Source organism: Ancylobacter aquaticus, from assembly GCF_004339465.1.
In the GTDB taxonomy this organism is placed as follows: Bacteria; Pseudomonadota; Alphaproteobacteria; order Rhizobiales; family Xanthobacteraceae; genus Ancylobacter; species Ancylobacter aquaticus.
This window is the reverse complement of record NZ_SMFY01000008.1, coordinates 1-46701: the sequence shown is the minus strand read 5'-3', so window position 1 is coordinate 46701 and position 46701 is coordinate 1. Positions and strand designations below refer to the sequence as shown.

The window sequence follows — 46701 nt, the reverse complement described above, 5'->3', positions numbered from 1 at the left end:
CGCCAAACCCGCCGTTGCGGTGGCGCCGCGTCGATGGGCGCTTTATAGGGGCACCCCCCCAGAACTGTCAACGCCCTTTTTCAGAAAAATGACAGACTTGCCGATCCGGCCGCGTGGCGCCGGGTGCCGACCTATCCGTTTGCTTTCGTTAATGTAAATTATCCACAGCCTCACAGCCGCCCGCGGTTTTCCCGCGCCCCGGCACGCAAATGGATGGCGTTTCCTAGCCGACTTTTCGGCCCGTCTGGCTCTCGCGGACCCTGCTGCAGGCTTGTTTTTAGGCACTCACGCGCCGGCCTGCCTCCGCGAGAGCCAAAGCATGGATGGCCTCGTTCCGCCAAGCCGAGTTGCCGTTCCACGGATTACCGCGATGGGGCGGCGCGCCCCTTCGGCTCGCATTGTCCAATGCCCCGCTCAGCGCCCCTCGGCTGCCCGCAGACGTGCCCACCGACAATCTGGAATACGTCTAGACCGTTATCCCGCCGTGCCTGACAATAAGCGCGGACATGAGGAGCTCATCCTCGGGGGAACGCCAATGTTCGACAGACGACACGTGCTCAAGACGGCGGGCGCCACGGCCTTGGCAGTGGGGCTGGGCAGCCTCTCGCCGAAGGGAATGGCGGCCTTCGCCGCCGACGCGGTCACGCTTCCCTTCGCCAATGGCGAGCGGCCTCTGGTCAGCTATCCCGGCAAGCGCCCGATGATCGGCCTCACCGCCCGTCCCCCGCAGCTGGAAACACCGTTCTCGGTGTTCAACGAGGGCGTCATCACGCCGAACGATGCGTTCTTCGTCCGCTACCACCTCGCCGACATCCCGCTGGAGATCGACCCGGAGACGTTTCGCCTGGAGATCACGGGAACGGTCGCGACACCGCTCTCGCTTTCCCTCCGCGACCTGAAGGAGAATTTCCCTGCCAGCGAGATCGTCGCGGTCAACCAGTGCTCCGGCAACAGCCGCGGCTTCATGGAGCCGCGCGTTGGCGGCGGGCAGCTCGGCAATGGCGCCATGGGCAATGCGCGCTGGCGCGGCGCGCCCCTCAAGGCGGTTCTTGAAAAGGCCGGGGTGGCAGCCAATGCGCGGCAGGTGTCCTTTGCCGGCCTCGATGGGCCGGTCCTGCCCGAGACGCCCGCCTTCGCGAAGGCGCTCGACATTGACCACGCGAGGGATGGCGAGGTCATGCTCGCCTATTCAATGAACGGCACCGACCTTCCCTGGCTCAATGGCTTCCCGCTGCGTCTCGTCGTGCCGGGCTATTACGGCACCTACTGGGTCAAGCATCTCAACCGGGTCACTGTGCTCGACAAGGAGTTCGACGGTTTCTGGATGAAGTCGGCCTATCGCATTCCCGACAATGGCTGCGCCTGCACCGAGCCCGGCCAGGCTGCGAAGACGACGATCCCCATCAACCGGCTCAATGTCCGCTCCTTCATCACCAATGTGGAAAGCGGCGCGCAGGTGCCCGCCGGCGAGGTGGCGCTGCGCGGCATCGCGTTCGATGGCGGCTACGGCATCACGAGCGTGGCGGTGTCGACGGACGGCGGGCAAAGCTGGAGCGACGCTGCGCTGGGTCAGGACCTCGGCAACTATTCCTTCCGCGAATGGACGGCGAAAGTGCCCCTGCAAAAGGGAGCGCATGTCCTGATGTGCCGCGCGACCGACGGCCGGGGCCAAACCCAGCCGATGCAGGCGAGCTGGAATCCGGCGGGATATATGCGCAACGTCGTCGAAGCCACGCGCGTCGTCGCGGTCTGAAGAGGGTGCCATGATCAAAACCAGCACGAGCCGCCTTCGCTGGCTCGCCGGCCTTTCTCTCGCGGCCGCTCTAACGGGGACGGTTGCGGCCGAGCCCCTCAGCTACGCGCTTCCCGATGAGACCGCCGAATTTCGCCCCGGCCCCCAGCCCGGCTTCGACGCCGCCCGTGACAATTGCATGGTCTGCCATTCCGTGGACTACATCAACACCCAGCCGCCCGGCAAAGGCCCGGCCTTCTGGCAGGGCGAGGTCCAGAAGATGATCCACGTCTACCACGCCCCCATAAGCGAGGAAGACGCGAAAGCGATCGCCGCCTATCTCGCCGCGACGTACTGATCCGGCCTGCATCCGGTGCCGCAAGGCGAAGCGGCGCGACGCGGGGAGAGCCGTGCGGGGGATGCGGGTGGGCATGCCGACGCCGAAGAGCCTATCCCTTGTGTTTGTCTACCCGCGTTTCGGGCTCTGCGCGTAACCTGTGACGTGATGGCCAGGATGGGCCAGGCGCCGAACGGCCAAAGCCGCACCTAACGATCCCTCATTATGGACGGCTTGCGGCCGGGGGATGGACAACGTCTCCCTCGGACGACTCTGGCGTCGCTTACATATGAGTGCGTCTATGTCCCCGGGCCGGCGCGGCGAAACGCCGGGAAATGGGGCCGGCGCGGCTCAGGGACTTGTGCGGAAGGCAGGCCTCGGCTATGGAGCCTGCGCTTCACGGCGCGGATGACCCCCGCGCCATGCGCGTGGAGAGGTGCCGGAGTGGTCGATCGGGACGGTCTCGAAAACCGTTGTGCGTGCAAGCGTACCGTGGGTTCGAATCCCACCCTCTCCGCCATTTATCTCAGCTTAAATAGCTGATTTCAAAGACTTCTCGCGCTAGGGCCGTTGATTGCCCCACTCGGTGGTCTGGGTGATCCCCGCCGAACGGATAATGCCGGGACTGAACATCTAGGGCACGGGCAGTGCAGGCGATCGGCCTGCTTCAACCGGCATGGCGGTTGGCGGGGCGCCTGAGGCCGAGATTCGCGCGAAGCGTCGTGCCCTCATAGGCGGTGCGAAACAGGCCGCGGCGCTGCAACTCGGGCACCACCTGCGCGGTGAATTCGACAAGACTGTCCGGCAGTACCGGAAACGCCATCATGAAGCCGTCGCAGGCGCCGGCCTCGACCCAGGCCTGCATCTGGTCGGCGACCCCCACGGCATCCCCGAAGAAGATCGCCTTGCTGCGATTATAGCGCTTGCACACCTCGCGCAGCGTCAGCCCTTGCGCGATCAGGCCGGCTATTTCCTGGAAATAGACCTGGTGGTGGTTCGAGGTGGCGGGCACCCGGTGCGGCGGCACCGGCTCGTCCAGCGGCAGGTCCGACAGATCGGTCTCAAGGTCGGTCTTAAGATAGAGCAGACCGATGTCGATATGGACGTGCTCCTGCCAGTACGCCCATTTCTCGCGGGCGTGCGCCTCGCTGTCGCCGACCACGACGGAGACGCCGGAAAGGATTTTCAGCTCGTCCGGACACCGATTGTAAGCCGGCATACGACCCTTGAGATCGCGGTAGAAAGCGACAGCCTCCGCCATGGTCGCGCCGGTGCCGAACACCACTTCCGCCGTTTCGGCGGCGAAGGCCTTGCCGGTCTCGGAGGCGCCGGCCTGGAAAATCACCGGGCGGCCCTGCGGCGGGCGGGCCATGTTGAGCCCGCCATGCACCTTGAAGAACGCGCCTTCATGGTCGAGCACGTGGAACTTCGACGGCTCGAACATGCGGGCGTTCGCCTTGTCATAGATGAAGGCGTCGTCCTCCCAGGTGTCCCACAGCCCGCGCACGATCTCGAAGAACTCTCGGGCCCGGGCGTAGCGCCGGTCGTGCGGCGGCAGTTTGTCGAGGCCGAAATTGCGCGCGGCGAAGTCGTTCGCCGAGGTGACGACGTTCCAGGCCGCCCGACCATGGCTGATGTGATCGAGCGAGGCGAACAGGCGGGCGACGTTGTAGGGCTCGTAGAAGCTGGTGGACGCGGTGGCCCCGAGCCCGATATGCGCGGTGGACCCGGCAAGGGCGGAAAGCAGGGTGATCGGCTCCAGCATGTTCATGTAGAGCGGACCGCGGGTCCAGGCGTCGAGGTTCTCGGTGCGCGCGGCGGGCGTGTCGGCGAGGAAGAAAAAATCGAGCAGCCCGTCTTCGGCGATCTGGATGATGCGCCGGAAGTAATCGACGTCCGTCGGAGCACGGTCCTGCGCGCTCGGCAGCAGCCAGGCCGAGGAGTGATAGCCATTAGCCTCGAACAAGCCGCCGAGAACCATCTTGGGACGCAACGGCATCTGTTTTTCGCCGGCCTGAAGGAAGAAAGAGGAAGCGATCTGATCGGATTGAACCGATCCTGCGCTGCAAGCTTGATCGGCGCGTGCTCTAGTGCCCCCGCCCGTTCGGGTTGGCGTGGGCGGTCGGTGCGCGCGGCTCCTCGCAGGCCGAACTGTTCATGTGTTTCATGAAAAGTTCGGCCTGCGAGGAGATGTTGAGCTTCACGTAAAGCCGCTTGCGATGGACCTTCACCGTGTCCTCGGAAATGCCGAGCACGCAGGCGATGGATGCATTGGTATGGCCGCGCAGCACCAGCTCGGCCACTTCCACCTCGCGGCGGGTGGCATTGAAGCGCCGCAGCCAGGAAGTGCCGAACGCCTCGCTTTTGTCGGCCTGCAGTTGCATGTCGCGCGAGCAGAGATCGGGCCGCAGCAGCGCGTGCTTGCGCACCAGCGAAGCCAACAGCGGCTCCGCGGCGTGGAGATCGTCCAGCACCGACTGGTCGAAGCGCGGCGCGCCGGTGCATCGACCCAGCGAGATATGGATGGTCTGCAGTTCGGTCACCGGACAGAGAATGCCGATCTCGTCGACCAGCGGCACGTCTTTGTAGTAGGTGTTGTGGTAGGCGCTGCTGGTGAAATCATAGGCGAAAATCTCCTTGCAGCGGCTAACGCCGATCGTCATGCCCTGCACGGCCGCGGTGTAAAAGGGGTCCAGCCGATAGGCCTCCTTCATGTAGCAGTGCCGGAACCGATCAGGCTGGATGGTCGAGCAGTGCTCCAGCACGATGGGCGCCTCGGCGGCGGAGAAGGACAGGATGATGCAGCTGTTGAATCCGGTGAGCTCGTAGAGCGCGGCCCTCAGCGTCCGGTGGAAATCATCCGTGCCCAACTGGTCGACAATGCCGCTGAAGGAGCGTGACGACAGTGCCAGCCTTGCGCTTTGACCGCGATCAGCCGCGCGTGGCGCACCCTGTTGTGCTGCATCGGTGAGCATCGAATTCCTCCCGGCTGTGGCGGAACGTCGACGCAAGATCAGGGCCAGCCGCAACATGCGGGCCCTGATGGTGCCTTTGAGGTAGCGCGATGCGCGTGGACGCTCTCCGCCCCGGCCCGGAACGTGAGCGTCGGGCGGTGCTGCGTCGATAAAGGCGAAGCCAGCGTTCAGAATTCGAGCAGATTGTCCCTGAAATGCGCATGCGCATAAGCCTTGCGCATCAGGCCGCGCTTCTGCAGCGCCGGGGCGAGCCCATCCTCGATCTCGGCAAGCGTGCGGCGGTGGAGATTGGGCAGCGAGAACAGGAAGCCGTCGCCGCCCACCTCCTGCATCACCTCGCCCATCTGCGCGGCGACATCGTCGGGTGAGCCGAGCAGTTCGACACCGTCGCCATCATGGTTGAAGGAGACGATAGCCTGGCGCAGCGTCTTGTTGCCGGCCGCCTTCTTAAAGTCGTCGAGCAATTGCTGGTGGCCATTGGTGGTCAGCTCGCCGATCGGCGCGTCGAGATCCAGCTTGGTGAAGTCGATATTGGTGATCTTGCCGAGGAAGGCCATCTTGAGGTCGGTCTGCCGCGCCTCGGCGGCGCGGCGCTCGGCCTGGATGGCGCGGGCATCTTCCATGCTGGCAGCGAGGATCGGCGTGACCAGGAACATCACCTTGCAGCTGTCGGGGTCGCGGCCATGGCGCACCATGCGGGCGCGCACATCGTCGCGATAGGCGCGCATGGCAGTGGCGCCGACCACGCTGGCGACGATGGTGTCGGCGTGGCGGGAGGCGAATTCGCGCCCGCGCGGCGAGCCGCCAGCCTGTGCGATGACCGGGCGGCCCTGGGGTGCCGGGCCGCAGTTCAGCGGCCCGCGCGAGCTGTAGTATTTTCCCTTGAAGTCGATCTGATGCACCCGCCCATGGTCCACCAGCATGCCGGTCTCGGCGTCCGCGACCACGGCGTCCGGGTCCCACGATTTCCACAGCTGGTCGACAACGTCGATATACTCGTCCGCCATGTCGTAGCGCAGATCGTGCTCGGTCAGTTTTTCCAGTCCGAAGTTGCGCGCGGCGAAGTCCGAGCTGCCCGTCACCATGTTCCAGCCCGCGCGCCCGCCCGACACCTGGTCCAGAGTCGCCACCAGCCGGGCGAGCAGGAAGGGCGGGTAGGCGAAGGTCGCCAGCGTCGGCACGATGCCGATATGGCGGGTCGCGCCGGCCATCAGGCTGGCAACCACGGAAGGGTCCTGCCGGGGAACGGAAATGCCGTTATTGAGGTAGATGGCGCGCGAGCCGGCGAAGCTCTCGCCGATATAGGAACTGTCTTCCAGCAGGATGTAGTCGAAACAGGCCCGCTCCAGCGAGCGCGCCACATCGAGGAACAGTTCCGGCTTCATCCACGTCTCGGCAATGCGCCCGGTCCAGGGCTGGCCCCAGGCCTGCACGCTGGAGCCCTGGAGGAAGAGACCGAGATGGAAGGGGCTTGGCATCGTCTTATCCCTGAACGTGAGCGGGCGCGGGGGCCAGCGCCGCCTGGGGGCGCGAAAGACCCTCAGTGCAGGATCGAGCGGATAAACCCGCTGAGGCGAGGATTCTGCGGGTTGTCGAAGATGCGGTCAGGCGGGCCCGACTCCATGATCGCGCCCTCCGCGATGAAGTGGACGACATCCGCCAGCTTCCGGGCGAAGGCCATTTCGTGACTGACCACCACCAGCGTCATGCCGCTGTCCGCCAGGGCGCGGATGGTGTCGAGAATGCCGGCCACAAGCTCCGGGTCGAGCGCGGAGGTAGGCTCATCGAACAGGATCAGCTTGGGCTGCATGGCGAGCGCGCGGGCAATGGCGACGCGCTGCTTCTGCCCTCCCGAGAGCTGGTCGGGATAGAAGTCCAACTTGTCGTGCAGCCCCACCTCGCGCAGCAACCGCTCGGCGTCGGCAATCGCCTCGTCCCGGCGCCGGCGCTTCACCATGAGGGGGCCCTCGATGACGTTCTCCAGTACCGTACGATGGGTGAACAGGTTGAAGTGCTGGAACACCATCGGCATTTCGCTGCGCGCGGCCCGCAGCACGCGCTCCGGCGCGACATGGAAGACGCGCCCATCCTCGTGGCAGAGAGGACGCCCATCGAAGGTGATTTCGCCGGAACTCGGCGTTTCCAGAAAGTTGATGCAGCGGATCAGGGTCGACTTGCCGCCGCCGCTGGGGCCAATCAGGAACGCCACCTCGCCCGAGCGCACGGTCAGGTCGACGCCCTTGAGGACGTTCAGCGCGCCGAAGGATTTGTGCAGCGCCCGGACGCTGAGAAGCGGTGCCTCGCTCATGGCAGCACCGCGATTTCCGGTGCCAGCGCCTTGGCCTTGCGGCCCTGCCGGCGGAGATATTTAGGGGTCAGCGAATGCTCCAGATGGCGGATCAGCCGCGAAGCCGCAAAGCTGAGGATGAAATAGATGATCGCCACCATCATATACACCTCCATATTTCGGAAGGTGTTGGAGATAATGATGTTTCCGTTTCTAAGCAGCTCATTGACCGAGATGAACGAGACGAGGGATGAATCTTTCAGCAGCGCGATGAAATAGCCGCCAATGGTCGGGATCGCGATGCGGAAAGCCTGCGGGAAGATGATCCGCCGGTAGATCATCGGCTTCGACATCCCGATCGACATGCCCGCCGCCCGTTGCCCGGGGTCGATCGACATGATCGCGGCGCGGAACACTTCGGAGAGATACGCCCCCAGATTGAGGCTGAGCCCGAGAACGCCCGCCCAGAACCCCGACAGGGTGATGCCGATGGTCGGCAGGGTGAAGTAGATCACCATGAGCTGGACGATCAGCGGCACGTCGCGCCAGATCTCGACATAGGTCATCAACGGCCAGTCGAGCCAGCGCTTCCCGCTCAGCCGCCCGAGCGCCGTTGCCAACCCCAGCACGAGCCCGAAGGCCATGCTGAGGAAGGACAGTTCAAGGGTGACGAGGGCGCCTTCGAGCAGAAAGGGGAAGTGCCGGGGGATCAGGACGAAGAAGAACTCATACATCTGGCCGTCTCCGGACCGGCTATTTCAGCGTCTTCTCCTGATGGGCGGCCCACACGCCGTATTTGGTGAGGATGGCCTTGCGGGTGCCGTCGGCATCCATCGAGGCGAGGGCGTCATTGATGGCGGTCAGCAGTTCCGGGCACTCCTTGCGCACGCCGATCGAGGTGCCGCCGAGGATATAGGGCGCCTTGGCTTCCGCCTCGGCCCATTCCGGCTTGGAGGTGTAGTACATCGGCTCGCCCAGCGCGCGCAGGTCGCCCAGCGATTCCTGCTGCGCCAGCAGCGTCGCCTGGTCCATCACCACCGCGTCGGCCTGGCCATTGCGCAGCGCCGAGAACGGGGCGCCGAAATCGTTGAAGTCCAGCACCTTGCCAGCCTTGCCGGCTTCGACGAGGACATGCGCATTAAGCGAATCCATCGTACCGAGCGTGGACGCCAGTGTCTTGCCCTTCAGGTCGTCCAAGGTCTTGATCGGCGAATCCTTGGTCACGATGACGTAGTCGTAGAGCAGGAAGTAGGGCGTGGAGAACGAGATGCCGGCGCCCTGGATGCGCTCCTGCGTCGCCGCCATGCCGGACAGGATGATGTCCCAGCGGCCGACCTTCAGGCCGGGAATGAGCGAGGTCCACTCGGTGACGACATAATCCTGCTTGGGCACGCCGATGCGCTTGCCGACCTCCTGGAAGATCTCCCATTCCATGCCGCCATAGCTGCCGTCCTCGTTCTTCCACACGAACGGCTTGGTGCCCAGCAGGCCATTCCCGGCGGTGATGACGCCGGCCTTCTTGATGTCGGCGAGACAATCGGCCCGCGCGCCGGCAATGGTGGAGAGCATCGCGACGGTTGCCAGCGCCGTCAGTCTCATCGCCAATTTCATGATGCGGTTCCCTGCCTGAATGGGGCCGCGCCGTCCGGCAGACAGCGCCGGCATGCGCGAAGTGCCGATTGTTCAAAGGGCGCGGGAGGCGAACAATAACCAAAGGTGGGTAGTCGGGCCGGTGGCGGCCTGAGGCCGCCAGGGCGGGTGGATCATCCGGCGCCGCGCGCACCCGCTGGCACGCTCATTGCTGAACGCCCTCCGCAGTCCCGTGTCGAGGTCCAGTTCATGACGGCTCCCCCCGCCTACCGTTCGCCTTCCGATTTCAATGCGCGTGCTCACAGCCGGGCGCAGGACATCGTTTTCCTGTCGGCACAATTGGGAAATCCGCAGGACGGGCTCGACGCCCAGGTCGACCAGGCGGTGGCGAAGATCATCGCCGCGCTGGCCGGTGCCGGCGCAGGGCCGGGCGACGTGGTGAAGCTCGGGCTTTTCTATCACCGCTCGCTGATTGCCCATGAGGCATTGATCCTCTCGCGCCTGCGGGCCGCCTTTCCCGCCGATCCGCCGCCGGTCGTCACCGCCATCCCGCTGCATGTCCTCGTGGCCGGTGCGCTGGTCCAGATCGAGGCCATCGCGCTGCATCCCCAGGGCGCGCGGCATGGCCAGCGTGAGGCCGTGTCTGCCGACGCCACCGGCTTCAGCCGCGCGCTGCGCTGCGGCGACCTCGTCTTCGTGGGCGCGCAGATGGCGCGGGATGCGCAGGGGCAAACGCTGCATGGCGGCGACATCGTCGGGCAGGCAAAAACCACTATCGGCCACATTGGCGAAGCGCTGAAAGAGGTGGGCGCCGATCTCTCCTGCGTCGCCAAGCTCAACACCTATTATGTCGGCCACGGCACCACGGAAGACTGGGCGATGGCGGCCCGCGTGCGCTCCGATGCGTTCCGCAAGCCCGGCCCCGGCGCCACCGGCGTGCCGGTGCCGGGCCCCTATCCCGGTGACGTGCTGCTGCGCCAGGAAGCCATCGGCCTCGTCGCGCCGGACGGCACGGCGGCGCATCGCGACACCAGCTGGCCGGAAGGCACCTGGGACTGGCCGATCCCGGTCTCGTTCGAGCAGGGGCTTAAGATCAACGATTTGCTGATCCTCGGCGGCCAGATCTCCGCCACGCCGAAAGGCGAGGCGGTTTTCCCCGGCGATCTCGCCGCGCAGGCGCGCAACACGATGGAGTGTATCGACCGCATCCTCGCCGGCTTCGGCGCCGGCATCGACGACCTCGCCAAGGTAACGGTGTTCCTCGCCACCGCTGGCGACGATGCGGACATCGCCTGTGTACTCGGCGCCCTCACCCCCTTTTTCAGCAATGGACTGCCGGCACTGACCTTCGTGCCGCTGTCGCGCCTGGGGCTGACCGGGCTGGAAATCGAGATCGAGGGCGTGGGCGCCATCCGCGCCTGAGGCGGGCAGCGGCCTAACCCTTTGTGGGTAGATATTTCAAGCCGCTGTTCTCTTAGATGAATCCGGGTTCGCGCGCTCGGGATCCGCGCGTAATGCGTCACGCCGGAGGGATCGTCATGGCATCTCCTTTCCACATGGCCTGGTTTCTCCAGGGCTCCAGCGCGCAGGCGTGGGGCGAACCGTGGACGGGAAATATCGGCCGCGAATGGATGAGCGCCGAGCTGTTCATGGATCTCGCCCGCGCGGTGGAGCGCGCCTGTTTCGACTACCTGCTGGTCGAGGATTCGATCTTCATCGGCGAGAACTGGCAGAATTCCCGCGACATCTTCCTGCGAAACGGCATCTGCGTGCCGCGCCAGGAACCTTCTGTCGTCGCAACCCTGCTGGCGGCGGCCACCAAAAGGCTCGGCATCGTGCCGACGCTGTCGACCTTCGCCTACCACCCCTATCTCACCGCCCGCATCATCGGCTCGCTCGATCAGATCTCGGGCGGGCGCGCCGGCTGGAACCTGGTGACCGGCTTCAACGACCTCGCAGCGCAGAACTTTGGGCTGGAGGGGATGGCCGACCATGACGAGCGCTACGCCATGGCCGAGGAATACGCGACCATTGTCAAGAAGCTCTGGGATTCCTGGGAGCCGGGCGCCATCGTCGACGATCACCGGAACGGCATGCTGGTCGATCCCGCCAAGGTTCACACCATCGACTATTCCGGCACCTACTACGCCTCGCGCGGGCCGCTGAACTCCGGCCCGTGCCCGCAGGGAAGGCCCGTCATCGCCCAGGCTGGCGGCTCCTCGACAGGGCGCGCTTTTGCGGCCGCTCATGCCGATACCATCGTCGCGGCGCCCTCCGGTGTCGCCAACATGAAGCGCTACCGCGAGGAGGTGCGCGCCCAGATGGCGGCCATGGGGCGCGATCCCGACAGCTGCAAATTGCTGTTCCTGCTGTCGCCCATCGTCGCCGAGACCGAGGACCAGGCCCGCTGGTTCGCCGAACAGCGCAAGGTGCAGACGGCCGAGAGCATTCCCGCGCGCCTCGCCCGGCTCGGCTGGGCCACCAATATCGACTTCTCGCAGTTCGACCTTGATGCGCCGGTGGGCGAGCTTACCACCAACGGCACCCAGTCCACCCTTCAGGCCTTCCTGGTGCGGGCGGGCAAACGCACACTGCGCGAGGCCATCGTCGCCCATTACGGGTCCGGCTATTGCGTCGACGTGGTGGGCACGCCGGACAGCGCGGCGGCGCAGATGGGCGAGATCATGGAAGAAATCGGCGGCGACGGCTTCCTCATCGTGCTGCCCGATGTCAGCCGCCGCTCCATCGCCACCATCACCGACGGGCTGGTGCCGGCCCTGCAGCAGCGCGGGCTAATGCGCCGGGCCTATGAGCACGCCCATCTGCGCGACAATCTCCTCGCCTTCTAAGGCCAGGCCGCTGACGGGATGACCCGGGGGCAAGAGCTCGCACACAGGTCTTGAAATTCAGGATATTCACTACGACTGCCCCCGGAATCGCCGCATGCCAGGGGTCGCACCCCGCTAGTTTGCTTTAACTTCGACGATTACGACGTCTCAGCGCCATCTGGACTGTCGCTGCCGCCCGACTCGGCGCTGTTCGCCGGCACGACTTCGAGCGTCGGGGTCTTCCACGGCTTGCGGGCCGGATCATCGGGCCTGTCCGAAGCAGTGTCCGAAACCATGGATTCGTGGCCGCTATGTTCAACACTCATCCCCAACACCTCTCGCATCGCGCGGGGCATGCTCACCTCCCTCACGCCGCGTTGCAACACAAAAGGCGACAGCAACTGCGTAACAGGAGGCCTAATTCTGTTTAGAAGACCGACGCATAGTAATGTTTGGTAATAAAACGGTCAAATTTACCGCCTTTCGATCGGCATCTGTTCTGATCATCGTGCTCGTCATTGCAAGCTCGATTGTTTTCCCAATATTTCGGGACGATGCATTACAGACATATATGTCGGAAAAATTAGATTATTATCGTACGAATTTTTCCAGCGGGACGCTTAAGGCGAATGACTCCAAACTATCTGTCAGAAAATTTGACCTTTTTATTTTCTTTAATCAGCAGACATTACGGAAAATCCGACAACGGCGAGGGATTTTTTCTTACTTATTTGCGTGGACGTACTATTCGGCGCCGACGACAATGACGAATACAAGCTCTTTCATATCGCCGGGGCCGCAGGAAGCTCCGAGACGGTGTCTTTGGCACCAAGCGAACTGCCCCGCCACCATCATCAGTTGCACGTCCTGAATGTCTGCATCTGCGTCGAGAGAATTTTTCCCGCTTGGGCCTGACGCCTAGCGGACGTCATCATGGACGGCACGTCCGATTTGGCCTGACCCTGTATCGGGGAAATTCGTCTCTTCGCCCAGCGGCAGCAACCATTGACGAACCAATCATCATACGTATGATGATTGGATGACCCTCTATCACGACACCCTTGACCGATTGGGTAAGGACATCTGCGCGGGCCGTTATCGGCCGGGCCAGGTGATTCCGGCCGAGCCGGTGCTGTGCGCGCAGCTTGGCGTCAGCCGCATCGTGCTGCGCGAAGCGATCAAGGGGCTGGTGTCGAAGGGAATGCTTGAGGCGCGCCGTCGCACCGGCACGGTGGTGCTGGAGCAGAGCCGCTGGAGCCTGCTCGATCAGGAAGTGATGATCTGGCGGGCCGATGCCAATGGCGTCGATCTGGCGCTCGGCTCCGACATCATGGAACTGCGCCGCATCATCGAGCCGGCCGCCGCCCGCCTCGCCGCCGAGCGGGCCAGCCCGGCCGAACTCAAGACGCTTCGGGCGGCCTATGAGGCGATGGCGGCCGCCGTTGACGGACAAGGCGACTACGTCGCTGCCGACCTCGAATTCCACAGCACCATCATCCGCGCCTGCGCCAATCCTTTCGTCACGCAATTGCAAAGCGTGATGTCGACGGTGCTGCGCATCTGTTTCGAGCGGGTCGCCGCCGTCCCCGGGGGTCGCGCGCACTCGCTGCCGATGCACCGCCGGGTGTGCGAGGCGATCGAGCAGCGACGGCCTTCCGAGGCCGGCGACGCCATCATCGAACTGCTCGACGACGCCGAGCGCGACATGCGCAAGCTGCTGCGGGCCGATCCCGAAGCCTTTCGCACGCCGGCCCAGACGGCCAGCGTGGCGCAGATTCAACAACGAGCCGATCGAGAGCTCGACCCGAAAAACAACGAGGAAATGCTGGAGGAACGCCATGCCCGGACCGTCCTGATCTAAGCGCGCTGCGCAGCTTGCGCAGTTGACCGCCCGCGCCGTGCCGGCCGCCACGTGACATCCGTCGCGTGAGCCGGGCCGTCGCCGGCCTCCCGATTCATCGTCGAGACGTCGACCGGCTTCGCCCTCGCGGGCGGGCAATGCCGGCTCATGTCGTCAGAGCTCCCAGCAAGTGCACATGAAAATCACAGCCATCGAGACCATCCGCGTCGCTGAGTTTGCCAATCTGCTCTGGGTGCACGTCCACACCGACGAGGGCGTGATCGGCCTCGGCGAGACCTTCTATGGCGCCGGCGCGGTTGAGGCCCACATCCACGACACGCTGGCAGGCCGGCTTCTCGGCCGCGACCCGCTGCGCATCGAGGCGCTCAACCGCGAGATGGTCAACCTGCCGCTGGCGCAGGCGTCCACCGGGGTGGAATACCGCGCCGCCTCCGCCATCGACTTCGCGCTGTGGGATATTTTCGGCAAGGTCTGCAACCAGCCGGTCCACCAGATGCTGGGCGGGCTCGCCCACGACAAGCTGCGCCTCTACAACACCTGTGCCGGCTACAAATATGTCCGCTCGATGAGCATCAAGCCGGTGTCCACCTGGGGCATCGGCGAGTCCGAAGGGCCCTATGAGGATCTCGACGGCTTCATGAACCGCGCCGACGAGCTGGCGGAAAGCCTGCTCGACGAAGGCATCACCGCCATGAAGATCTGGCCGTTTGATCCCGCCGGCATCGAGACCGGCGGCAATTACATCACCGTCGAGCAGATGAAGACGGCGATCCAACCCTTCGAGAAGATCCGCAAGGCCGTCGGCGACAAGATGGAGATCATGGTCGAGTTCCACTCGCTGTGGAACCTGCCGACCGCCAAGAAGATAGCGCGGGCGCTCGAAGACTATGCGCCCACCTGGTACGAAGACCCGATCCGCATGAACTCGCCGCAGGCGCTCGCCGAATATGCGCGCTCGACCGATGTGTGGGTCTGCGCCAGCGAGACGCTGGGTTCGCGCTTCGCCTATCAGGATTTCCTGAATGTCGACGCGATCGGTGTGGTGATGGTGGATTTGTGCTGGACCGGCGGCCTGACCGAAGGCCGCAAGATCGCCGCGCAGGCCGACACCTATCACCGGCCGTTCGCCCCGCATGACTGCACCGGCCCGGTGGCCTTCGCGGCGGCAATCCACTGCTCGTTCAGCCAGCCCAATACGCTGATCCAGGAGTCGGTGCGCGCCTTCTATCGCGGCTGGTACACCGAGCTCGTCACCAATTTGCCCCGCATCGAGAACGGCTACGCCTACCCGATGGAAGGTCCCGGCCTCGGCCTTGAGCTGAGACCGGACGTGTTCACGCGCCCCGACGTCAGCACTCGCCGCAGCGCTCTCTAGAAAGCGATACCACCATGTCTACGCAGCTCTTTTCCCTCGAAGGCCGCACGGCCCTCATCACCGGCTCGGCGCGCGGGCTTGGCTATGGAATCGCGCGCGGCCTCGCCCAGGCCGGAGCCCGGGTAGTGCTGAACGGCACCAAGCCCGACACCACCGAAGAGGCCCGCCGCAGGCTGGAGGGCGAGGGCCTGCGCGCCCACGCGCTGCCCTTCGACGTAACCGACGATGCCGCCGTCGCCAAGGCCTTCGTCGCCCTCGACGAAGAGGGCATCGAGGTCGACATCCTCGTCAACAATGCCGGCATCCAGTTCCGCAAGCCGATGGTGGATCTCGATCCGGCCGACTGGCGCCGGGTGCTGGAGGTCGATCTCACCAGCGCGTTCCTGGTGAGCCAGCAGGCGGCACGGCGGATGATCGCGCGCGGGCGCGGCGGCAAGATCATCAACATCGCCTCGCTCATGAGCCAGGCGGCGCGCGCCACGGTCGCGCCCTACACGGCGGCGAAGGGCGGCCTCAAGACGCTGACCCATTCCATGGTCGCGGAGTGGGCGCAGTTCAATATCCAGGCCAACGCCATCGGTCCCGGCTACATGGCGACCGACATGAACGAGGCCCTGATGAACGATCCGGCCTTCGATACCTGGGTCAAGGGTCGCACCCCTGCCAAGCGCTGGGGCCAGCCCGACGAACTGGTCGGCGCGGCGGTGTTCCTCGCCGCGCCCGCCTCCAACTACGTCAACGGCCAGCTCATCTATGTCGACGGCGGCATGCTGGCCGTCCTCTAGAGCGTGATCCCATCAGATTGAACCAATCGGATCGGTAAATCGCCCTCTAACTCTGGGAATACAGCACGCGCCGCCGCACCCACAAGAAAACCAAGCCAAGCCAAGGAGAAACCCCATGAAGACGAATTTCGGTACGAAGACCTTGAGCCGCCGCGCTGCCACGGCCGCGCTGCTCGCCGCCACCGCGCTGTTTGCGGCCGGCCCCGCCATGGCGGAAATCAAGGCCAAGGCCGGCCACGCCATGCCGGAAAGCCACCCGCAGGCGGCGGCGATGAACAAGTTTGCCGAGCTGGTCGGGACCTACACCAATGGCAATGTGAAGGTGCAGACCTATCATGGTGCCGTGCTGGGCAGCGACGAGAAGCAGCTTCAGGCGGTGCAGTCCGGCACGCAGGAGTTCTACATCGGCACGCTGGCGCCGCTGTCTTCGCGGGTGAAGGAAGTGCAGGTCTGGGATCTTCCCTTCATGTTCCAGAACACGAGGGAAGTCTACGCCGTGCTCGACGGCCCTTCCTCCAAGCAGATTTTCGAGAAGATCGAGCCGTCGGGCCTTGTCGGTCTCACCTGGACCGGCATGGGTTTCCGCAACCTGTCCAACAGCCGGCATCCGGTGACCAAGCTGGACGACGTTTCCGGCCTCAAGCTGCGCGTGATGGCCAACCCCGTTGCGCTCGACACCTGGAAGACCATCGGCGCCAACGCTACCCCGATGCCGTTCTCAGAAGTCTTCCCGGCGCTTGAGGTGAAGGCCATCGACGGCCAGGAGAACCCGCTTCTGCATATGTACGCCAACAAGATGCAGGAAGTTCAGAAGTACATTTCGCTCACCAACCACGTCTACACGCCGGTCGCGCTGGTGGCCTCGCAGAAGTTCTGGGACAAGCTCACCCCGGCCGATCAGGCCGGCATCCGCAAGGCCGCCACCGAGGCGGGCCTGCTGCAGCGCAAGCTGCTGGACGAGGGCGACAGCGACGTCATCGCCAAGTTCAAGGAGGCCGGCGTCGAAGTGGACGAGGTGCCCGCCGACCAATTGGCCCGCATCCAGGAGCAGGTGAAGCCGGTGGTGGCGAAGTTCAAGCCGCTGATCGGCGACGCCTTCGTCGACGGCTTCTACGCCGAAATCGAGAAGGCGCGCAGCGCCAACTGAGCGATCGCACCCGGCGGCCCGCCCCGGCGGGTCGCCGGCCCTCCTCCCACGGCGCACCCTTCCATTCGATGACGGAGCGAGCGCTCCGCTTTCGCGAGGTGTCACGATGAACCAACTGCTCGGCCTGGCGATCGCAGCGTTCTACCGCGTGCTTGAGGTGGTGATGGTGCTGTGCATGGTCGTCATGCTCGTCACCGTCTTCGGCAATGTGGTGCTGCGGCTCGGCTTCAACACCGGCATCGACCTGTCCGACGAATTGCCGCGCTTCGCGTTCGTCTGGCTCACCTTCCTCGGCGCCATTGTCGGCCTGCACCGGCGGGCGCATCTGGGCGTCGATCTCGTGGTGCGCGCCCTGCCGCTGCTCGGCCGCAAGCTGTGCTGGGGCATCAGCCAGGCGATCATGTTCGTGTGCAGCCTCTACATGCTCTACGGCACCTGGCTGCAGCACGACATCATCGCCGGCAACTCCTCGCCCGTCGCGCAAATCTCGACCCTCTGGGTCTATGGCGTGAGCTACATCACCAGCACCGCCATCGGCCTCATCTGCCTCGCCAACCTCGTTCGCCTCGCCCTCGGCCATGTCGCGGATGATGAGCTGATCGACGTCAACGAGGAGGGAATGTCCGAAATCCACGACATCGAGCACGAACTCGCGGACCCGGCCTCCCGCAAAGGGACAGCGTCATGATCGTCCTGATCTTCGTCGGTTCGCTGCTGGGCCTCATGGCGCTCGGCATGCCGGTCGCCTTCGCGCTCATCGGCTGCGGCCTCGCCATGATGTTCTACATGGGCATCACCGATCCCCAGATCATCATCCAGAACATGTGGGATGGCGCCAACAGCTTCCCGCTGCTCGCCGTTCCCTTCTTCATGCTCGCCGGCGAGTTCATGAATGCCGGTGGCATGACGCGGCGCATCATCACCATGGCCATGTCGTGGGTCGGCCACATCCGGGGCGGGCTCGGCTACGTCGCGGTCATGGCGGCGGTCATCATGGCCTCGCTCTCCGGCTCCGCCGTCGCCGATACCGCCGCCCTCGCCTCCGTGCTGGTGCCGCTGATGCGCAGGTCCGGCTACGATGTGAACCGCTCCTGCGGCCTCATCGCCTGTGGCGGAATCATTGCCCCGGTCATTCCGCCGTCGATCGGCATGATCATCTTCGGCGTCGCCGGCGGCGTGTCGATCACCAAGCTGTTCATCGCCGGCATCGTGCCCGGCGTGCTCATGGGCGTCGCCATCATGGTGGCGTGGCGCTGGTGCATCAAGCGCGACAACCCCCGCGTCGAGCCGCGCCGTTCGATGAAGGAGCGCGCGATCGAAACGCGGGACGCCTTCTGGGCGCTGCTTCTTCCGGTGGTCATCGTCGGCGGCCTGAAGTTCGGCATCTTCACCACCACCGAGGCCGCCGTCATCGCGGCCGTCTACTCGCTTTTCGTGGGGTTGTTCATCTATCGCGAGATCAAGCTCGGCGACCTGTTCCGCCTGATCTACCGGGCGGCGGAGACGACGGCCGTCATCATGTTTCTGGTGGCGGCGGCCGGCGTCTCGGCCTGGCTGATCACCACGGCGGACATTCCCCAGCAGCTTGCCGGAATCGTCGAGCCGCTGATGGACAGCCCGATCCTGCTGATGGCGGCGCTGATGGTGCTGGTGTTCATCATCGGCACGGCGCTCGACTTCACCCCCACCGTGCTGATCCTCACCCCGGTGCTGATGCCTGTGGTGAAGCAGGCGGGCATCGACCCGGTCTATTTCGGCGTGCTGTTTATCATGAACAACGCGCTCGGCCTGGTCACGCCGCCGGTGGGCACCGTGCTCAACGTGGTCTGCGGCGTCGCCAAGGTGCCGATGAGCGGGGTGATAAGAGGCGTACTGCCCTTCCTCATCGCCCAGACGTTCGTGATGGTCCTGCTGGTCGCCTTCCCGCAGATCGTCCTGTGGCCGCTACACTGGATGACCCGCTGACGCCGACCCCGTTCATGCTTTCTCGTTTCTCCAAGGACCCGCCCACCATGCGTGCCATCGTCATTCACGCCCCGCACGATCTGCGCCTTGAGGCCATGCCGGCAAGCGCCCCCGGCCCGCACGATGTCGTCGTGCGGATGGGTGCGGGGGGCATCTGCGGGTCGGACCTGCATTATTTCCACCAGGGCGGGTTCGGCGTGGTGCGCCTGCGCGAGCCCATGGTGCTCGGCCACGAAGTAGCCGGCACGGTCAAGGCTGTCGGGACGGCCGTGATCTCCGTCACCGTCGGCGACAAGGTCGCGGTGAACCCCTCGGGACCGTGCGGGCAGTGCGAGTACTGCCGGCGTGGCCTGCGCAACCAGTGCCTCGACATGCGCTTCTACGGCAGCGCCATGCGGTTTCCCCATGTACAGGGCGCCTTCCGCGAGGAGATGACCGTGCCCGAAGCGCAGGCGGTGAAGATTGCCGACGATGTCGACCTGTCCCTTGCCGCCCTGTGCGAACCCTTCGCCGTGGCATTGCACGCCGTGGCGCAGGCGGGCGACCTGACCGGCAAAACGGTGCTGGTGTCCGGCTGCGGGCCGATCGGCTGCCTCGTCATCGCGGCGGCCAAGCTCGCGGGAGCCGGCACGATCGTCGCCACCGACATCGCACCGGAGGCCCTCGCCATTGCCGCCCGACTGGGGGCGACACGCTGCGTGGATGTCTCCGGCGGCACCGACGAACTGGCCGATCTCGCGCAGGACAAGGGCCGCGTCGACGCGGCGCTCGAATGCTCCGGCAACGGGCAGGCGCTCGCCGGCGCCATCGGGCTCACCCGCCCGCGCGGCGTCATTGTGCTGGTAGGGCTGGGAGGCGAGCAATCGCTGCCGATGAATGCAATCGTCGCGAAGGAACTCAATCTGTCGGGGAGCTTCCGTTTCGACACCGAGTTCGCCCGCGCCGCCGAGCTGATCTCCACCGGACAGGTCGACCTCACCCCATTGCTGACCGGCAGCTTCCCGATCGAGGAGGCGGACGCGGCCTTCGCGCTTGCCTCGGACCGACGCCGGGCGATGAAGGTCCAGTTCCGCTTCGGCGGCACGTCGTGACTCTTAAGGCGCGCGGGGCTCCCCCCGCCATCGTGGTGATGGGTGTGAGCGGTTGCGGAAAGTCGTCGGTGGGCCAGGCGCTTGCCGCGATGTTCGACGCCGATTTCGTCGAGGGCGACGCGCTCCATCCCCCCGCCAGCATCGCCAAGATGGCGCGTGGCGAACCGCTGGACGACGAGGATCGCCAGCCTTGGCTCCAGACGATCTGCCAGACGATCAGCGACACCCGCGCCACCGGGCGGGGCGTCGTGGTTTCCTGTTCGGCGCTGCGCCGTGTCTACCGCGACCAGCTCCGCATGGCCGGGCCGCTCCACATCCTTTTCCTGAACGGCTCACGGGCGGTGCTGGCCGAGCGCATGCGCCAGCGCGCCGGACATTTCATGCCGTTCACGCTTCTCGACAGCCAACTCGCCACGCTGGAGGTCCCGACCGGCGAGAACGACGTGGTGACACTCGATATCGACCGCCCGCTCGTCGACGTCATCGCCCGTGCGGGGGAGGCTATCTGCCGCGTCGGTGGGCCGGTCTGAGACTCGCCATACAATTTGAGTGCCGGTCGATCCGTGCATCTCAATGCTCTTACCGCCGTGCGCCGGCATTCCCGAGCTTGAACACGGCTCATCCGCGTGATCGATTCCCTGCCGGGGCGCTCACGCGGATGGGCTTTGACGTTTGCTTCGCGCCGTCAGGCGGCGCGGACAAGCGCCTGATCGAAATCGCCGCGCACCTCGACCTCGATTTCGAGGATCGACATCGGCGTCCCACGCTCCAGGCGCACTTTCACGTTGTCCTGGTCGCAGGGAACGTGCTTGGCGACCACGGCGAGAATGTCCTCGCGCAAGCGCGCCAGCAGATCGCCGCCGCCCAGAACCTGACGCTCATGGGACAGCAGAATTTGCAGCCGTTCCCGCGCCTGGGGCGCGCTGGTGTTGGGGAAAATGCGCTTCCAGAAGGTCATGCCGCCCTCCGCAGGAATTTGCTGAACAGGCCGCCACGCTGCCGGGGCAGTTCCATGGCGATGTTCTCGCCCTTGAGGCGCAGCGCCGCGTCCTGATAGGCGCGGGCCGGCACGCTGTTCGGGTCATGGATCGAGACCGGAACGCCCATATTGGACGCCCTGAGCACGTCGTTGCTCTCGGGAATGATGCCGAGTAGCGGAAGTGACAGGATTTCGAGAACATCCTCGGTCTTCAGCATGTCGCCGCGCGCCGCGCGGGCATGGTCGTAGCGCGTCAGCAGCAGGCGCTTGTCCACCGTCTCGCCGCGCTCGGCCCTCAGCGTCTTCGAGTCGAGGATGCCGACGATGCGGTCGCTGTCGCGCACCGACGAGACCTCGGGGTTCGTGACCACGATGGCGATCTCGGCATGGCGCATGGCGAGGGTCGCGCCGCGCTCGATGCCCGCCGGGCTGTCGCAGATCACCCAGTCGAAATGCTGCGCCAGCATGCCGATGACCCGGTCAACGCCTTCTTCCGTCAGCGCATCCTTGTCGCGCGTCTGCGAGGCGGGAAGCAGGAAAAGCGAATCCAGCCGCTTGTCCTTGATCAGGGCCTGCGGGAGGCGGGCATCGCCCTGGATGACGTTGACGAAGTCGTAGACGACCCGGCGCTCCGCCCCCATGATCAGGTCCAGGTTGCGAAGCCCGACGTCGAAGTCGACGACGACGACCTTATCGCCGGTGCGGGCCAGGGCGGCGCCGATGGCGGCGGTCGTCGTCGTTTTGCCGACGCCACCCTTTCCCGACGTGACTGTGATGATCTTAGCCATGTCTTGCTTCGCTCCTAAAGCGCGGTAATTTTCAGGGTCTCGTCTTCGGTCGATACGCGGACCGCCTTGCCCCGGAAGGCATTGTCGATGTCCTCGGCAGTCCGATAGGTGCCGTCCACGGCAAGCAGCTCGGCTTCGAGCCGGGTGCAGAAAATCTGGGCCGAGGCGCCGAACGTCGCTCCGGCGATCGCACGGCCGGAAAGCGTCCCGTAAACGTGGATCGATCCGCCGGCGATGATCTCGGCTCCGGCTCCGACGGAACCGATGATCGTCACATCGCCTTCGAGGCAGACAATCGACTGGCCGGAGCGGACGCGCCGCTCGACGAGCATGTTGACGGGTTCCAGCGGCTTGCGCGGCTCCACTGGGGGAGCCGCAGCATCGGCCATGGGGAGCGCGCTGTCGCGCCCGCCGCGCAGGATGGGCGGCATCGCGGCATCCACAAGGCTCGGACGCACCCCCTCAAGGCCGACCAGCCGCACGCCCCGCGCGGCGAGTTCACCGATCCATCGCTCGACATCCGCCTTGCTTTGCACCGTGTCGGCCAGATCGAGAACGACGGTCCGGCCGGTGAAAAACCCCGGAGAGCGCTCCAGCCAGACGTCGAAATCGACCAGCCACGTCTCCAGCGGAACATCGGCGACGAGCGTCATCGCCATGAACGAACGTCCACGGAAACGGATCGACGGCCCGGTTTGACTGACAGCGTTCACGGATCGAATCTCCCCATCTGAGGGATAGATTCAGTTAATCTTGGTTAACGACTCGTTAACCGGCCCGACGATCTCCACCGTCGACATGCGGCTTTGCCCGGAAGGCCACCCTGGCCCTGCACGCCGATACCGCTGGAGCCACACCGATCCGGAAGCCGCCCATGCACCGACATCGGCACTCTGCCGGCGAGCGGGCTTTGGTGGCGAGCGTCGATTCCGGGGGCAAACACAGGGGACGCGTGAAACCGGGTTTTCTCGTACCGGATGAGAATGAGGGGCCGTGGTCGTGATAGACGAGCGTATGGTCGCACGGCTCACCCTCGTTGAACCGGCTTTGGGTCGGCAAGAGATCAAGAAAAGCCGCTTCATCGCGGTCGCCGGTCCCGTCGCGGACGAAGCGGTGGCGAAGGTCTTCATTGCGGCGCGGTCGGATCCATCAGCCAATCACAATTGCTGGGCATGGCGCGTGGGGCAGAGCTACCGCTTCAACGACGACGGCGAACCTAGCGGAACCGCCGGCAAGCCGATCCTTGCCGCGATTGACGGGCAGGGCCTCGATCGTGTCGCTGTCGTCGTGACACGCTGGTTCGGTGGCATTCTCCTGGGCAGCGGCGGGCTGATCCGTGCCTACGGCGGAACGGCGGCCCTCTGCTTGCGCGAAGCGGCGAAGGCGACACTCATCGAGGCCGTCTCCGGCACGGTCGCATGCGAGTTCGGTGATCTCGCGCTGGTTCAGGCCAGGCTGGGCGTGCTCCCAGGCGTGCAGGTGGAGGTTCAGACGTTCACGGACAGCGGCGCGATCCTGTCGGTGTCGGCGCCAGAATCGGAAGCGGTTGCCGTGGACCGGCTGCTGACGGACCTGACCAGCGGCCGTTCGGCGATCCAATGGACCGCCTAGTCATGGCCGCACGCCGCGTCGGCCGCCTCTCGGCATACCCCGTTGGCACTACTGCCCGGGCGACGCGCCAGTATGGCTGCAGGGTCCGCGTCGCCCCGGTGAGCAGGGGGTGTCGCCGCGCGATCAGCCCAGCGTTCGCTGCAGAAGCCGGGTGACGTCCACGTTCATCTGAGCGACGTTGAAGCGCATGAAATCGCGCGCCGCCTCGTTCACGCTGAAGACATTGCCGGGGGCGAGGACGATGCCGTCTCGCAAGGCGCGCCTCGCCACCTCCGAGGCGTCGGGCGCTCCGGGCAGCCGGCACCAGAGGTAGAAGCCGCCGCGCGGCAGCGTCCAGGGATGCACGTCGAGTTTCGCGAGTTCGGCGACCACCTCCCGCCGCCGCCGAGTGAGCCGGCCGCGCAGGCTGCCAAGGTGTCGGTAATAGCTGCCGTCGCTGAGGGTGCGGAAGACGAGCTCGGCCGCGAGCGGACTCGGCCCGCCAAATCCCGTCGCCAGTTGAAGGTCGACGAGCGCCTCGGTCAGGTCCGGCCGCGCGGCAATGTAGCCGCAGCGTATCGACGCCGAGAGGGTCTTCGAGAAGCTGCCGATCCGTATCACCCGGTTCAGCGCGTCGAGCGCGGCAAGACGTACCGAGCGCTCCGGCTCGAAATCGGCGAAAATCTCGTCCTCGATGATGGTGAGGTCATGGGCCGTCGCTGCAGCGAGAATCCGATGGGCATTCCTCGGCGACAGGCTTGCGCCGGTCGGATTGTGCAGCGCCGAGTTGGTGAGATAGAGGCGCGGCCGGTGGGTGGCGAGCGCCTCCTCGAACGCGGACATGTCAGGACCAAGGGGCGCATAGGGCACGCCGACGATCCGCACCGCATGCGCCTGCAGCAGCGCGCGAAAATTGAAATAGCAGGGATCGTCGACCAGCACCGTATCGCCCGGCCGCAGCAGATGGCGGCAGATCAGGTCGATCGCCTGCGTGCCCGAACTCGTCAGCAACACATGCTCGGCGCCGGCCTCGATACCCTCCGAGGCGAAATGGCGGGCCAGCAGGCGGCGCAGCGCCAGCGACCCACGCGTGGAGCCGTACTCAACCAGCGTGGCGTCATCGGTCTTCGCCGCGGCACGCATCGCGCGCCGGATCGCGGCAAGGGGCATCCAGTCCGGCGGCAGCCAGCCGCACCCGGGCCGAAGCATCTCCCGCCCGGCGTCCAGCGACTGTCGCGACACCCAGAAGGGGTCGACGGCGCGGTCGGCGGGCGCATGGGCATCGGCGCCGCGCGCGGGCACGATACTGGCCGCCACGTAGAAACCCGACCCCGGGCGCGGACGGATCAACCCCTCGGCAGCGAGGCGGTCATAGGCTTCGACCACGGTCGAGGGAGACACCGTCTTCTCGCGCGCCAGCATGCGAATGGAAGGCAGCTTGTCGCCGGGCGCCAGCGCATGGCTGGCGATCAGGCGGCGGATCGCCACCATCACCCTCTCGGTGCGCCCCTGCCCGAGGGCTGGCAGTGCTTCGTTCGGAATCAACTGTATGGCTCCGTATGGCCCCACTGTTCGGCTCGATAATACGCAAGCGTCCCTGTCGCCGCCAGCGTGCCACGCCTATCGCAGAGAGGAGAGCAAGGAACGGCAAAGGAGAGCACACGTGGCGCGCGGGTGGGGGAACGGCCTGATCGGGGTCATCATCTTCAGCGGCTCCTTGCCGGCGACACGGCTTGCCGTCGCCGACTTCACGCCGCTGTTTCTCACCTCGGCGCGGGCGGTCATCGCCGCGCTGCTCGGGACCTGCCTGCTGCTCCTGCTCCCGCACAAGCGCCCCTCCCACGCAGACGTGGTGCCGCTGGCGGTGGTCGCTGCGGGGGTGGTGATCGGCTTTCCTTTGCTCACCGCCCTTGCGCTGGAACACATCACGGCCGCGCGCTCCATCGTCTTCATCGGGCTGCTGCCGCTGGCGACGGCGCTGTTCGGCGTGCTGCGCGGCGGGGAGCGGCCGAAGCCGGCCTTCTGGCTGTTCTCGGTCATAGGGGCTGGAACTGTCGCCGGGTTCGCGCTTGGCAACGGCGTCCCGACCTCCGCCATCGGCGACCTTCTCATGGTCGGCGCGGTCCTGCTGTGCGGTGTCGGCTATGCCGAGGGCGCCCGGCTGTCGCGCCGCCTTGGCGGGTGGCAGGTGATCTCCTGGGCCCTGCTGCTCGCGCTCCCCCTGATGGCGGTGCTCGCAGTGGCGACACGGCCGGAAACATTGGCGACGGTCAGCGGCACGGCCTGGGCCGGCCTCGCCTATGTCTCGGTGTTCAGCATGCTGATCGGCTTCGTCTTCTGGTATCGCGGGCTTGCCCTCGGCGGCATCGCGGCCGTGGGCCAGCTGCAGCTTCTCCAGCCCTTCTTCGGCCTGGCGCTTGCCGGGCTGCTGGTCGGGGAGCACGTGTCATGGACCATGGTCGCGGCGACCGGCCTGGTCGTGCTGTGCGTTGCCGGCGCACGGCGCTTCGCGTGAGGAGGAGGCCGGCCGGCCTTCGACAGGCGAAGCGGGGTCCGGACGTGTCGCACGGCGCCTGATCCGGCCTAATCCGCCACCGCTACGGATTCGGGCTCGGCCGGCGCCGCCGCTACCGATTCAGGCTCTGCCGAAGCCGGCTTGGCGCCTTTGTCGGTCCATTCGGGTGGCAGGCCAAGCTGGCTGCCGACCACGCCGGCGAGGCCGGGGTAGCGGCCGTAGCGCTCGCAGGCGGCGTATTTGGGCGGCAGGCCCATCGCCGAATTGATCTTCTGCGCGGTCGGCAGATCGATCCCCGAAGCGCCGAACGGGCTCTCGCCCTTGACCAGCAGGGTGCCAAAATCCTCGCCAAAGGCATCGGCGAGTTCATAGGCGTCGCTCGCCTTCGAGGCTCGCGGCGAACTGAAGAAGGCATTCGCCCCCCGGGCCCACAGCATGGAGGCCTGTTGTTCACCCGACGCGTCGGTGGCCGCCGCCTCCATCGACAGATTGCCCATGCCGATGGGAAGGCGCGGCGTCGGCACCGGAACGCCCAGGTCGACGAAATTCATGCCTATCGAGGTGGCGGCCGAAATGCCGGCCGCAACCTCGTCGGTCTCGGTCGCCTGGGTGACATGGGCCTGCACAGTCAGATCGGCGGCCTCGTCCGGTGGCACCACCTTGAAGCGGTCGCTCAGGGCGACGCAGAGCCCGCGATTGACGCTGTTGGCGACCAGGGTCCTCTGCTGGCCGGTCAGCTTCGGGGCGATATGAGAGGGGAAGCTGGTCGGCACGATCCGAACCGTCCGGGCGGCCAGAACCTGCTCCTTGTTCACCGCGATCCGCGATTTTGTGAGAACGCCATCGGAAGGGACCATGGCGTCGTAGGAGGAGAGGCCGACACCCTGCACCAGCGGCGCGGGAGCGCAGCCGACCATGGAGCCGGCCATGGCCAGGAGGCCGGCATATCCGGCGCTACGAAGCGGTTGCATCGCACGCCACCCGGAAAGGTGAGGCTGCGTGGGATCAAGGGGTTCGGAAAGACGCTTCGATATTATCGGTGTTTTTCGGATAATCTTGAATATGCGGGAGTATCGGTCTTCCACGCCAGAATGAACGCGCATTCAGCGCCCCCCGATATCAAACAGTGCTGATGTGTACTGCACATCTGAAGCATTAACGGGAGTTGTGGGGTAAAATCGGGCGTAAAAAGTCTGAATGTGTCTGCCCGTCTCCAATTGATGTCCGAAAGAAGCCTCAATGTCCGTCGGCCACGCGCGCCACATGACCGCGGCCCGCCCGGACGTCTCGCACCCTCAGTTTTCCTCGTCCGAACCGGGTGACGATTTGTCGGAAGCCTCCAGCTAGGGCGCGGTCTGGATCATTGATTGCGACCAGTCTTCGAGGAAGCGCTTTCGGCGGGCGGCATCCTGCACCGCCAGGAGGGTCGGCCCCACGGCGATGGGGCGGGCGATGCCCGAGGTGACGACATCCGGCCCTTCGATGCCCGGCGGAGCCGCACCGTCCAGTCCGAAGAAGAACGACTGGCTCCGTCCCACGGACTGGCCCCGCTCGGACAGCAGATAGTCGACGAAGCGGGCGGCGAGTGCCGGGTTCGGCGAATGGGCCGGCACCATCGCGCCCCGGCTCAGCACCAGCGTGTAATCCGCCGGCATGATGATGCCGATCGGCTGGCCGCGCCGCACCCGCTCATAGGCGTAGGAACCGAGCATGTTGTAGCCGATGAGCAGCCGGCCGGCGGCCACCTCGTCGAGTATTTCCGAGGTGCAGCAGCGCACGACAACCTGGGCGCGGCCAAGGCTCTCCAGCAGGCGGCCATAGGTGGTGGTCGTCTGCCGGGCATCGTTAAAGGCGAGGAGATAGCCGATGCCGGAGAGCCGCACATCATAGGTGCCCACCCGACCGCGATAGCGATCGGCCTCGCGCCGAAGAAGTTCGGCGAGCTCCAGATGCGTGCGCGGAACGTCGGCGGCGGGCACGCTGTCGCGGTTATAAACCATCACGATCGGCTCGAAGGTGAAGCCGAACACTTCGTCCCGCCAGTTCGCCCAGCGCGGCGCGCGCGGAAGGTTCGGGCCATCGACGCGCTGGGCGCAGCCGTCATTGGCCAGCTTCACCAGCTGGTCCACCGAGGAGGACAGCAGGACGTCGCCGAGCGGGCGACGTTCATGACAGGCCCGGGCGGCGGCGGAGAACAGGTCGTTGGTGACATATTCCAGGATCTCGACCGTCGTGCCCGGTGCGAGTTTCTGGAAATCCTGGATCAGCGGCGCCAGCGCATAGAGGTCCGTCGCGGCATGGATCGACAGCGTGTCGGAGGGCGTGCCGACGGACGGAAACCGCGTCATGGTCTGGGCATGGGCTCCCACGCTGAGGGCGAGCAGCAGGGCGTAGCCGACCGAGACGGCGAGAGCGCCCGCCGGAATGAGGCGCGCGATGAAACGGCTCATACGAATTCCCGTCCTTGTATCGTCAGCGACAGCACCACCACGAAGCCGAAGGCCCCTTTCTCCACGAAGGACAATGCCCCGCCATGGGCGGCGGCGACCTCCGCCGTGATCGAGAGACCGAGCCCCGATCCCTTGCCATCGGACGAGGGCGCGCCGAAACGCTGCACCACCCGCGCCCACTGCGCCACGGGAATGCCGGGGCCATCATCTTCCACCTCGACCACCGCCCTGTCACCGCGCCGCGACAGCCGCACGGTGATGCGGGCCGGTGCGCCATGGCGCAGGGCGTTGTCGACGATGTTCTTGATTGCCTCCGCGAGGTTGACCGGGTCGCCGCTCACGATCAACGGATCGGGCGGCGCGTGCAGGGTGACGAGAATATCCCGCTCCAGCGTATCGGGAATCGCCTCGTCGAGCGCGCGCCGCGTCAGTTCGGTGAGGTCGACCGGCGAACGCGCCACCGCCCGCTCGCGGTGCGCCACCATGGCGTGGCTGAGAAGCTGGTTGGCGAGCCGGGAGAGTTGCCCGGTGCGGACGCGGATACGGTCGAGATGCTTGCGCCCCTCCGGCGTCACGTCGTCATTTGAGAGCAGGTCGACCTGCCCCTCCAGCGCGGCCAGCGGCGTGCGAAGCTGGTGCGCGGCATCGGCGATGAACTGCTGCATTAGTTCGACACGTCCACGCAGCCGCTCGATGAAGCCATTGATTTCGGCCACGAAGGGGGCCAGTTCGCGCGGGGTCGAGACGCTGACCAGCGTCAGGTCGAGCGGGTCGCGCTGGCGGATCGCCGCCTCCAGCCGGCTGATGGGCGCGAGCGCCCGTCGCACGGCGAAAATCGTGCCCCCGATGGCAATGGCGCCCATGACGCCGACCAGTATGAACGAGCGGAAGGTAAGATCGCGTGCCAGCGCCTGGCGCGCCTCGACCGTCTGGGCGACAACGACGACGGCCTCGCCGCGCATCTGGGGGTCGTCGAAGCGGCGCGACACCCGCGCCACGCGCACGACCTCGCCGTCGAAGGTCGCATTCTCGACAAGCGCCTTGCCCGGCGCCGCCGCTCCCGCTGCCGGATCGGCAAGGCTTTCATAGCCGGTCATGGTGCGCCCGGCCGGATCGAGCACCCGGTAGAAGATGCGGTCGCGATCGGACAGCGCCAGCAGCTCGAAAGCGGAGACGGGAAGCGCGATCTCCGGCTGGCCCTCCTGCACCTGGATGGCGTCGGCGATCTGGTAGGCGGCGCCCAGCAGCAGGCGGTCATACGCCTCGTCGGCGGCCTGGCGCGCCGAGTACCAGGCAGCGGTCATCAGCACGGCCGCGCCGAACACCAGCACCAGCGACATGAGGGCGAACAGCCGGACGAACAGCGAAGGCTCACGCCGGGCCATCGATCACCATCTGGTAGCCGAAGCCCCGCACCGTAACGATCTGGGCGCGGGCGCCCTCGATCTTACGGCGCAGCCGGCCGATATAGAGTTCGACGGCATTGGGGCCAGGGGCCTCGTCATGGCCGAACATGCGGTCGAGCAGTTCGTCCTTGCCGAAGACGCGGCCGGGGCGCGACGACAGAATTTCCAGCAGGGTGAGTTCACGCCGCTTGAGATGGACCTCGCAGTCGCCTACCCGCACCATGCGGGTGAGACGGTCGATGCTGATGTCGCCGCAGCGCAGCAGATTGGTCGCCTCCCCGCCATTGCGCCGGATGAGCGCCCGCACGCGGGCTTCCAGCTCCCGGAAGTCGAAGGGTTTCACGAGATAGTCGTCCGCGCCGATGTCGAGCGCATCCACGCGGTCCTCCACCCGCGAGCGGGCGGTGAGGATCAGCACGGGGGTCGTCGAGCCGCGCGCGCGCAACTGCGCCAGAAGGCTGAACCCGTCGAGCCCCGGCAGCATGACATCAAGGATGACGAGGTCGTAGCTGGTGCGGCTCAGCACCTCCAGGCCGGAGCTGCCATCGAGTTCCCAGTCGACCGCATGGCCGATCCGGCTGAGCCGGCCGATGATCGCCTCGCCGACATCCCTCGTGTCTTCGACCAGCAGGATACGCATCTGTCACCCGGGGCGCGGCGCCTGTCGCAAAGACAGCTGTATGACAGGAAATCGCTCTAGCAAAGCACCTCCAAGCGCCGCGCAGACGGTGTCGCAAGAGTGGAGGAACGCCCGGTCGGCGCAGGCACAACCCGCGCGGGCCCCCAACTCCGCTGACCAATCGACCCGCACCTGCGGCGACGCGATGGCACAGAGTTTTCGGAGGAACCACACGATGAACGCCACTTTCACGAAATTTGCCCTGGCCGGCCTGGTGAGCGCGCTGCTCACCGGCGGCGCCGTGGCGCTGCCGCAGAAGACCGAATGCCTTGCCGGCGCCAAGCCCGGCGGCGGCTTCGACGTCACCTGCCGGCTCGCCGCCAATTCGCTGCTTGCCGCCAAGCTGATCGAACAGCCCATGGTCGTCACCTATATGGAAGGCGGCGTCGGCGCCATCGCCTATAACCACGTCGTCGGCAAGCGCGCGGCCGATCCCAGCCTCATCGTCGCCGCCTCGACCGGCTCGGCCCTGCTGCTCGCCCAGGGCAAGTTCGGCAGCCATGACGAGAACGCGGTCCGCTGGATCGGCGCGCTCGGCGCGGATTACGGCGTCATCGTCGTCAATGCGGATTCGCCCTATAAGACGCTGAAGGAACTCTCCGACGCCTATGGAGCCAATCCGGCCAGCTTCCCGATCGGCGGCGGCGGCGCCGTCGGGAGCCAGGACTGGATGAAGGCCGCGCTCATCGCCAAGGGCGCCGGGCAGGACCCGAAGAAAATGCGTTACGTCGCCCTTGAAGGCGGCGGCGCGGTGCTGACCTCGCTGGAAGGCGGACACATCAAGATCGGCGCCGGCGACGCCTCGGAAATGGTCAAGCACCATCTGGCGGGCAAGGTCCGCATCCTCGCCGTCATGTCCCCCGAGCGCCTGACCGGCGATCTCGCCGATATCCCGACCACGCGGGAGCAGGGTTATGATTTCGATTGGGTGATCTGGCGCGGCTACTACACCGGCGCCAAGGTCAGCGATGCCGATTACGCGGCCTGGACCGATGCTTTCAAGAAGCTCGTGCAGACGCCGGAGTTCAAGTCGGAACTCGCGGCGCGCGGGCTGTTTCCCTACACCGTCATCGGCGCCGAATTCGACGCCCAGGTGAAGAGCGACGTGCAGCGCTTCAAGACGCTGGCCAAGGAGGCCGGCCTCTAAGTTCGCTCGACGCGCCCGCGGCCCCGCCCACGCGCGGGGTCGCCCTCGCCGCCCGCGTCGCCATTTGCCGCCTGCCAGGATCCCGCCATGGACGCCAATCAACGCCCCTTCCCGGGCTCGCTCAGCAATCGCATCGCCGCGCTCGCCCTGCTGGCGTTCAGCCTGATCTACGGCTTTGCCGGCAGTCGGATCGACTACGCCTTCTCCTCCGATCCGCTGGGCCCGCGCGTGTTCCCGGTTCTGCTCGCCGCGGTTCTTGGCCTGCTGTCGCTGATCTACCTCTTCGTTCCCGGCCGGTCCGAGAGCTGGCCGCAGGGAACGGTGCTGATGCGCTGCATCGCGCTGCCGGCGCTGGTGCTTATCGCCGCGCTGCTGTTCGAGCCGATCGGCTTTGCCGGCGCCATGTTCGTCATGACGGCGGGCGTCGGCCGGATTTTCGGCGCCTCGTGGCGCGCCTCGCTGATCGGCGGACTGGTGCAGGCGGCCTTCTGGTACCTGGTGTTTGGCTATCTGCTCGACGTTTATCTTCCCGTAGGCGAGCTTTTCGCCGCCTCGCGCCGGGGCTAGCACACTCATGAATCTCGATTATCTCTGGACCGGCTTCGCCGTCGCCCTCACCTGGCAGAACCTGCTGATCGGCCTTGTCGGCTGCTTCCTCGGCACGATCATCGGTGCGCTTCCCGCCATCGGCCCGATCAACGGCATCGCCCTGCTGCTGCCGATCGCCTACACGCTCGGCCTGCCGCCGGAGAGCACGATGATCCTGCTCGCCGCCATCTATACCGGCTCGGAGTATGGCGGACGCATTTCCTCCATCCTGCTCAACGTTCCCGGCGATGCCGGCGCGGTGATGACGGCGCTGGACGGCAACCCTCTGGCGCGGCAGGGGCGGGCGGGCGAGGCGCTGATGATCAGCGGCCTCTCCTCCTTTGTCGGCGGCATCATCGGGGTGGTGGGGCTGACGCTGTTCGCCCCCTTCCTCGCCAGCCTCGCCATCGGCTTCGGCCCGGCGGAATATTTCGTGCTGATGGTCTTCGCCTTCGCCACCCTGGGCTCGATGGTCGGAAGCCAGCCGGTCAAGACGCTGCTCGGCTGCGTGCTCGGCCTGATGCTGGCCACGGTCGGGCTCGACCCGACATCGGGGGCCTATCGCTTCACCTTCGACAGCCCGGAACTGGGCGACGGCATCGACTTCGTGGTTCTGGTGATCGGCCTGTTCTCGATCTCCGAAGCCATGCTGATGCTGGAGAGCCACGCCACGGGAACCTCCATCGTCGGCAAGGTCGGGCGCACCTTCGTGCGCTGGAAGGACGTCGTCTTCACCACCGGCGCCACACTGCGCGGCTCGATCATCGGCTTCGTCGTGGGCGTGCTGCCGGGAACCGGCGCCTCGGTCGCGAGCGCCGTCTCCTACACGCTGGAAAAGCGCGTGTCCGACCGTGACGGTACCTTCGGCAAGGGCGACATGCGCGGCCTCGCCTCACCGGAAGCGGCGAACAATTCCTGCGCCGCCGGTGCCTTCGTCCCTATGCTGACGCTGGGCGTGCCCGGCAGCGGCACCACGGCGGTCATGCTCGGCGCGCTGATGCTCTACAACATCCAGCCGGGCCCCCAGTTGTTCGCGGAGCGGCCGGAAATCGTCGGCGGCCTGATCGCCTCGCTCTATATCGGCAACGTACTGCTTCTGCTGCTCAACATTCCCTTCGTCGGCATCTTCTCGCGCCTGCTGCTGTTGCCGAACTGGATTCTCGTGCCGGGCATCCTCGTCCTGTCGGTGGTCGGCGTCTACTCGACCCATGCCAGCGTCGAGGCGGTATTGCTCATGCTCGGCGTGGGCTGCATCGGGTGGCTGCTGCGCAAGCTCGGCTTCGACATGGCGCCGATCATCCTCGGCTTCGTGCTCGGCAAGGTGATGGAGGTGAACCTGCGCAACGCCTTGGCCATTAGCGGCGGCGAACTCGGCATTCTCTTCCAGAGCCACATCTCGATCATCCTGTGGGTGCTGGCGGCCCTCGTCGCGGTGGGTCCCTGGGCGCTGCAGCTCTGGTCGCGCCGGCGCCGGTCGCGTGCGTGACGATGCGGGGCTTCGGCTGTTCCGAGCCCCGCGCTTGCCAGCCATGCCGTGCAAGGTCTATCTCAGCACGGTGAGAGGCTCGGCGGCGTGCCGGAGCCGCCTCGCCTTCGGCAGCAGCACGGAAAGCCCAAAGCGATGATCAGCGACATTCGCAATGCCGACGACGGCCGGATGGACGGGCGCGCGCGGCCGGGGCTGCTCAGCCGGCGCTCGTTTCTCGCCGGCTCGGCCCTCGGTCTCGGTGCGCTGGGGCTGGCCGGCTGCGCCAATCCCGACGGGATGAGCCTCGCCGAGGCAGCCAAGGTCTATGGGCCGGTGCCCGAGGAGAAGTTTCCGATTCCGGCCGTCGACGTCAGCAAGGTCAAGCCGAAGTATTTTCGCCGCACCGTCCGCTACGAGACGGAGGAAGCGCCCGGCACCCTTATCGTCGACCCCACCAATTACTACGTCTACCGCGTCGAGGAAGACGGCATGGCGACCCGCTACGGCGCCAATGTCGGTCGCCAGGGATTCCTGTGGAGCGGCGACGCCTATGTCGGGCGCAAGAGCGAATGGGCGACCTGGACCCCGCCCCGGGAAATGATCAAGCGCCAGCCCGAAGTGGCGAAATACGCCCGCGGCATGCCCGGCGGCCTCGACAATCCGCTCGGCGCGCGCACGCTGCATCTCTACCAGAACGGCGTCTACACGCTGTACACGATCTACGCGACCAGCGACCCGGAATCGATCGGCTCCGGCGTGACGAGCGGCTGTGTCGGCCTGCTGAGCCAGGACATGATCGAGCTATATGACCGCACGCTGGTGAAGACCAAGGTCGTGGTCCTGCCGGCCTGATGTCGCCCGGCATGCCGGTTGTTCGGCCCTGCCCCGGACGGGGCGGCGCCGAATTCCTCACTCAAAAGCCAGTTCCTCGGCGAGCCATGTCAGGCCGCCCACCGTCCCGGCGCGCGGGCTGTATTCGCAGCCGATGAAGCCGTCATATCCCGCCTCCGCGAGCGCGCGCCGCACCTCGTCGAAAGCGATCCCGGCACTCCCGGGCTCGTGGCGGCCCGGATGGTCGGCGATGTGGACATGGCCGATGGCCCCGGCATGCGCGCGAATCTGCGCCAGCGGATCGAGCCCGCTATTGACGGTGTGGAACACGTCGAGCAGCAGGCGGATATTGCCGCGACCGGCGTCGGCAATGGCGGCGGCGGCCTCGTCCGGCGTCTCGATGAAATAGTCCGGGACTGCCCCTGCGCTCATCGCCTCGACGAGGATCACCACCCCCCGCTCGGCCGCGCGATCGGCCGCCCAGGCCAGGTTCTCGATGTAGCAGTCCCGGTGCGCCGGCTGGCGCAGCGTCTTCGGCAGGATGCCGGCCATGGCGTGAAGCTTGCCGACCCCGATGGCCGCCGCATAGTCCAGCCCCGCGGTGACGCTGGCGCGGAACTCGTCCCGCCGCTCCGGAAAGATCGCCAGCCCCTTCTCGCCCTTGGCCGCATCCCCGGAGTACAGCCCGAACTGCACATAAGGCAGGCCGGCCTGTTCCAGCCATTGCGCCATCTGCGCGGCGGGAACGCCATAGGGGGCAGGATGCTCGACCGCCGAAAAGCCGTGACGCCTGGCGGCGCCGAACCGCTCGGAAAAGGGAAGCTCGGTGAAGAGAAAGCCGAGATGCGCGCTGTAGCCGTAGCGTCGTGTCATGGTCGCGGGGTCCTGCCCAAGCAATGAGGCGCGCCGCAGGCTGAAGCCCGGCGCGGCATGTCCGGTTCAGCTGTCTTCGTGAAACGCGCTTTCGCGCTTCTTGCGCAGGGCGGGGGCGACCATCAGCGCCAGCAGCACGAGCGCCACCGCGAGCATCGTGGCGCTGATCGGCCGCGACACGAACACCATCGCGTCGCCCTTGGAGAGCATCATCGCGCGACGCAGTTCCTCCTCCATCATCGGCCCCAGAATGAGCGCCAGGAGGAGCGGGGCGGGTTCCGCGTCGAGCTTCTTGAAGATGTAGCCGAGGATTCCGAAGCCCGCGAGAAGGTAGACATGGAAGGTCGAGTTGCTCAGGGTGAACACCCCGATGACGCTGAACAGCACGATCGCCGGAAACAGGTAGCGGTAGGGCACGGAGATCATCTTCACCCACAGCCCCACCAGCGGCAGGTTGAGGATGATCAGCATCAGGTTGCCGCACCACATGGAGGCGATGAGGCCCCAGAACAGCGTGGGCTGCTGCACCATCACGCTCGGCCCCGGCTGGATGCCCTGGATCATCAGGGCGCCGATCATCAGGGCCATGACGGGATTTGACGGGATGCCGAGCGTCAGCATCGGGATGAAGGAGGTCTGCGCCCCGGCATTGTTGGCGGCCTCCGGGGCGGCGACGCCCTCGATGGCGCCCTTGCCGAACTGGGCCGAATTCTTCGACACCCGCTTCTCCAGCGCATAGGCGCTGAAGGAAGAAAGCACCGCGCCGCCGCCGGGAAGGATGCCGAGAACCGAGCCCATGGCGGTGCCACGCAGGGTGGGGCCAATGATACGCCGCAGGTCGTCGCGCGTCGGGAACAGGTTCTTCACCTTGGGCATGATGGCCGTGCGGCTGGTTTCGTCCTCCAGATTGGCAACGATCTCGCCGATGCCGAAAAGGCCCATGGCAATGACGACGAAGTCGATGCCGTCGGCGAGCTGGGGCACCTCGAAGGTGAAGCGGGCAATCCCCGAATTGATGTCCGTGCCCACCACCCCGAGGATAAGGCCGAGCAGGATCATCCCGATCGCATGCAGCAGCGAGCCGCTGGCGAGCACGACCGAGGCGATCAGCCCGAGCACCATGAGCGAGAAATAATCCGCCGGCCCGAAGGCGAGCGCGGCGCCCGCCAGCAGCGGGGCGGCGATGGCGATCACCACGGTGGCGATCGTCCCGGCGACGAAGGACGAAATGGCCGCTGTCGCCAGCGCCCGTCCGGCATGGCCGGCACGCGCCATACGATAGCCGTCCAGCGCCGTCACCACGGAAGAGGATTCGCCCGGCAGATTGACCAGGATCGCCGTGGTCGATCCGCCGTATTGCGCCCCGTAGAAAATGCCGGCGAGCATGATGAGCGCGGAATCGGGGGCGAGGCCATAGGTCAGCGGCAGCAGCATGGCGATGGTGGGGACGGGCCCCAGCCCCGGCAGAACGCCGATAGCCGTTCCCAGCAGCACGCCAAGCAGGCAGTAGAGGAGGTTCGTCGGTTCCAGCGCGACCTGGAGGCCGAGCCCGAGATTGGCGATGACATCCATGGCGTGTCCTCAGAAATTCGGCAGCAGAGGCCGCAGCCAGGGACCGACCAGGGGCATCGGCACGTTGAGCATCTCGATGAAGACCAGGCAGCAGATCGCCACAAGCCCGCTCGCGCCCAGCAGAGGAAGGGGGGCAAGCTTGAACTGCCGGCTGGCCGTCGCCGCCACGAGGATGGTCAGCAGCATCGCCACCGCCCCGCCCAGCGGAACGACGGCGAGGCCAAAGACGACGATAGCCCCGACCACCGAGGCGAGCGGCCTCAGCGCGAGGGCGCCGACGGGGGCGCCCTCCACCACGAAGGCGCGCACGAGAGAGATCAGGCCGACCAGCGTCAGCAGCCCGGCCAGGACGGTGGGGAAATAGCCCGGCCCCATGCGGGTCGTCGATCCGAAGCTGTAATTGCGCGCGACGAAGAAGCCGACGACGCCGATGACGAGGTAGATCGCGCCGGTCCAGAAATCCTTGGGAGCCCTCATTGGCCGATGTTCCCGGTAGCTGTCGGTGGGGCGAGGGCGCGCGCTGCCGGGCCCGGTTGAGCCCGGGTCCGGCAGCGGGAAACAGCGCCTTCGGCGAGCGTGCCTACTGGGTTTTCCAGGGATTGGTCTTCCACATCTCGTTCAGCCGCGCGTCGATGCCGAGGACCGACTTGCGATACTCATCGCCATACAGGCCATGGACCGGCGCATTCAGCTTCTTGGCGGTCTCCTTGAACTCCGGATCCTCCATTGCGGCCTTGAAGGCGGCGACCAGCTTGGCCTGGATGTCGGCGGGCACGCCGGGAGGGGCGACGACGCCGCGCTGGGCGCCGACCGTGAAGGCGTAGCCGCTCTCGCGGAAGGTCGGCACGTCGGGCAGGCTGGCGCTGCGCTCGTCGCCCGCCTGGGCCAGCACCCGGACGGTGCCGTCGGCCACCGGCTGGACGAATTCGCTGACATTCAGCGCCGAGACGTCGATATGGCCGCCCTGCAGTGCCGTGTTGACCGGGGCCGAGCCGTTGAACGGGATGACGTTGAACTTGACGCCCGCCGCCTGCTGCAGCTCCAGCGTGGTCAGGTGGTCGTCGCCGCCGACGCCGGTATGGCCGATGCTGACGCTTTCCGGCGACGCTTTCAGGCGGGCGATCAGGTCCGGCAGGTCCTTGATGTCGGAGGAGGCCTTCACCGCGATAGCGCCCGGATCGTCCATCACATTGGCGATATAGGAAAACTCATCGACCTTGTAGCGGACCGGGCGGTCAAAGGGGATGGTCATCATCGCCGGCGAGGTGACGCCGATGAGGGTGTAGCCGTCCGGCGCGGCGGCGAAGCCGTATTCCATGCCGATCTGGCTGCCGGCGCCGGGGCGGTTCTCGATGACGATGTTGGCACCGGGAAGCTGCTTCTGCACGTAAGGCACGATCAGCCGCGCCATCTGGTCCACGCCGCCGCCGGGCGGGAACGGTACGATCAGCATGATCGGCTTCTCGGTCGGCCAGCCCTCGGCCGCCAGTGCCGGTCCCGTTGCGAGCGTGGCAACGGCAAGGCCGAGCGCCACGAAATGCCTGCGATTGATCATTCTTTTTCCTCCCAGGATATATGTTTGTTGCGCCGGTCTAGGGCGGGCACGGGCCTTTATGCGGCCTTGGGCCATGCCTTCTGCGGGCACTGGCGAACGCCCTGAGGCGATGGTTTCAGCCCCCCTTCCACGGGCGCCCAGCCTGACCGAAACGTTCTCGAAGCAATCGCACAGAACGAAATGCAAAAAAACTTTCTTTGTCTAGCTTCATTCGTCAGAAATGCTTATGTCCCGACCGCCCCCCCCATCGACGACGATCCGCCGGGACGGCGAACGGCGCGGCGAAAAGCGCGGTCAGCGCGGCAGGCCCCCCTGCACCAGCGCGCGCATTCGCACCACGGCGGCGTCAGGCGCGGAAAGCACCGGAATGGTCACGACGGCCCGCACCGCCTCGGCGGCGCGCGAGGTCGAGAAATGCGCGAGCATGATCGCGTCATAGCCGGCGAAGTGCGGCGCCTTCTCGGCCACCAGTCGGTTATGGGTCTCGCCATCGCCCTGCCGCAGCCGATCGATCGCGTCGGCCACCACGAGGGTGTCGAGTGTCGCCGGCGTGCCGGCCTCGGCGACGAAATGGTCGAACTCTTCCGTCATCGTCGGCACCGCCGGCGCGAAGGTCGCCAGCATGCCGATCCGGCCGCCCGCAGCGATGGCCTCCCGGAACATCGCCTCATTCGGCTTCAGCACCGGGATGGAAAGCTCCGCGCTCATCCGGTCGATCGCGGGCCCGAAGGCCGAGCAGGTGATCAGAATGCCATCCGCGCCCATGCGGCTCGCATAGCGCCCGAAGTCGACAAAGCGGTCGCTGAGCGCATCGGAGAGTTCGGGGCCTTCCTTCGCCCGGTCCGTCGAGAGCCCATCGTCAAGCAGGTTGATGGCCTCCGCCTCCGGCCACAGACGAGCCATGGAGGACTTGATCGGCTCCATGGCCACGGGCGTGGCGTGGAAGAGGACGATGCGCGGAGTGGCGTTGCTCATGATGTTCTCCCGTCAGCCGGCCTGCATGTCGAAGCGGGCGATGAGCCCGCCGTCGGAATAGGCGCGATGTGCCACGGCGGAGGTCAGATGGGCAAGGAAGGCCCGCGCCGCCACCGGCTCGCGCGCCTCGCGGAAGATCGCCGCCGAAAAGTCGGTCGGCACCTGCAGCTCGTCCGGGAACGGGGCGATGACCTCCACGCCCTCCACCGACATCAGTTCGCTCACCTGCTGCACGGCGAATTCGGCCTCGCCGGTGAGGATTTTCTCGCCGGTGAACCCCGCCGGGATGACCACCGCCCTGGCGTTGATGTCGTCGGCGATGCCGAGCTGGGAGATCAGGCCGGCAAAATAGATGCCGCTCGCGCCGGTCCGTGAATAGGCGATAGAGCGCGCGCCCAGCAGCACCTGCCGGAGACGTTCCGGGGTCGAGATATCCGGCGGGGCGGCGCCCGCGCGCATGCCGAGGCCCACGCGGGCCCGGGCAATCGGCGTCACGCTTTCCGGCAGCACGACGCCCGCCGCCGCGAGCTGCGCCATGGGGCCGTCGATCAGCACGATCACGTCCGCGCGCGCCCCGGCCTCTACCTCGCGCATCAGCACCGTCGTCGGATTCCACGCGACCTCGATCTCCCTGCCCTGCTCGTGCCAGGCCGGCAGGATCCAGCTTTTGAAGGCCTTTTCGACCGCCAATGTGCTTAAGAGGCTGAGGTTGCTTCCGGCCATGGGATGTCCTTTACCTGAGAAGGTCCGAAGTGATCTCGGACCGATTGCGCGCGCCGAGCAGGGCCATGTCGCGGTCGATCTCGTCGACGAGCAGACCGATCGCATGTTCGACGGCCGCAGCGCCGCCGATGGCCGCAGCGTAGAGGAAGGGGCGGCCGACGAAGACGAAATCCGCGCCCAGCGCCAATGCCTTTAGCACGTCCGTGCCACGGCGGACCCCGCCATCGATCATCGTGACCAGCCCGGTCTTCGCCGCCACGATCTCCGGCAGCATGTCGATCGGCGCCACCGCATAGTCGAGCTGGCGCCCGCCGTGACTGGACAGGATCACCCCGTCGGCGCCCGCCTCCTTGGCCTTGAGCACGTCGCCGAGGCTCAGAACGCCCTTGATGACCAGCTTTCCCTTCCACATCCGCCGGATCTCCGCGACATGGCTCCAGGCAAGTTGGTCGCGGCTGTTGATGTTGCGCACCGCGTGCTGCGAGAACATCGGCGGCCCACGGTGCGCGTCCATGTTCTCGAAATGCGGGATGCCGTGGCGCAGCACGGTACGCAGGATCGTTCCGCACAGCCAGGAGGGGTGCAGCAGGCTGTCCAGCATCGTCTGGGGCGTGATCTTGATCGGCATGGAGAAGCCGTTGCGCAGATTGTTCTCGCGGTTGGAGGGCACCGGATGGTCCGCCGTCACCACCAGCGTGCCGAAACCAGCATCCGCCACCCGCTTCACCAGGGGCTCGATGCGCGCGAGGTCGCCGGCGAGATAGGCCTGGAACCAGGCGTCGGGATTTTCCCGCTGCACGTCCTCAAGGGGAATGAGCGAGGAGGCGCTGAGGATCATCGGCACGCCCGCATGGCGCGCGGCCCGCGCCAAAGCGAGATCGCCGCGATAGGCGACCATGGCCGCGCCGCCGAAGGGGCAGATTCCGATAGGGGCGCTGTAATCGGTTTCAAACAGCCGCGTCGCCGTCGTCCGGCCGGACACGTCCATCAGGGTGCGCGGCAGAAAGGCGATCCGGTCATAGCCGGTCCGGCTCTGGCGCAGCGCCGAACCCGTCTCTGACGCCCCCGCGACGAAGCCGTAGACCATCCGTGGCAGGTGGCGGCGGGCGGCCTTCTCGAAATCATCGAGCGCGAGCAGCTTGCGAAAGCGGCGCGCCATGGGCTTTGCGGCATCCGCCGCGCGCGCAGTGCGCGGCGCGGAGACGAGGGGCACCGCCTGTGCCGCGGCCATGTTGGTATCCATCTGGAGCTCCCAGCGTTGTCGAGGCGTATGGAGGGCCGACGGCCAAATTCTGCGCGAGACCTCGGGAGCCGGGCTCGGCGTTCTCCATTTCTGCCCACCATACCTGCCCGGCAACAGAAGAAAATCTGGCTTTGCCTTTCGTTAAATCAAACAAAATATTGGCTCTGTCCTTGACAGGGGAAACACGGGGCAGTCACGTCGGGCATCCTGCGGCAACAGCGGTTGAGCGCCCGTGGACACGCATTTTCTGGAGAGCTTCGTGACCGTCGCCGAACTCGGCTCCATCGCCGAGGCGGCGAGGAAGCTCGGGCTGACGGCCTCGGCGGTCTCGCAGCGCATCCGCGCCCTTGAGCAGGAAATGAACATCGCGCTCGTCGTGCGCTCGGGCCGCACTGTCGTGCCAACGCCGCCGGGCGCCGCGCTGCTGCCGGAAGCGAAGAAGGCGCTGCTGGCGATCAATAATCTGCGGTTGCTGGCGGCCGACGGCGCCGCCTGGGGCGAGTTCAAGATCGGGGTCTTCACCTCCGCCCTGACCGGGCTGCTCCCCCAGATCCTCGAAAAGCTGGTCCCGGAGCTGCCGACCGTCGATTTCCGCATCCTCCGGGCGGCCTCGGTGGAGCTCTACGCCCAGGTGCTGGAAGGCCGCGTCGATGCGGCGATCGTCCTCAACCCGAGCTTCGTTCTGCCCAAGTCCCTCGAGTGGTGCCAGCTGCGCAAGGAGCCGCTGATCGCCATCACCCCTGCGGATGTGACGGAAACCGATATCGGCCAGCTGCTCGCCGACCATAAGTTCATCCGGTACGACCGCAACAACTGGGGAGGCCGGCTCGCCAGCCGCTATCTCGACGATCGCGGGTTGAAGCCGCGCGAGCGGCTTGAGCTGGATTCGCTCGAAGCGATCACCATCATGGTCAGCCGGGGGCTGGGCGTCTCGATCATCCCGGACTGGCCGCCCCCCTGGCCGGAGGGCGTTCGTCTGAACAAGATCGTTCTCGACGACCGCGATTATGCCCGCGATCTCGGCCTGCTGTGGCCGCGCGCCTCGCCAAAGATCGTGATCATCGACGCCTTTCTGAAGCATGCGCGGGCGGCGTGCGCGGCCCTTCAGGGGGGTGAACCCCTCCCGGGGCACCTGCGCGACGCCGTTCGCGGCCGCCGGGCCAGAAGCTGTGTCGAGGTGCCGTGACGAGTCTGGGTCGGTTCGCCCTTGCCGCCGCTCCGGCTGGCACCGTCAAGACTGGCGTCGTCGAAAAAATCGCGCCATCAAGATTGAATGAGCTCAAAAAATGTCTCGTCTGCCGGGTGTCCAAGACGCATCCTGACAGCTTTAGCTCATGCATCGCTTGCGGAAATCGGCACGTTCCAGGGTTTCCGCTGCTTGCTGTCGCGGCCATTGCCAGCGCCTTGTACGCATCAATGACAAGACGGTGGTGGCGGTACTGCACGACATCAACCAAGCTGCCGCCATCGCCGACACGATGGTGTTCATGAAGGATGGCGCCCTCGCCGCCTCGGGTCCGCCGGGCCAGGTCGTCAACGCCGCGACGATCCGGGACGTGTTCGGCGTTACGGCGCGGGTCGTCGAGGACCCGGTGGATGGCACGCCGTTCTGCCTCGCCCGGCCCTGAGGCGGGCAGGCCATAGGCCGACGGCATTTCGGACGGTTCAGCCCAGATGCGGATCCCCGGCCGGCGACGCGCCTTGCGCCGGGCTTTCTACCGGATGCGCCGTCGGGTTTGGCGTCGCAGCTACTCTAGAATGTCTTTAAACTATTGATATTGCTGGACAATCTAATTGTTTGTAGAGAGAGTTTCTCGGGTGCGCTGGGCGCCGCTTGCTGGAGACATAGGATTGCCCGTGCTGGCTCTCGCCTCCGACCTTGGCCATCTGTTCCGCACCGAGCATGATCGCTTGATGCGGGCGATGCGTCGTCTGGTCGGCAGCCCGAGCACGGCGGAAGACCTGGTGCAGGACGTGTTCGTCGGCCTGCTCCGGGGCAACGCCTTTGCCGATGCCGAGAACAAGCAGGCCTATCTCGCCCGCTGCGCCACCAACATGGCGCTCGACCATTTGCGGCGGGAGCGGGCGCGGGCGCGCTATATCTGCGGAAGCGACCTTGCCGGCTGCGAGGTTGCCTGCCCCGTGCCGCTGCCGGACGAGGCGTTGCAGGGTGTGCAGGAACTGGCCCTCCTGCGCCGCACCATCGACGCGCTACCGTCGAAATGCCGCGTCGTCTTCCTGCTGTCGCGCGATCACGGCCTGACCATGAAGGAAATCGCCGCCCGGCTCGGCCTGTCCGACAAGACGGTGGAGAAGCACATAGCGCGCGCCATGATGCAGTGCCGTCAGGCCCTGCGCGCGGCCGGGCGGGCGATCTGAGCCGTCCCGCGCGCAGGGCACTGGGGGACAGGCCGTCGCGGCTTCGTCTATATCCGTGGGCCACACTGGGCCCGGCCGCTCGATCCCGGATGATTGATTCATGACTGCGCCCCGGCCCAGCCCCGCCACGCGCGCCGACGCCGCCTTCGAGGCGGCCAGCCTTTGGCATGCGCGGCTGCGCGAACCCGATGCCGACGCCCAGACCCATGCGGCGTTCCAGGGCTGGCTCGCCGACGATCCCACCCATTTTGAGGCCTATGAGCAGGCGGAGCGGCTGTGGGCCTCCATGGGCGGGGCGCCCGGCGGCTGGCGCGACGAGGCCGCCATCTCGGCGCTGGTCGAAAGCGCGGGCCCACGCCGAAGGCTGGGTCCCGGCATCGTGGCTGGGCTGCTGCTCTGTCTCTCGCTGGCAGGCGCCGAATGGATGCGGCGCGGCGGGCTGGAGAATCTGCGCGCGGACTACATCGCCGCGGTCGGCGAGCAGCGGACGATCCGGCTGGACGATGGCTCGGTGGTCGAGCTCAACACCGACACCGCACTGGCGGTCGATCTCGATCCCGCGCAGCGCCGGGTCCGGCTGTTCCGGGGCGAGGCGTTCTTTCAGGTCGTGCCTGATCCGCAACGCCCCTTCGTAGTGTCGACCGGCGAGGGCGAGGTGCGCGTCACCGGCACCAGCTTCAATGTTCGGCTGCGGGAGGATGTCACGGAGGTCAGCCTGCTGCAGGGCGCCGTCAGCCTGGCGGCCGCCGCCCGTCCCGAGGCCTCGCTGCGGCTTTCCCCGGGCGAGGAAGGGAGCCTCACCTCCAGCGGTCTCGGCGAGGTCCGGCCTTTCGAGGCGGAAACCGCCACCGCCTGGCGCCGGGGGCAGATGGTGTTCTTCCGCGCCCCGCTCGGCGCGTTGATCGAGGAACTGAACCGCTACCAGCGCGGCCGCATTCTGATCCTCAGCGAGCGGGTGCGCGCGCTCCCCGTCACCGGCGTGTTCGACACGCGCGATCCCGCGTCCGTCATCGACATGATCGAGGCCACACTCGGCGTGTCGTCGCTACGCCTGACCAACGCGCTCATCGTTCTGAGATGATTTTGTGAGCCGCACACTGGGGGAGTCCGCCCGCGGCCTTCGTCATACCCACTGAGGAGCTCGCCGATGCCGTCCACCCGGCTCAGGCAGAACATGTGGGACCCACGATGAGGATGATGCCTACCCGACGCCTGCGCCTGCTCGCCCTGTGCCTTCTGGCGGGAACCGCGCTCACGGCTCTTCCCGCCGGGGCGCCGCACGCCCAGGCGCAAGGTGGCGGCCAGAGCGTCGCCCTCTCCATCGCCTCCATGCCGGTGCCGCGCGCCCTTGCCGACCTGTCCGTGCATGCCGGGCTCCAGGTGCTGTATTCCGGCACCAAGGCCTATGAGATCATGTCCCGGCCGGTGAACGGGCTTTTCCCCCCGGAAGAGGCCCTGCGCATCATGCTGGCCGGGACGGGGATCAGCTGGCGCTTCGTCGGGCCCCGGGCGGTGACGATCCAGGTGCCGGGGGAAGACGCGCCCACTGGCGGGGCGGTGCAGGGCGGCGACGCGGATGGCGCGATCGAGCTCGGCACGATCGACGTTGCCGGCGCCCGCTCGGCAGCCGACCTGCCCTTCGAGACGACCGGCTCCACCAACTACATCTCCAGCGAGGAGATCGAGCGCTTCCCGCCCCAGACCGCCGGCGCGCTCTTCCAGGGAACGCCCGGCGTGATCTCCGGCGGCGGCAATAATGGCGCCTCGATCGACCCCAATATTCGCGGCCTACAGGGCCAGAACCGCGTCGCCACCACGATCGACGGTTCGCAGCAATCAACGTCGAGCTATCGCGGCTATTCCGGCATCGACAGCCGCACCTATGTCGATCCCGACCTCATCTCCGGCATCACCATCACCAAAGGCCCGGACGGCGCGGTGGCCGGCGCCATCGGCGGCACCATCGCCATGGAGACGCTGAACGTCGAGGACATCCTCAAAGCCGGCGAGCGCTGGGGCGTGCGTGCGCGGGCCGGTCTCGCCACAAATTCCATCGCCCCGGTGGTCGGGGCGAGCGAGCCGGCGTTCGGCGACCCGGATGGGGCGGACATCACCAATGGCAGCTTCGCCCTCGCGGCGCGGGAGGACAATGTCGATGTCGTCGGTGCCTTCGTGCGGCGCAAGAGCGGCAACTACTTTGCCGGCACACAGGGTTCGCAGACCACGATCGACTATCTCGGTGAGAAGGTGCCGCTGTCGAATTACGGCCACGGCCAGCTCGTCTACAACACCTCGGAGGACGTGACCTCGGCCCTGCTCAAGGCCACCTTCCGTCCCACCGACGAGCAGCAGCTGCAGATCGCCTATCTCTACTACGGCAACGAGTTCGGCGAGGTTTCGCCCTCTGTCATAACGGCGGGCAATGGCGTCACAAGCCAGCTGCCGCTCTCTTCGGTGGACATCAACCAGGGTACCCTGCGCTATCGCTACACGCCGACCAGTACCGATCTCGTCGATTTCAAGTTCGACGCCTATGCCTCAAACACGCAAGAGACAAACATATTCATGTCGCTCGGCGAGGTGGAGGCGCTCGACCAGCAGTCGGAGAATGTCGGCATGAACGCGAGCAATACGTCACGCTTCGTCATCGGCGACATGCCGCTCGCGGTGAGCTATGGCGGTAGCTACGTGTATGAGGATGCACGGCCGACCCAGGCCTATAACCCCTCCGACGTGGCGCTCTGGGCTATCCCGGCCAATGGCGAGCGGGAGGTCGGCGCGCTGTTCGCGCGGGTGACGTGGGAGCCCACTACCTGGCTCGAAATGGGCGCCGGGGCGGAGTACCTGACCTACAACACCTCCTTCAACGGCATCACGACCGCCGGCACGCCGGGCGATCCCTTCACCGGCTATTCCGGCGATCGGTTCAGCCCCAGCGCCAGCATCCTGGTGACGCCCTTGGACGGC

The 46701-nt window shown here is 66.3% G+C and carries 44 protein-coding genes and 1 tRNA gene; 24 read left to right on the top strand and 21 right to left on the bottom strand.

Annotated features, from left to right (window positions below):
- Nucleotides 1–535: 535 nt before the first annotated feature.
- From sorA to EV667_RS22345, 3 genes are all read left to right on the top strand, one after another.
- Complete coding sequence (gene sorA / locus EV667_RS22355) at nucleotides 536–1753, top strand: SorA family sulfite dehydrogenase catalytic subunit (RefSeq protein WP_131837524.1); 1218 nt, start codon at nucleotides 536–538, stop codon at nucleotides 1751–1753.
- Between the two features lie 10 nt (nucleotides 1754–1763).
- The gene (gene sorB / locus EV667_RS22350; protein ID WP_131837523.1) at nucleotides 1764–2090 is read left to right on the top strand and encodes a SorB family sulfite dehydrogenase c-type cytochrome subunit; all 327 of its coding nucleotides are present in this window, start codon (nucleotides 1764–1766) and stop codon (nucleotides 2088–2090) included.
- Nucleotides 2091–2499: 409 nt separating this feature from the next.
- Nucleotides 2500–2589 (top strand) — tRNA-Ser (locus EV667_RS22345).
- Between the two features lie 147 nt (nucleotides 2590–2736).
- Here the strand turns inward: EV667_RS22345 and EV667_RS22340 are convergent.
- From EV667_RS22340 to EV667_RS22315, 6 genes are all read right to left on the bottom strand, one after another.
- Nucleotides 2737–4068: an LLM class flavin-dependent oxidoreductase gene (locus tag EV667_RS22340; RefSeq protein ID WP_245516331.1), complete on the bottom strand. Its 1332-nt coding sequence runs from the start codon at nucleotides 4066–4068 to the stop codon at nucleotides 2737–2739.
- A gap of 88 nt (nucleotides 4069–4156) precedes the next feature.
- Nucleotides 4157–5044: a helix-turn-helix transcriptional regulator gene (locus tag EV667_RS22335; protein WP_131837522.1), complete on the bottom strand. Its 888-nt coding sequence runs from the start codon at nucleotides 5042–5044 to the stop codon at nucleotides 4157–4159.
- Nucleotides 5045–5211: 167 nt separating this feature from the next.
- Nucleotides 5212–6522 (bottom strand): NtaA/DmoA family FMN-dependent monooxygenase, encoded by a 1311-nt coding sequence (locus EV667_RS22330; protein WP_131837521.1) that lies wholly within the window; start codon nucleotides 6520–6522, stop codon nucleotides 5212–5214.
- A gap of 62 nt (nucleotides 6523–6584) precedes the next feature.
- Nucleotides 6585–7352 (bottom strand): amino acid ABC transporter ATP-binding protein, encoded by a 768-nt coding sequence (locus EV667_RS22325; RefSeq protein WP_131837520.1) that lies wholly within the window; start codon nucleotides 7350–7352, stop codon nucleotides 6585–6587.
- Nucleotides 7349–8065, bottom strand: coding sequence for an amino acid ABC transporter permease (locus EV667_RS22320; protein WP_131837519.1), 717 nt, complete (start codon nucleotides 8063–8065; stop codon nucleotides 7349–7351). The genes EV667_RS22325 and EV667_RS22320 overlap by 4 nt, the downstream gene beginning before the upstream one ends.
- 19 nt (nucleotides 8066–8084) lie before the next feature.
- Nucleotides 8085–8942, bottom strand: a complete 858-nt coding sequence (locus EV667_RS22315) for a substrate-binding periplasmic protein (protein WP_131837518.1) — start codon at nucleotides 8940–8942, stop codon at nucleotides 8085–8087.
- Nucleotides 8943–9170: 228 nt separating this feature from the next.
- Here EV667_RS22315 and EV667_RS22310 point away from each other — a divergent pair, with 228 nt between their 5' ends.
- From EV667_RS22310 to EV667_RS22265, 10 genes are all read left to right on the top strand, one after another.
- Nucleotides 9171–10343 carry a RidA family protein gene (locus tag EV667_RS22310; protein ID WP_131837517.1) on the top strand — a complete coding sequence of 391 codons (1173 nt, stop codon included), beginning with the start codon at nucleotides 9171–9173 and terminating at the stop codon, nucleotides 10341–10343.
- A 116-nt stretch (nucleotides 10344–10459) separates the two neighbouring features.
- Entirely contained in the window at nucleotides 10460–11770 is a 1311-nt protein-coding gene (locus EV667_RS22305) for an NtaA/DmoA family FMN-dependent monooxygenase (RefSeq protein WP_245516330.1), read from the top strand.
- A gap of 1018 nt (nucleotides 11771–12788) precedes the next feature.
- Entirely contained in the window at nucleotides 12789–13610 is an 822-nt protein-coding gene (locus EV667_RS22300; RefSeq protein ID WP_131837516.1) for a FadR/GntR family transcriptional regulator, read from the top strand.
- 175 nt (nucleotides 13611–13785) lie between these two features.
- The gene (locus EV667_RS22295; RefSeq protein WP_131837515.1) at nucleotides 13786–14985 is read left to right on the top strand and encodes a mandelate racemase/muconate lactonizing enzyme family protein; all 1200 of its coding nucleotides are present in this window, start codon (nucleotides 13786–13788) and stop codon (nucleotides 14983–14985) included.
- Between the two features lie 14 nt (nucleotides 14986–14999).
- Nucleotides 15000–15770 (top strand): SDR family oxidoreductase, encoded by a 771-nt coding sequence (locus tag EV667_RS22290; RefSeq protein WP_131837514.1) that lies wholly within the window; start codon nucleotides 15000–15002, stop codon nucleotides 15768–15770.
- A 115-nt stretch (nucleotides 15771–15885) separates the two neighbouring features.
- Nucleotides 15886–16917: a TRAP transporter substrate-binding protein gene (locus EV667_RS22285; RefSeq protein ID WP_131837513.1), complete on the top strand. Its 1032-nt coding sequence runs from the start codon at nucleotides 15886–15888 to the stop codon at nucleotides 16915–16917.
- A gap of 106 nt (nucleotides 16918–17023) precedes the next feature.
- On the top strand, nucleotides 17024–17605 hold the full coding sequence (locus tag EV667_RS22280) for a TRAP transporter small permease (RefSeq protein ID WP_131837512.1): 582 nt from the start codon (nucleotides 17024–17026) through the stop codon (nucleotides 17603–17605).
- A complete protein-coding gene (locus EV667_RS22275) occupies nucleotides 17602–18882 on the top strand; it encodes a TRAP transporter large permease (protein WP_131837511.1) in 1281 nt (426 codons plus the stop codon). The genes EV667_RS22280 and EV667_RS22275 overlap by 4 nt, the downstream gene beginning before the upstream one ends.
- A gap of 47 nt (nucleotides 18883–18929) precedes the next feature.
- Nucleotides 18930–19973 (top strand): L-idonate 5-dehydrogenase, encoded by a 1044-nt coding sequence (locus EV667_RS22270; protein WP_131837530.1) that lies wholly within the window; start codon nucleotides 18930–18932, stop codon nucleotides 19971–19973.
- Between the two features lie 38 nt (nucleotides 19974–20011).
- Nucleotides 20012–20503: a gluconokinase gene (locus EV667_RS22265; RefSeq protein ID WP_131837529.1), complete on the top strand. Its 492-nt coding sequence runs from the start codon at nucleotides 20012–20014 to the stop codon at nucleotides 20501–20503.
- Between the two features lie 155 nt (nucleotides 20504–20658).
- Here EV667_RS22265 and minE read toward each other — a convergent pair whose 3' ends face one another.
- From minE to minC, 3 genes are read right to left on the bottom strand one after another with little or no spacing between them, the layout of a single operon-like run.
- Nucleotides 20659–20931: a cell division topological specificity factor MinE gene (minE, locus tag EV667_RS22260; RefSeq protein ID WP_131837510.1), complete on the bottom strand. Its 273-nt coding sequence runs from the start codon at nucleotides 20929–20931 to the stop codon at nucleotides 20659–20661.
- Nucleotides 20928–21740, bottom strand: coding sequence for a septum site-determining protein MinD (minD, locus tag EV667_RS22255; protein WP_131837509.1), 813 nt, complete (start codon nucleotides 21738–21740; stop codon nucleotides 20928–20930). Before minD ends, minE begins: the two co-directional genes overlap by 4 nt.
- 14 nt (nucleotides 21741–21754) lie before the next feature.
- Nucleotides 21755–22453, bottom strand: a complete 699-nt coding sequence (gene minC / locus EV667_RS22250; protein WP_131837508.1) for a septum site-determining protein MinC — start codon at nucleotides 22451–22453, stop codon at nucleotides 21755–21757.
- Between the two features lie 301 nt (nucleotides 22454–22754).
- Between minC and EV667_RS22245 the strand changes: the two genes are divergently transcribed.
- Entirely contained in the window at nucleotides 22755–23351 is a 597-nt protein-coding gene (locus tag EV667_RS22245; protein ID WP_131837528.1) for an IMPACT family protein, read from the top strand.
- A 123-nt stretch (nucleotides 23352–23474) separates the two neighbouring features.
- Here the strand turns inward: EV667_RS22245 and EV667_RS22240 are convergent, their stop codons facing one another.
- Nucleotides 23475–24821 (bottom strand): aminotransferase-like domain-containing protein, encoded by a 1347-nt coding sequence (locus EV667_RS22240; RefSeq protein ID WP_131837527.1) that lies wholly within the window; start codon nucleotides 24819–24821, stop codon nucleotides 23475–23477.
- Nucleotides 24822–24993: 172 nt separating this feature from the next.
- Between EV667_RS22240 and EV667_RS22235 the strand changes: the two genes are divergently transcribed.
- Nucleotides 24994–25845 (top strand): DMT family transporter, encoded by an 852-nt coding sequence (locus EV667_RS22235; RefSeq protein WP_245516328.1) that lies wholly within the window; start codon nucleotides 24994–24996, stop codon nucleotides 25843–25845.
- Between the two features lie 68 nt (nucleotides 25846–25913).
- On the opposite strand, the gene EV667_RS22230 is transcribed toward EV667_RS22235, so the two are convergent.
- The 4 genes from EV667_RS22230 to EV667_RS22215 form a co-directional block, all read right to left on the bottom strand.
- A complete protein-coding gene (locus tag EV667_RS22230; protein ID WP_131837506.1) occupies nucleotides 25914–26816 on the bottom strand; it encodes a DUF3313 domain-containing protein in 903 nt (300 codons plus the stop codon).
- A 372-nt stretch (nucleotides 26817–27188) separates the two neighbouring features.
- On the bottom strand, nucleotides 27189–28295 hold the full coding sequence (locus EV667_RS22225) for an ABC transporter substrate-binding protein (protein WP_131837505.1): 1107 nt from the start codon (nucleotides 28293–28295) through the stop codon (nucleotides 27189–27191).
- Complete coding sequence (locus EV667_RS22220) at nucleotides 28292–29680, bottom strand: sensor histidine kinase (protein WP_131837504.1); 1389 nt, start codon at nucleotides 29678–29680, stop codon at nucleotides 28292–28294. Before EV667_RS22220 ends, EV667_RS22225 begins: the two co-directional genes overlap by 4 nt.
- Nucleotides 29667–30341: a response regulator transcription factor gene (locus tag EV667_RS22215; RefSeq protein WP_131837503.1), complete on the bottom strand. Its 675-nt coding sequence runs from the start codon at nucleotides 30339–30341 to the stop codon at nucleotides 29667–29669. The genes EV667_RS22220 and EV667_RS22215 overlap by 14 nt, the downstream gene beginning before the upstream one ends.
- A 214-nt stretch (nucleotides 30342–30555) precedes the next feature.
- On the opposite strand from EV667_RS22215, the gene EV667_RS22210 reads away from it, so the two are divergent.
- The 4 genes from EV667_RS22210 to EV667_RS22195 all read left to right on the top strand — a co-directional run bounded on the left by EV667_RS22210 (nucleotide 30556) and on the right by EV667_RS22195 (nucleotide 34435).
- Complete coding sequence (locus EV667_RS22210) at nucleotides 30556–31527, top strand: Bug family tripartite tricarboxylate transporter substrate binding protein (RefSeq protein ID WP_131837502.1); 972 nt, start codon at nucleotides 30556–30558, stop codon at nucleotides 31525–31527.
- A gap of 87 nt (nucleotides 31528–31614) precedes the next feature.
- Entirely contained in the window at nucleotides 31615–32094 is a 480-nt protein-coding gene (locus EV667_RS22205; protein WP_131837501.1) for a tripartite tricarboxylate transporter TctB family protein, read from the top strand.
- Between the two features lie 7 nt (nucleotides 32095–32101).
- Entirely contained in the window at nucleotides 32102–33601 is a 1500-nt protein-coding gene (locus EV667_RS22200) for a tripartite tricarboxylate transporter permease (RefSeq protein ID WP_131837500.1), read from the top strand.
- Nucleotides 33602–33736: 135 nt separating this feature from the next.
- Nucleotides 33737–34435: a L,D-transpeptidase gene (locus EV667_RS22195; RefSeq protein WP_131837499.1), complete on the top strand. Its 699-nt coding sequence runs from the start codon at nucleotides 33737–33739 to the stop codon at nucleotides 34433–34435.
- Nucleotides 34436–34492: 57 nt separating this feature from the next.
- Here the strand turns inward: EV667_RS22195 and EV667_RS22190 are convergent, their stop codons facing one another.
- The 7 genes from EV667_RS22190 to EV667_RS22160 form a co-directional block, all read right to left on the bottom strand.
- Entirely contained in the window at nucleotides 34493–35287 is a 795-nt protein-coding gene (locus tag EV667_RS22190; RefSeq protein ID WP_131837498.1) for a hydroxypyruvate isomerase family protein, read from the bottom strand.
- A gap of 66 nt (nucleotides 35288–35353) precedes the next feature.
- Nucleotides 35354–36859 carry a tripartite tricarboxylate transporter permease gene (locus tag EV667_RS22185; RefSeq protein ID WP_131837497.1) on the bottom strand — a complete coding sequence of 502 codons (1506 nt, stop codon included), beginning with the start codon at nucleotides 36857–36859 and terminating at the stop codon, nucleotides 35354–35356.
- Between the two features lie 9 nt (nucleotides 36860–36868).
- Nucleotides 36869–37336, bottom strand: a complete 468-nt coding sequence (locus EV667_RS22180; RefSeq protein ID WP_131837496.1) for a tripartite tricarboxylate transporter TctB family protein — start codon at nucleotides 37334–37336, stop codon at nucleotides 36869–36871.
- Between the two features lie 103 nt (nucleotides 37337–37439).
- Nucleotides 37440–38414: a Bug family tripartite tricarboxylate transporter substrate binding protein gene (locus tag EV667_RS22175; RefSeq protein ID WP_131837495.1), complete on the bottom strand. Its 975-nt coding sequence runs from the start codon at nucleotides 38412–38414 to the stop codon at nucleotides 37440–37442.
- A 294-nt stretch (nucleotides 38415–38708) separates the two neighbouring features.
- Entirely contained in the window at nucleotides 38709–39389 is a 681-nt protein-coding gene (locus tag EV667_RS22170; protein WP_131837494.1) for an aspartate/glutamate racemase family protein, read from the bottom strand.
- A 12-nt stretch (nucleotides 39390–39401) separates the two neighbouring features.
- Entirely contained in the window at nucleotides 39402–40112 is a 711-nt protein-coding gene (locus EV667_RS22165; protein ID WP_165901687.1) for a molybdate ABC transporter substrate-binding protein, read from the bottom strand.
- A 10-nt stretch (nucleotides 40113–40122) separates the two neighbouring features.
- Entirely contained in the window at nucleotides 40123–41355 is a 1233-nt protein-coding gene (locus EV667_RS22160; protein ID WP_245516327.1) for an alpha-hydroxy acid oxidase, read from the bottom strand.
- Between the two features lie 232 nt (nucleotides 41356–41587).
- On the opposite strand from EV667_RS22160, the gene EV667_RS22155 reads away from it, so the two are divergent.
- From EV667_RS22155 to EV667_RS22135, 5 genes are all read left to right on the top strand, one after another.
- Complete coding sequence (locus tag EV667_RS22155) at nucleotides 41588–42541, top strand: LysR family transcriptional regulator (RefSeq protein WP_131837492.1); 954 nt, start codon at nucleotides 41588–41590, stop codon at nucleotides 42539–42541.
- A gap of 244 nt (nucleotides 42542–42785) precedes the next feature.
- Entirely contained in the window at nucleotides 42786–42983 is a 198-nt protein-coding gene (locus EV667_RS22150) for an ATP-binding cassette domain-containing protein (protein ID WP_131837491.1), read from the top strand.
- Between the two features lie 229 nt (nucleotides 42984–43212).
- Nucleotides 43213–43734: an RNA polymerase sigma factor gene (locus tag EV667_RS22145; protein WP_245516326.1), complete on the top strand. Its 522-nt coding sequence runs from the start codon at nucleotides 43213–43215 to the stop codon at nucleotides 43732–43734.
- 100 nt (nucleotides 43735–43834) lie between these two features.
- Nucleotides 43835–44815, top strand: coding sequence for a FecR family protein (locus EV667_RS22140; RefSeq protein WP_131837489.1), 981 nt, complete (start codon nucleotides 43835–43837; stop codon nucleotides 44813–44815).
- A gap of 116 nt (nucleotides 44816–44931) precedes the next feature.
- Nucleotides 44932–46701: TonB-dependent receptor (locus EV667_RS22135; RefSeq protein ID WP_245516325.1), on the top strand; the 1770-nt coding region annotated here is incomplete at its 3' end.

What these genes read in the sequence shown, in the direction of transcription:
- EV667_RS22225 (WP_131837505.1), bottom strand. Translation starts at nt 28,295, where the DNA reads ATGAGCCGTTTCATCGCGCGCCTCATTCCGGCGGGCGCTCTCGCCGTC.
- EV667_RS22230 (WP_131837506.1), bottom strand. Translation starts at nt 26,816, where the DNA reads ATGCAACCGCTTCGTAGCGCCGGATATGCCGGCCTCCTGGCCATGGCC.
- EV667_RS22330 (WP_131837521.1), bottom strand. Translation starts at nt 6,522, where the DNA reads ATGCCAAGCCCCTTCCATCTCGGTCTCTTCCTCCAGGGCTCCAGCGTG.
- EV667_RS22340 (WP_245516331.1), bottom strand. Translation starts at nt 4,068, where the DNA reads ATGCCGTTGCGTCCCAAGATGGTTCTCGGCGGCTTGTTCGAGGCTAAT.
- EV667_RS22165 (WP_165901687.1), bottom strand. Translation starts at nt 40,112, where the DNA reads ATGGCCGGAAGCAACCTCAGCCTCTTAAGCACATTGGCGGTCGAAAAG.
- EV667_RS22310 (WP_131837517.1), top strand. Translation starts at nt 9,171, where the DNA reads ATGACGGCTCCCCCCGCCTACCGTTCGCCTTCCGATTTCAATGCGCGT.
- EV667_RS22300 (WP_131837516.1), top strand. Translation starts at nt 12,789, where the DNA reads ATGACCCTCTATCACGACACCCTTGACCGATTGGGTAAGGACATCTGC.
- EV667_RS22290 (WP_131837514.1), top strand. Translation starts at nt 15,000, where the DNA reads ATGTCTACGCAGCTCTTTTCCCTCGAAGGCCGCACGGCCCTCATCACC.
- EV667_RS22335 (WP_131837522.1), bottom strand. Translation starts at nt 5,044, where the DNA reads ATGCTCACCGATGCAGCACAACAGGGTGCGCCACGCGCGGCTGATCGC.
- EV667_RS22215 (WP_131837503.1), bottom strand. Translation starts at nt 30,341, where the DNA reads ATGCGTATCCTGCTGGTCGAAGACACGAGGGATGTCGGCGAGGCGATC.
- EV667_RS22185 (WP_131837497.1), bottom strand. Translation starts at nt 36,859, where the DNA reads ATGGATGTCATCGCCAATCTCGGGCTCGGCCTCCAGGTCGCGCTGGAA.
- EV667_RS22320 (WP_131837519.1), bottom strand. Translation starts at nt 8,065, where the DNA reads ATGTATGAGTTCTTCTTCGTCCTGATCCCCCGGCACTTCCCCTTTCTG.
- EV667_RS22140 (WP_131837489.1), top strand. Translation starts at nt 43,835, where the DNA reads ATGACTGCGCCCCGGCCCAGCCCCGCCACGCGCGCCGACGCCGCCTTC.
- EV667_RS22285 (WP_131837513.1), top strand. Translation starts at nt 15,886, where the DNA reads ATGAAGACGAATTTCGGTACGAAGACCTTGAGCCGCCGCGCTGCCACG.
- EV667_RS22220 (WP_131837504.1), bottom strand. Translation starts at nt 29,680, where the DNA reads ATGGCCCGGCGTGAGCCTTCGCTGTTCGTCCGGCTGTTCGCCCTCATG.
- EV667_RS22275 (WP_131837511.1), top strand. Translation starts at nt 17,602, where the DNA reads ATGATCGTCCTGATCTTCGTCGGTTCGCTGCTGGGCCTCATGGCGCTC.
- EV667_RS22210 (WP_131837502.1), top strand. Translation starts at nt 30,556, where the DNA reads ATGAACGCCACTTTCACGAAATTTGCCCTGGCCGGCCTGGTGAGCGCG.
- EV667_RS22175 (WP_131837495.1), bottom strand. Translation starts at nt 38,414, where the DNA reads ATGATCAATCGCAGGCATTTCGTGGCGCTCGGCCTTGCCGTTGCCACG.
- sorA (WP_131837524.1), top strand. Translation starts at nt 536, where the DNA reads ATGTTCGACAGACGACACGTGCTCAAGACGGCGGGCGCCACGGCCTTG.
- EV667_RS22245 (WP_131837528.1), top strand. Translation starts at nt 22,755, where the DNA reads ATGGTCGCACGGCTCACCCTCGTTGAACCGGCTTTGGGTCGGCAAGAG.
- EV667_RS22315 (WP_131837518.1), bottom strand. Translation starts at nt 8,942, where the DNA reads ATGAAATTGGCGATGAGACTGACGGCGCTGGCAACCGTCGCGATGCTC.
- EV667_RS22280 (WP_131837512.1), top strand. Translation starts at nt 17,024, where the DNA reads ATGAACCAACTGCTCGGCCTGGCGATCGCAGCGTTCTACCGCGTGCTT.
- EV667_RS22170 (WP_131837494.1), bottom strand. Translation starts at nt 39,389, where the DNA reads ATGAGCAACGCCACTCCGCGCATCGTCCTCTTCCACGCCACGCCCGTG.
- EV667_RS22305 (WP_245516330.1), top strand. Translation starts at nt 10,460, where the DNA reads ATGGCATCTCCTTTCCACATGGCCTGGTTTCTCCAGGGCTCCAGCGCG.
- EV667_RS22265 (WP_131837529.1), top strand. Translation starts at nt 20,012, where the DNA reads ATGGGTGTGAGCGGTTGCGGAAAGTCGTCGGTGGGCCAGGCGCTTGCC.
- EV667_RS22180 (WP_131837496.1), bottom strand. Translation starts at nt 37,336, where the DNA reads ATGAGGGCTCCCAAGGATTTCTGGACCGGCGCGATCTACCTCGTCATC.
- EV667_RS22195 (WP_131837499.1), top strand. Translation starts at nt 33,737, where the DNA reads ATGATCAGCGACATTCGCAATGCCGACGACGGCCGGATGGACGGGCGC.
- EV667_RS22200 (WP_131837500.1), top strand. Translation starts at nt 32,102, where the DNA reads ATGAATCTCGATTATCTCTGGACCGGCTTCGCCGTCGCCCTCACCTGG.
- EV667_RS22240 (WP_131837527.1), bottom strand. Translation starts at nt 24,821, where the DNA reads ATGGTGGCGATCCGCCGCCTGATCGCCAGCCATGCGCTGGCGCCCGGC.
- EV667_RS22205 (WP_131837501.1), top strand. Translation starts at nt 31,615, where the DNA reads ATGGACGCCAATCAACGCCCCTTCCCGGGCTCGCTCAGCAATCGCATC.
- EV667_RS22325 (WP_131837520.1), bottom strand. Translation starts at nt 7,352, where the DNA reads ATGAGCGAGGCACCGCTTCTCAGCGTCCGGGCGCTGCACAAATCCTTC.
- sorB (WP_131837523.1), top strand. Translation starts at nt 1,764, where the DNA reads ATGATCAAAACCAGCACGAGCCGCCTTCGCTGGCTCGCCGGCCTTTCT.
- EV667_RS22190 (WP_131837498.1), bottom strand. Translation starts at nt 35,287, where the DNA reads ATGACACGACGCTACGGCTACAGCGCGCATCTCGGCTTTCTCTTCACC.
- minD (WP_131837509.1), bottom strand. Translation starts at nt 21,740, where the DNA reads ATGGCTAAGATCATCACAGTCACGTCGGGAAAGGGTGGCGTCGGCAAA.
- EV667_RS22295 (WP_131837515.1), top strand. Translation starts at nt 13,786, where the DNA reads ATGAAAATCACAGCCATCGAGACCATCCGCGTCGCTGAGTTTGCCAAT.
- minE (WP_131837510.1), bottom strand. Translation starts at nt 20,931, where the DNA reads ATGACCTTCTGGAAGCGCATTTTCCCCAACACCAGCGCGCCCCAGGCG.
- EV667_RS22270 (WP_131837530.1), top strand. Translation starts at nt 18,930, where the DNA reads ATGCGTGCCATCGTCATTCACGCCCCGCACGATCTGCGCCTTGAGGCC.
- EV667_RS22160 (WP_245516327.1), bottom strand. Translation starts at nt 41,355, where the DNA reads ATGGATACCAACATGGCCGCGGCACAGGCGGTGCCCCTCGTCTCCGCG.